This window comes from Bacteroides stercorirosoris, assembly GCF_900142015.1.
GTDB classification, from domain to species: domain Bacteria; phylum Bacteroidota; class Bacteroidia; order Bacteroidales; family Bacteroidaceae; genus Bacteroides; species Bacteroides stercorirosoris.
This window is the reverse complement of record NZ_FQZN01000024.1, coordinates 1-57,671: the sequence shown is the minus strand read 5'-3', so window position 1 is coordinate 57,671 and position 57,671 is coordinate 1. Positions and strand designations below refer to the sequence as shown.

The 57,671-nt window shown below is 46.3% G+C and carries 47 protein-coding genes, 1 rRNA gene and 1 other RNA gene (1 of these 49 running past the window's edge); 30 read left to right on the top strand and 19 right to left on the bottom strand.

What is annotated here, in order from left to right; genetic code table 11:
• Positions 1–91, bottom strand: partial view of a YggS family pyridoxal phosphate-dependent enzyme gene (locus BUC01_RS17360; protein WP_073314350.1) — the beginning only. Its footprint begins 578 nt before the window's first position; 91 of the gene's 669 nt are visible here — the first part of the coding sequence; it begins with the start codon at positions 89–91; its stop codon lies beyond the left edge, outside the window.
• A 184-nt stretch (positions 92–275) separates the two neighbouring features.
• Entirely contained in the window at positions 276–740 is a 465-nt protein-coding gene (locus BUC01_RS17355) for a DUF4494 domain-containing protein (RefSeq protein WP_025831186.1), read from the bottom strand.
• A 794-nt stretch (positions 741–1,534) separates the two neighbouring features.
• On the opposite strand from BUC01_RS17355, the gene BUC01_RS17345 reads away from it, so the two are divergent.
• Entirely contained in the window at positions 1,535–2,128 is a 594-nt protein-coding gene (locus BUC01_RS17345; protein ID WP_025831188.1) for a master DNA invertase Mpi family serine-type recombinase, read from the top strand.
• 74 nt (positions 2,129–2,202) lie between these two features.
• Here BUC01_RS17345 and BUC01_RS17340 read toward each other — a convergent pair whose 3' ends face one another.
• Positions 2,203–2,817 carry an HdeD family acid-resistance protein gene (locus tag BUC01_RS17340; RefSeq protein WP_025831189.1) on the bottom strand — a complete coding sequence of 205 codons (615 nt, stop codon included), beginning with the start codon at positions 2,815–2,817 and terminating at the stop codon, positions 2,203–2,205.
• A 127-nt stretch (positions 2,818–2,944) separates the two neighbouring features.
• Here BUC01_RS17340 and tpx point away from each other — a divergent pair, with 127 nt between their 5' ends.
• Together tpx and BUC01_RS17330 are read left to right on the top strand one after the other, a co-directional pair.
• The gene (gene tpx, locus BUC01_RS17335) at positions 2,945–3,448 is read left to right on the top strand and encodes a thiol peroxidase (RefSeq protein WP_025831190.1); all 504 of its coding nucleotides are present in this window, start codon (positions 2,945–2,947) and stop codon (positions 3,446–3,448) included.
• A 203-nt stretch (positions 3,449–3,651) separates the two neighbouring features.
• A complete protein-coding gene (locus BUC01_RS17330) occupies positions 3,652–4,560 on the top strand; it encodes a DUF368 domain-containing protein (RefSeq protein ID WP_025831191.1) in 909 nt (302 codons plus the stop codon).
• A gap of 77 nt (positions 4,561–4,637) precedes the next feature.
• Here BUC01_RS17330 and BUC01_RS17325 read toward each other — a convergent pair whose 3' ends face one another.
• The 3 genes from BUC01_RS17325 to BUC01_RS17315 form a co-directional block, all read right to left on the bottom strand.
• A complete protein-coding gene (locus tag BUC01_RS17325; RefSeq protein ID WP_073314348.1) occupies positions 4,638–6,062 on the bottom strand; it encodes a tetratricopeptide repeat protein in 1,425 nt (474 codons plus the stop codon).
• Positions 6,063–6,090: 28 nt separating this feature from the next.
• Complete coding sequence (locus tag BUC01_RS17320) at positions 6,091–7,830, bottom strand: glutamine--tRNA ligase/YqeY domain fusion protein (protein ID WP_025831192.1); 1,740 nt, start codon at positions 7,828–7,830, stop codon at positions 6,091–6,093.
• A 62-nt stretch (positions 7,831–7,892) separates the two neighbouring features.
• Entirely contained in the window at positions 7,893–8,702 is an 810-nt protein-coding gene (locus tag BUC01_RS17315) for a PstS family phosphate ABC transporter substrate-binding protein (protein WP_025831193.1), read from the bottom strand.
• Positions 8,703–8,967: 265 nt separating this feature from the next.
• Here BUC01_RS17315 and pstC point away from each other — a divergent pair, with 265 nt between their 5' ends.
• From pstC to BUC01_RS17285, 6 genes are all read left to right on the top strand, one after another.
• Positions 8,968–10,152, top strand: coding sequence for a phosphate ABC transporter permease subunit PstC (gene pstC, locus BUC01_RS17310; protein WP_025831194.1), 1,185 nt, complete (start codon positions 8,968–8,970; stop codon positions 10,150–10,152).
• 26 nt (positions 10,153–10,178) lie between these two features.
• Positions 10,179–11,039, top strand: a complete 861-nt coding sequence (gene pstA, locus BUC01_RS17305; RefSeq protein WP_034524153.1) for a phosphate ABC transporter permease PstA — start codon at positions 10,179–10,181, stop codon at positions 11,037–11,039.
• A gap of 22 nt (positions 11,040–11,061) precedes the next feature.
• Positions 11,062–11,817 (top strand): phosphate ABC transporter ATP-binding protein PstB, encoded by a 756-nt coding sequence (gene pstB / locus BUC01_RS17300; RefSeq protein WP_025831196.1) that lies wholly within the window; start codon positions 11,062–11,064, stop codon positions 11,815–11,817.
• Positions 11,818–11,901: 84 nt separating this feature from the next.
• The gene (gene phoU, locus BUC01_RS17295) at positions 11,902–12,597 is read left to right on the top strand and encodes a phosphate signaling complex protein PhoU (protein WP_025831197.1); all 696 of its coding nucleotides are present in this window, start codon (positions 11,902–11,904) and stop codon (positions 12,595–12,597) included.
• Positions 12,598–13,023: 426 nt separating this feature from the next.
• Positions 13,024–13,626: a riboflavin synthase gene (locus BUC01_RS17290; protein WP_073314346.1), complete on the top strand. Its 603-nt coding sequence runs from the start codon at positions 13,024–13,026 to the stop codon at positions 13,624–13,626.
• A 95-nt stretch (positions 13,627–13,721) separates the two neighbouring features.
• On the top strand, positions 13,722–14,258 hold the full coding sequence (locus BUC01_RS17285) for a nitroreductase family protein (protein WP_025831198.1): 537 nt from the start codon (positions 13,722–13,724) through the stop codon (positions 14,256–14,258).
• A gap of 84 nt (positions 14,259–14,342) precedes the next feature.
• Here BUC01_RS17285 and BUC01_RS17280 read toward each other — a convergent pair whose 3' ends face one another.
• The 3 genes from BUC01_RS17280 to gadC all read right to left on the bottom strand — a co-directional run bounded on the left by BUC01_RS17280 (position 14,343) and on the right by gadC (position 18,008).
• Positions 14,343–15,659, bottom strand: coding sequence for a YihY/virulence factor BrkB family protein (locus BUC01_RS17280; protein WP_025831199.1), 1,317 nt, complete (start codon positions 15,657–15,659; stop codon positions 14,343–14,345).
• A gap of 32 nt (positions 15,660–15,691) precedes the next feature.
• An RNA gene (gene rnpB, locus BUC01_RS17275) (RNase P RNA component class A) lies at positions 15,692–16,095 on the bottom strand.
• 296 nt (positions 16,096–16,391) lie between these two features.
• Entirely contained in the window at positions 16,392–18,008 is a 1,617-nt protein-coding gene (gene gadC / locus BUC01_RS17270) for a glutamine/gamma-aminobutyrate antiporter GadC (protein WP_073314344.1), read from the bottom strand.
• Between the two features lie 190 nt (positions 18,009–18,198).
• On the opposite strand from gadC, the gene BUC01_RS17265 reads away from it, so the two are divergent.
• Positions 18,199–18,927, top strand: a complete 729-nt coding sequence (locus BUC01_RS17265) for a potassium channel family protein (RefSeq protein ID WP_073314342.1) — start codon at positions 18,199–18,201, stop codon at positions 18,925–18,927.
• A gap of 744 nt (positions 18,928–19,671) precedes the next feature.
• On the opposite strand, the gene glsA is transcribed toward BUC01_RS17265, so the two are convergent.
• Together glsA and BUC01_RS17255 are read right to left on the bottom strand one after the other, a co-directional pair.
• The gene (gene glsA / locus BUC01_RS17260; RefSeq protein WP_007216361.1) at positions 19,672–20,637 is read right to left on the bottom strand and encodes a glutaminase A; all 966 of its coding nucleotides are present in this window, start codon (positions 20,635–20,637) and stop codon (positions 19,672–19,674) included.
• A 66-nt stretch (positions 20,638–20,703) separates the two neighbouring features.
• The gene (locus BUC01_RS17255) at positions 20,704–22,146 is read right to left on the bottom strand and encodes a glutamate decarboxylase (protein WP_025831200.1); all 1,443 of its coding nucleotides are present in this window, start codon (positions 22,144–22,146) and stop codon (positions 20,704–20,706) included.
• A gap of 615 nt (positions 22,147–22,761) precedes the next feature.
• On the opposite strand from BUC01_RS17255, the gene BUC01_RS17250 reads away from it, so the two are divergent.
• The 17 genes from BUC01_RS17250 (at position 22,762) to BUC01_RS17170 (ending at position 44,487) form a co-directional block, all read left to right on the top strand.
• Complete coding sequence (locus BUC01_RS17250; protein ID WP_009132133.1) at positions 22,762–24,009, top strand: efflux RND transporter periplasmic adaptor subunit; 1,248 nt, start codon at positions 22,762–22,764, stop codon at positions 24,007–24,009.
• An 80-nt stretch (positions 24,010–24,089) separates the two neighbouring features.
• Positions 24,090–25,406: an ABC transporter permease gene (locus BUC01_RS17245; protein ID WP_073314340.1), complete on the top strand. Its 1,317-nt coding sequence runs from the start codon at positions 24,090–24,092 to the stop codon at positions 25,404–25,406.
• A 5-nt stretch (positions 25,407–25,411) separates the two neighbouring features.
• Complete coding sequence (locus tag BUC01_RS17240; protein ID WP_025831201.1) at positions 25,412–26,707, top strand: ABC transporter permease; 1,296 nt, start codon at positions 25,412–25,414, stop codon at positions 26,705–26,707.
• Positions 26,708–26,725: 18 nt separating this feature from the next.
• Positions 26,726–28,015 (top strand): ABC transporter permease, encoded by a 1,290-nt coding sequence (locus BUC01_RS17235; protein ID WP_073314337.1) that lies wholly within the window; start codon positions 26,726–26,728, stop codon positions 28,013–28,015.
• A 6-nt stretch (positions 28,016–28,021) separates the two neighbouring features.
• Positions 28,022–29,308: an ABC transporter permease gene (locus BUC01_RS17230; RefSeq protein WP_073314335.1), complete on the top strand. Its 1,287-nt coding sequence runs from the start codon at positions 28,022–28,024 to the stop codon at positions 29,306–29,308.
• 174 nt (positions 29,309–29,482) lie between these two features.
• Positions 29,483–30,148, top strand: a complete 666-nt coding sequence (locus tag BUC01_RS17225; protein ID WP_025831202.1) for an ABC transporter ATP-binding protein — start codon at positions 29,483–29,485, stop codon at positions 30,146–30,148.
• Between the two features lie 59 nt (positions 30,149–30,207).
• Complete coding sequence (locus BUC01_RS17220) at positions 30,208–31,482, top strand: ABC transporter permease (RefSeq protein ID WP_073314375.1); 1,275 nt, start codon at positions 30,208–30,210, stop codon at positions 31,480–31,482.
• 15 nt (positions 31,483–31,497) lie between these two features.
• Positions 31,498–32,760: an FtsX-like permease family protein gene (locus tag BUC01_RS17215; RefSeq protein WP_073314333.1), complete on the top strand. Its 1,263-nt coding sequence runs from the start codon at positions 31,498–31,500 to the stop codon at positions 32,758–32,760.
• Positions 32,761–32,786: 26 nt separating this feature from the next.
• Positions 32,787–33,419: a GIN domain-containing protein gene (locus BUC01_RS17210; protein WP_034524156.1), complete on the top strand. Its 633-nt coding sequence runs from the start codon at positions 32,787–32,789 to the stop codon at positions 33,417–33,419.
• 20 nt (positions 33,420–33,439) lie between these two features.
• On the top strand, positions 33,440–33,991 hold the full coding sequence (locus tag BUC01_RS17205) for a GIN domain-containing protein (RefSeq protein WP_159106497.1): 552 nt from the start codon (positions 33,440–33,442) through the stop codon (positions 33,989–33,991).
• Between the two features lie 30 nt (positions 33,992–34,021).
• Positions 34,022–35,314 (top strand): ABC transporter permease, encoded by a 1,293-nt coding sequence (locus BUC01_RS17200; RefSeq protein ID WP_073314331.1) that lies wholly within the window; start codon positions 34,022–34,024, stop codon positions 35,312–35,314.
• 33 nt (positions 35,315–35,347) lie between these two features.
• Positions 35,348–36,586 carry an ABC transporter permease gene (locus BUC01_RS17195; protein WP_073314330.1) on the top strand — a complete coding sequence of 413 codons (1,239 nt, stop codon included), beginning with the start codon at positions 35,348–35,350 and terminating at the stop codon, positions 36,584–36,586.
• A gap of 24 nt (positions 36,587–36,610) precedes the next feature.
• The gene (locus BUC01_RS17190) at positions 36,611–37,891 is read left to right on the top strand and encodes an ABC transporter permease (protein WP_025831205.1); all 1,281 of its coding nucleotides are present in this window, start codon (positions 36,611–36,613) and stop codon (positions 37,889–37,891) included.
• Between the two features lie 2 nt (positions 37,892–37,893).
• Positions 37,894–39,168 carry an ABC transporter permease gene (locus BUC01_RS17185; protein ID WP_025831206.1) on the top strand — a complete coding sequence of 425 codons (1,275 nt, stop codon included), beginning with the start codon at positions 37,894–37,896 and terminating at the stop codon, positions 39,166–39,168.
• A gap of 25 nt (positions 39,169–39,193) precedes the next feature.
• Positions 39,194–40,432, top strand: coding sequence for an ABC transporter permease (locus BUC01_RS17180; RefSeq protein WP_025831207.1), 1,239 nt, complete (start codon positions 39,194–39,196; stop codon positions 40,430–40,432).
• Positions 40,433–40,466: 34 nt separating this feature from the next.
• Entirely contained in the window at positions 40,467–41,780 is a 1,314-nt protein-coding gene (locus BUC01_RS17175; RefSeq protein WP_073314329.1) for an ABC transporter permease, read from the top strand.
• Positions 41,781–41,871: 91 nt separating this feature from the next.
• Positions 41,872–44,487 carry a sensor histidine kinase gene (locus tag BUC01_RS17170; RefSeq protein ID WP_025831208.1) on the top strand — a complete coding sequence of 872 codons (2,616 nt, stop codon included), beginning with the start codon at positions 41,872–41,874 and terminating at the stop codon, positions 44,485–44,487.
• Between the two features lie 2 nt (positions 44,488–44,489).
• Here the strand turns inward: BUC01_RS17170 and BUC01_RS17165 are convergent, their stop codons facing one another.
• Positions 44,490–45,725, bottom strand: coding sequence for a fucose isomerase (locus BUC01_RS17165; protein WP_073314328.1), 1,236 nt, complete (start codon positions 45,723–45,725; stop codon positions 44,490–44,492).
• A 227-nt stretch (positions 45,726–45,952) separates the two neighbouring features.
• Between BUC01_RS17165 and BUC01_RS17160 the strand changes: the two genes are divergently transcribed.
• The gene (locus tag BUC01_RS17160; protein ID WP_025831209.1) at positions 45,953–47,152 is read left to right on the top strand and encodes a pyridoxal phosphate-dependent aminotransferase; all 1,200 of its coding nucleotides are present in this window, start codon (positions 45,953–45,955) and stop codon (positions 47,150–47,152) included.
• Positions 47,153–47,248: 96 nt separating this feature from the next.
• Positions 47,249–48,493 carry an ABC transporter permease gene (locus tag BUC01_RS17155; RefSeq protein ID WP_025831210.1) on the top strand — a complete coding sequence of 415 codons (1,245 nt, stop codon included), beginning with the start codon at positions 47,249–47,251 and terminating at the stop codon, positions 48,491–48,493.
• Positions 48,494–48,624: 131 nt separating this feature from the next.
• Here the strand turns inward: BUC01_RS17155 and BUC01_RS17150 are convergent, their stop codons facing one another.
• From BUC01_RS17150 to BUC01_RS17120, 7 genes are all read right to left on the bottom strand, one after another.
• The gene (locus BUC01_RS17150; protein WP_073314327.1) at positions 48,625–49,797 is read right to left on the bottom strand and encodes a glycosyltransferase; all 1,173 of its coding nucleotides are present in this window, start codon (positions 49,795–49,797) and stop codon (positions 48,625–48,627) included.
• Between the two features lie 105 nt (positions 49,798–49,902).
• Complete coding sequence (gene bioD / locus BUC01_RS17145; RefSeq protein WP_025831211.1) at positions 49,903–50,556, bottom strand: dethiobiotin synthase; 654 nt, start codon at positions 50,554–50,556, stop codon at positions 49,903–49,905.
• A 44-nt stretch (positions 50,557–50,600) separates the two neighbouring features.
• Positions 50,601–51,383, bottom strand: coding sequence for a malonyl-ACP O-methyltransferase BioC (gene bioC, locus BUC01_RS17140; RefSeq protein WP_025831212.1), 783 nt, complete (start codon positions 51,381–51,383; stop codon positions 50,601–50,603).
• A complete protein-coding gene (locus BUC01_RS17135) occupies positions 51,368–52,111 on the bottom strand; it encodes a pimeloyl-ACP methyl esterase BioG family protein (protein ID WP_025831213.1) in 744 nt (247 codons plus the stop codon). The genes bioC and BUC01_RS17135 overlap by 16 nt, the downstream gene beginning before the upstream one ends.
• A 1-nt stretch (position 52,112) precedes the next feature.
• A complete protein-coding gene (locus BUC01_RS17130; protein WP_025831214.1) occupies positions 52,113–53,267 on the bottom strand; it encodes an 8-amino-7-oxononanoate synthase in 1,155 nt (384 codons plus the stop codon).
• A gap of 24 nt (positions 53,268–53,291) precedes the next feature.
• Positions 53,292–55,550, bottom strand: a complete 2,259-nt coding sequence (bioA, locus tag BUC01_RS17125) for an adenosylmethionine--8-amino-7-oxononanoate transaminase (protein ID WP_025831215.1) — start codon at positions 55,548–55,550, stop codon at positions 53,292–53,294.
• A gap of 4 nt (positions 55,551–55,554) precedes the next feature.
• Positions 55,555–56,028: a hypothetical protein gene (locus BUC01_RS17120; protein WP_025831216.1), complete on the bottom strand. Its 474-nt coding sequence runs from the start codon at positions 56,026–56,028 to the stop codon at positions 55,555–55,557.
• A 1,578-nt stretch (positions 56,029–57,606) separates the two neighbouring features.
• On the opposite strand from BUC01_RS17120, the gene BUC01_RS17110 reads away from it, so the two are divergent.
• Positions 57,607–57,671: ribosomal RNA gene (locus BUC01_RS17110) — 16S ribosomal RNA — on the top strand; the annotation flags it as partial.

Genomic DNA, 57,671 nt, shown 5'->3' with positions numbered 1-57,671 from the left:
CCTCGTTGGGATGGAATTTTGAAACTGCTACCAATCGTACCCCCGTAGGTAACTCACCCAGCACCTGTTGAAGATTCTCTGCAATATTCATAATTAATTCATTTAAGTTTCGCAAGTGCTCAACTTATTAGCTGACAAGGCTTCAGTTGACAAGGGAGATAGTCCTTAAATAATCCACTTGTATGGCAAATGGGACTAACATTCGCCCTTGTCAACTTGTCTCTAACTTCCTTGTCAACCCGGAAACTTGAGTTTGCGAGAGTTGAGTTAATTTGTTAAACTTCAGGTTTATCGTTAGGCTCGGCGCTATATGGATACACATCCATAATGGCTGTTTCGGCAACGGATGCGATTTGATAGTCAGCCATCGTTCCTTTCATGCCTTCATCCAGTTTTTTGACTGCATCGCGCAGGTCGGCAGCCTGTACCAATACCTGAGTGGATGTTTTCTTTTCAGCACCGCTTTTCTCATCCAGAGTGATGAAAACCAGTTTGCACTTAAACCAACGGTCAGCTGCTTCTTCTTCGCTGGGGAATAGCTCGCTGTAATTGGCACGTTTGATGTCGGATACTGTAAATTCTCCTGAGATAAACGGAGTCATTTCTTCAATGATACGCGCTTCTGCCTCAGTAAAGCTGAGTGCATCAACCAGATAAGGTTCTGTTACTTTCTTATTCATTCCATTCTCCATTACTTTTTCATAACGGATCTTGCACTCAAACCATGTATGCATTGCCATAATTTCTTTGTTTTTTTATTATGAATTTATATTCTTGTTATAAAACTGACTACAAAGATAATGTAAACGAAGAGTAGAACGAAATGAATCTATTCATTTTTTTATGCCGGAGTGCCGCTTATCTTCGCTTGTTAATGCGAATCAGGAGTTGAAACAGATTCATAACCTAATAATCAGGAGCTAATTTCAACTCCTGACTTGCATTATTTATAAATGACGTTGAATAGTAAGTGTGAAATTGAAATCTTACGGGGGATGGACGGTTTTCCTCTCATGGAGATTTCCTTCACCCCATAGGGTAACTTCATTTACACACCGAGGTAACACTCGTTACAATAGGAGGTAAAGAGCGTTACAATAGGAGGTAAATGTCGTTACATCCTGTGGTAAATGCTTTTACATCCTGCGGTAAATGGTCGGTAAATGCAATGCGCTGATAACTAGCTAACTGAAGCTTTTGTGAAGTCAAAGGTTCTTTCAGATTCGTCTCCTGTATTCCGCCTTCGTCAGTCCGTATCCGATCTCTTTTATGGCTTAAAATCCGGGCTTGCGGAAGCTGAAAAGGGAAAATCATTTAATGAAAAAGAAAGAAGATTTTTCTTGTTCCTTTTTATGACCAGCTGTTGGGGCGGAATACGTATTCCTGCATAATTTGCTTTGCTATCTGCGAAATAACTGATGTAAAATAAAAGGGGTAAAGAGAGCGAACTAACTGTATTTCATTGCTTAATGATACTGTGATTTTTCGTTGTTATTGCTGTTCTTTGGCGCCGTTAAACCTATTAAAAAATCAAATTATGGTAGTAGCTTATTTAAGAGTAAGTACAGAAAAACAGTTTCTGGCAAATCAACGTGAGGAAATTCTGCGCTTTGCAGAGAAGAATGAGTTAATGATTGACAAGTGGTACACTGAGACGGTGAGCGGCAAAGTGAGCAGTAAGGAACGAAAGTTGGCAGGCGTATTGAACCGGATGCAAAAAGGGGATACGCTGATTGTGACGGAAATTTCAAGATTGAGCCGTACGATGCTGGAAATCATGACAATTTTGAATTCATGCATTAAGAAAAATGTTATCCTGTACAGTACTAAAGAAGGGTATGTATTCCAAAATGACATTAACAGTAAAGTTCTGGGGTTCGCATTCGGATTGATGGCGGAGATAGAACGTAATCTGATTTCCATGCGGACTAAAGAAGCGTTGGCAAGACGAAAGAAAGAAGGTGTCAAGTTGGGACGCAGAAAAGGGACTTGCCCTGCCATGCGAGTGCTTCGTGAGAATAAAAGACGATTGAAAAGAGACGCGCAGCGTGGTGTTTCTTGTTCGGAACTGGCTCGTCAGATGGGTGTATCACGCACCACTATGTTTCGTTTCCTAAGATCTAACTAATGGGAAAACGAGTTGACAGAAGTGCCTGATAGCAGGAACTTGTCAACTCGTTTCTCTGGGCTGCGGAATATAGATTATTCTACCGGTATTTCTTTTCCTCCTTCTTCACTTTTTTCCTTTCTCATTTTTCCTCGTTTATGCAGGCTCTTCAATTCAAATGACAGCATGATGCGGAAGGTTCCGATAATCAGAAATGCGAACGAAATCATATATACAGCATAGAGGGCGCCTATTGCCGGTTGCCACAGGATGATGAATGAGCAAATCACCGCCAATATGCCGAGAGCGATATACCATCCCCAGTCTCTTGTACCGTATCTTTTTAAATCCATAGCATAGCCAATAGAAGAGAAGCCACGGAACATCAGCCAGAATGCAATGATGAAGGGAATGACTTCCATGCTCAGCAACGGATAGGCTATCAGATAAAAAACGAATATCATGTCGATGATACCCCCTGCCAGATACCAGCCCCAGCTGGAAACATTCTTACGGTTGCTCACCGCAAAAGAAATTTCAAGCAAACCGCTGAACAACATGGATATGCTGAACAGAACACTTAAAACAGCGTAACCGCTGAGTGGGGCAAACATCAGGCTTATGGCAACTACCACATAGAGCATACCGAGCAAGAGAGACATCCACCAGTTTTTTACTTCGCATTGAAGTTCGTCAAATAAAGTTTTCATGCAAATAAAGTTTTAATTGGGTTATTGTTATTTTGTTTAGGAGACTAACAATTTGCGATAGGAAAAGTTTTTGGGCGAACTTTTCTAATGGTTCGTTTGTTGTATGAATATATAAAACAAGAAAACTATGGCTACAACAAAATTTAAAGGACAGCCGGTTAAGATTATCGGCGAATTTATAAAAACAGGGACAGTTGCTCCTGATTTTGAGTTAGTAAAAACTGACCTTTCTTCTTTTTTCTTGAAAGATTTGAAAGGGAAGAATGTGATATTGAATATCTTCCCGAGTCTGGATACCAGCGTTTGTGCAACCTCTGTGCGCAAGTTCAACAAGCTGGCAGCGAGTCTGCCTGATACCGTGGTATTGGCGATTTCCAAAGACTTGCCATTTGCCCATGCGCGTTTCTGTACGACGGAAGGAATTGAAAATGTGATTCCTTTGTCTGATTTCCGTTTCTCGGATTTCGATGAAAGCTATGGTGTACGTATGGCGGACGGTCCGTTGGGTGGTTTGCTTACACGTGCAGTAGTCATTATCGGTAAAGATGGAAAAGTGATGTATACCGAACTGGTACCCGAAATTACTCAGGAACCGGACTATGACAAAGCGATAGAAGCTGTGAAGAAATAACAATCTCAGATTTTTAGATAAATAAAAATGGCGGTGTGCAAAGGTCGTGAGACTATTGCACGCCGTTTGCCTTTTATATGAATGGGGTGCTTGCTTCGAATCTCAATGTTTTTTATTGGTTTATATGGTGGGTAACTGACTTTTTTTGTTTTACTTTGTGCTGTGAAAATCAAGTATTAATAGGTTAAACAGAGAAAGAAAAAATGGAACGAGGTTTAAAAGACTACGCCCTACTCATGCTAAAAGGTGTGGGAATGGGAGCAGCCGATGTAGTTCCCGGAGTATCGGGGGGGACAATTGCTTTTATTGTGGGAATTTATGATGAACTGATAGACTCAATAAAAAGCATAAACGGGAACAGTTTGAAGTTGTTTTTTACAGGTAAATGGGGTGCATTCTGGAAAGCGGTTAACGGCAATTTCTTGATTTCCATTCTGTTGGGAATTGCTCTCAGTGTGTTTTCGTTGGCTAAGATTATCACATGGTTGCTCATGGATCATCCTGTGATGGTTTGGGCATTTTTCTTCGGGCTGGTGCTGGCTTCCACATGGTTTGTGGGGAAAGATATAAAGGAATGGAACAAGAAAACGATTCCGGCTTTTATCATTGGCGTGGCGGTGGCTTATTACATTACGGTGGCGACTCCTGCTGAGACTCCCTCTAATTTATTGTTTATTTTCCTTTGTGGGGCGATTGCTATTTGCGCTATGATTCTGCCGGGCATATCGGGCAGTTTTATCCTGGTGCTTTTAGGAAAGTATTTCTTTATCATGGAGGCTGTCAAGACGCTTGACATAACGGTGTTGCTGGTATTCTTTGCAGGTGCCTGTATCGGAATAACCTCTTTCTCACGCGTTCTTTCGTATGCATTGAAGAATTTCCGCAATATCACATTGGCGGTGCTGACAGGTTTTATGCTGGGTTCTCTTAATAAAGTATGGCCTTGGAAGGAAACAATTGAGACTTTTACGGATAGTCATGGAATAGTGAAACCGTTGGTTGAGGCGAATATTCTGCCTAATCAGTATATTCTTGAAGCTGTGGTGCTGATGGTAGTAGGTTTCTTTCTGGTATATTTCCTTGAAAAACTTTCTACACGTAGTGCAAAGTAAAGAAGTAATATATATTAATGAGGCTGTGTCAAAATGCTGCGCTATGTGCGGGCAAACGATGGCACAGCCTCATTTGTTTATTGTAAAGCTTTTATGATATCTTGCATATAAGTTGCCAGTTCTTCCTGGTTATCGCTCTCCATTAGTGCCTGCATTTTTTTCAACTCTTTCAAGTCGAACGGACGAACGCATTTCTGGTTGTACTTTATGAAGTTCTCTTTATCATGCAGAGTCATGTAGAGAATGGTCAGCCTTTCATTGATACCTTCAAATTCCGGTTCCAGTTCGCAAACACGCTCAAAGGCTACTTTGGCATAATCCAGGTATCCGATTTCCAGGCTATGCATGCCTATCTCATTCCAGGTATCGGCGTAAGGGGCGCAATCCAACGCTTTCGCCCATTGCTTTATTCCCTTATTATAATCTCCTTCTTCAACGTAGATACGTCCTTCAATCAGATAAGCCTCCGGGTCTTTAGGCTCCAGCTTCTGGGCTTTCTTACAGTATTGGTGCGCTTTGCGTTTCTTTCCCATTTTGGAAAGGCAAAGTCCTGCATTGGCGTATAAGTTGGGCAGGAGAGGAGAGGACGCGTCTTCCGACTCATTTACCTGGATTGCTTTTTCCAACTGCTCGTAACCTTCGTCCCATTTGCCTTGGGATATTTTACATAGTCCCATAAAGCTATAGACAAATTCCGGTTCAAGTACGTGCAGTTGCTGGGCTTTCTGGTAATACTCCAGTGCTGCCTCTTCATTACCCAGTTGGTAGAAGCAATGGCCTTTCATAACGTAGGCATCTGCAAATTCATCATCACTTACCAATGCATAGTCACAGGCGTCGATGGCCTGGTCGAACTTATGTTCTTCAAAGTAGCATCTTGCCAGACCGAACCAGTAGGAAGCCGAGTATGGATTTTTGTCTATCAGCTGGTTGTACATAGGAATAGCTTCTTCTGTCATACCTTTGCCATAATAGCAATCGGCTACTACGGCAATGTAGGCTTCCTCGTCAGCATATTCCTTCTTTACCGGCTCAAGCCATTCCAGAGCTTTGTCCGGATAGCCCATATCGAGATACATATAAGATACATCGACCACGTTTGCCAAATCTTCTTTGTCTTCAATCGTGTCGAGTAATTTTTCGGCATCATCCAATTGGCCTTCGCTCAACAGTAAATGGGCACGCACCACCTTAGCTTCCGCCGAATAGGTTTCGGGGAGGTTCTCGATGATTTCGCGTGCCTTTGCTCTTTTTCCGCTATCCAGAAACAGGTAGGCATATTCAATCAACAGTCCCGTATTGTCGGGATGTAGCTTTAAGCCATATTCTGCTATCTCAAAAGCCTTATCAAAGTTCTTTTTCGTACCATACCAATCGGCAAGGTCGGCCAAGTCGTCTGCGTCCTGATAGAACGGTTTATTCTCAGACATGGCCACTTCATATTGTTCGGCAAGTTCTTGCAGTTCTTTATCTCTGCCGGACAGCAGGTTTTTATTAGTCATTTAATAGTTTACTCCTATAGTCCTTACTTTATTTGTTGATTTTACCCCAGGTATCTTTCAGTCCCACAGTGCGGTTGAATACCATCTTTTCAGGTGTGGAGTCCGGGTCTACATTGAAGTAACCGATGCGCTGGAACTGCAAGTAAGTAAGCGGTTTCATGCCAGCGGCATACTTTTCGATGTAGCAATGGGGCAATATATGTAGCGAGTCCGGATTAATGATGTCTTTCATAGCTTCCAGGGCATCGCAATTCTTGGCTTCGCGGATGGTGGCAAGTTCGTCGCGCGGATTCTCCACTTTCCACAGGCGGTCGTAGAGGCGTACTTCGGCTTCGAGGCAATGGTCGCAGCTGACCCAGTGCAGGGTACCTTTAACTTTACGGTTTGCTTCGGGCATGCCGCTCTTGGTATTCGCGTCGTATTCACAATATACTTCCACCACTTCTCCGGCTTCGTTTTTCTTGCATCCGGTACACTTCACGATGTAAGCGTTCTTCAGGCGCACTTCCTGTCCCGGTGTCATACGGAAATATTTCTTCGGGGCGTCTTCCATGAAGTCTTCACGCTCCATCCACAATTCGCGGCTGAACTCGATGAAGTGGCTGCCTTCTTCCGGTTTCTCCGGGTTGTTTACGGCTTCCAGTTCTTCCACTTGTCCTTCGGGATAGTTGGTGATTACCAGTTTCACCGGATTGATTACGGCTGATATGCGGGTTGCACGTGTGTTGAGGTCTTCGCGTAAAGCGCTTTCCAGCAGGGCGAACTCGTTGAGCGCATCGTAAGTGGTATATCCGATTTTGTCGATAAACTTATGGATGGACTCGGGCGAGTATCCGCGACGGCGGAAACCGCAAATAGTCGGCATACGGGGATCATCCCATCCGTTTACCAGTTTTTCTTTCACCAGAATCAGCAGGTTACGTTTGCTCATCAATGTATAGCTGAGGTTCAGTTTGTTGAACTCGTACTGATGAGGACGGTTGTCATTCAGGTCTTTGCCTTCTTTTACCCAGTCCACAAAAAGATCGTAAAGCGGACGATGGGGAACGAACTCCAGCGTACAGAGAGAGTGCGTCACACCTTCAAAGTAATCACTCTGTCCGTGGGCGAAGTCATACATCGGGTATGCTTTCCACGTGGTGCCTGTACGGTGATGCGGATGATTCACTACACGGTAGATGATGGGGTCGCGGAAGTGCATATTCGGGTTCGCCATGTCAATCTTGGCACGGAGCACCATAGCGCCTTCTGCTATTTCACCTGTATTCATTTTCTTGAACAGGTCGAGGCTTTCCGCTATCGGACGGTTGCGATAAGGGCTTTCCACACCCGGCTGGGTAGGAGTGCCTTTCTGCTGTGCTATCTGTTCGGAAGTCTGCTCGTCAATATATGCTTTCCCTTCTTCGATGAGGCGGATGGCAAAATCCCACAATTGCTGGAAGTAATCGGATGCGTAGTATTCATTACCCCACTGGTAACCCAGCCACTGGATATCTTCCTTGATGGCTTCTACGTATTCCACATCTTCTTTGGTCGGATTGGTGTCGTCGAAACGCAGATTGCAGATGCCGTTGTGGTCGGCTGCAATACCGAAATCAAGGCAAATAGCCTTGGCATGTCCGATGTGGAGGTATCCGTTGGGTTCCGGCGGGAAACGTGTCTGCACCTTACCACCGTTCTTACCCTCTTTCAAATCTTTCTCAACAATTTGTTCAATGAAGTTGAGGCTCTTTTTTTCACCTACTTCTTCGCTCTTAATATCTGCCATAATGGTATGTATATATTCTAAAAAATCAAGCTACAAAAGTAAGACAATTTTTTCGTTTATCCTTATTTCACCGGAATATATCCACTCTTTTTAATGATTTCCTGACCGGCGGGTGAAAGTATGAAATTGACAAGGGGCGCTACTTGTTCGGAGTTTTCCTTGTTATAATAATAGTATAGAGGGCGCACGATAGGGTAACTCTTGTCCGTGGCACTCTCCATGCTGGGCGGTGCATAGTGCTTTCCGTCGTAAGAAACGGAGATTGATTTAACTCGGGGGGACAGGTAGGCCAGTCCTACGTATCCTATCGCTCCTCGCGTCTGGCTGACAGACTGGATGATGGCGCCCGTGGCAGGCATGGAAAGGCTACTGCTCATGTAATTCTTATTCTTGAGGACGCTTTCCTTGAAAAACTCATAAGTCCCCGACGATGTTTCGCGGGAATATACCACGATTTTGCGGTCGTCTCCGCCCACCTGTTTCCAGTTCGTTATTTTTCCCCGGAAGATGTCTTCCAGTTGTTGGCGTGTCAGTTGCTTTACGGGATTGGAAGGATGTACCACGACGGCCAGTGCATCGTAAGCAACGATTACTTCTTCCACTTCCTTGCCTGCGGACTTTACCTTCATCTTTTCGCTGAATTTGATGGGACGTGATGCCATGGCGATGTCCGTTGTGCCGTCAAGCAATGCTGAAATACCCACACCGGTGCCGCCCCCTGTCACAGTGACGCGGGCTTCGGGGGTGAGTGCCATGAATCTTTCGGCAGTCTGCTGCGCTATGGGCAATACGGTGTCACTGCCTTTGATGCGTTGCGCCTGTATGCTGCTCGCAGCCAATGCCAGAAACAGGATGATGCTTAGTGTTTTCATTATCATCAAAAATTGTTTTTATTATATTCAAAATATAGTTTCTTATTTATCATCAAAAAAGTAAGTAATACTATAACCAAACAGGTACTCTTCTTGTTTATTCTTTGCAAAGAAAGCAATCGGATATTACAATCTTATTACGGGGGCTGTGTTTTCGGATGTTGTAACACATTTGTAATATGTTTGAAACATTTCTTTCAAACGTTAGTCACACTCTCTTAACATCGTCCCTGTTTCTTTGCATACAGAATTTCAATAGGCATTTATGAAGAAGCTTTTTGAGAAAATAGTAGAAGGATTGTTGGCTTGTAGCGGGTTTGTAACAAGCATCACCATTGTGCTCATTATCCTGTTCCTTTTTTCCGAGGCGTTGGGATTGTTCAACAGCCGGGTGATTGAAGAAGGGTATGTGCTGGCGTTGAATAAAGATAATAAGGTAAGTGAGTTGACACCGGCTCAGATAAAAGATGTTTTCGATGAGGAGATAACGAACTGGAATGAAGTCGGAGGGCAGGACATGCCTATCCGGCTTTTCCGTTTGGAAGATATCACCGAGTATTACACTGAGGAAGAATTGGGGCCTGCTTATGAACATGCCGGAGCGAAGATAACGGAATTGGTGGAGTGCACGCCGGGCATTATTGCCTTTGTGCCGCAGCAGTTCATTGTCCGGCAAGACTCCGTGCATCTGCTGCGCGACAATACCATCTCGGTGAAAGATGTCTTTGCCGGGGCGGAATGGTTTCCGACCGCCACACCCGCTGCACAATTCGGTTTTTTGCCATTGATAACGGGTACGTTGTGGGTGAGTCTGTTCGCCATTCTGATAGCGCTTCCATTCGGGCTTTCAGTAGCTATCTATATGTCCGAAGTGGCAAATCCGAAGATACGCAATTTGCTGAAGCCCATTATAGAATTGTTGAGCGGTATTCCGTCGGTGGTTTACGGATTCTTCGGGCTGATAGTCATTGTGCCACTCATACAGAAAATATTCGACTTGCCGGTTGGCGAAAGTGGACTGGCAGGAAGCATCGTGCTTGCCATAATGGCATTGCCCACCATTATCACTGTGACGGAAGATGCCATGCGTAATTGTCCCCGTGCCATGCGCGAAGCCAGCCTGGCGTTGGGAGCATCGCAATGGCAGACTATATATAAGGTAGTGATACCGTATTCCGTGTCGGGCATCACTTCCGGTGTAGTGCTGGGCATCGGGCGTGCCATTGGCGAAACAATGGCTGTGCTGATGGTGACAGGTAATGCGGCAGTCATACCGCATACCATTCTGGAACCTTTGCGTACCATTCCTGCCACGATTGCCGCCGAACTGGGAGAAGCGCCTGCCGGAGGGGCACATTATGAGGCTTTGTTCCTGCTGGGTGTGGTATTGTTCTTTATTAGCTTGCTGATAAACTTCACGGTAGAAGCGGTATCGGCCAGAAAAAGATAGTGTTTCGCAGAGAAAGGAAAATGAGTATGATAGATAGGAAACATCTTTCGCAACGCATTGCATTCGGAACTTTCCGTTTGCTGAGTCTGACGGTGGTAGGGATACTCTTTGCCATCCTCGGTTTCATTATATATAAAGGTATAGGAGTTATCAACTGGGAGTTCCTGACTACCGCCCCGACGGACGGAATGACGGCGGGTGGTATTATGCCTGCCATAGTCGGTACGTTCTATCTGATGATAGGTAGCGCCTTGTTTGCTTTTCCGGTGGGAGTGATGAGTGGCATTTATATGAATGAATATGCCCCTAAGGGTTGGATTGTCCGCCTTATCCGTATGATGACCAACAACCTGAGCGGCATACCTTCCATTGTTTTCGGTCTTTTCGGCATGGCTCTGTTCGTTAATTATATGGGCTTCGGCGACAGCATCCTTGCCGGTTCGCTTACTTTAGGATTGCTTTGCGTGCCTTTGGTAATCCGTACTACCGAGGAAGCGTTGAAAGCCATTCCCGACACATTGCGCGAGGGAAGCCGGGCTTTGGGAGCCACTAAGTTGCAAACCATCTGGCACGTTGTCCTGCCGATGGCGATGCCCAATGTGATAACCGGGCTCATTCTTGCATTGGGACGTGTTTCGGGTGAGACTGCGCCGATTTTGTTCACTTGTGCCGCATATTTCCTTCCGCAACTGCCCGCAAGTATATTGGACCAGTGTATGGCTTTGCCTTATCATTTGTATGTTATCTCTACCAGTGGCACGGATATGGAAGCCCAGCTTCCGTTGGCTTATGGCACCGCTTTGGTCTTAATAGTAATCATTCTCCTGGTGAATCTTTTGGCGAATGCCCTGCGGAAGTATTTCGAGAGAAAAGTAAAGATGAACTGACAGGAATAAAACAGTAAACAAAATGATTGGTAAAATAGAAGCAAATAACGTCAACTTCTGGTATGGAGACTTCCATGCTTTGAAAGGTATCAGTATGTCAATAGAGGAGCGTTCGGTAGTCGCCTTTATCGGTCCTTCGGGATGCGGTAAGTCCACTTTCCTGCGCCTGTTCAACCGTATGAACGATCTTATCCCCCATACCCGCCTGACGGGTGAAATCCTTATTGATGGAAAAGATATTTATGGAAAAGATGTCCAGGTGGATGAACTTCGCAAGAAAGTAGGCATGGTATTCCAGCGGCCTAATCCTTTTCCGAAAAGTATCTTCGAAAATGTGGCGTATGGCCTTCGGGTAAATGGCGTGACGGATAGCGGGTTTATTCGTCAGCGGGTGGAAGAATCTCTGAAGGGAGCGGCATTGTGGGACGAAGTGAAGGACAAACTCAAAGTCTCTGCTTACGCCCTTTCCGGCGGACAGCAGCAACGGCTTTGCATAGCCCGCGCCATGGCTGTGTCTCCCTCCGTATTGTTGATGGACGAGCCGGCTTCTGCGCTCGATCCTATCTCTACCGCCAAAGTGGAAGAGCTTATTCACGAGCTGAAGGAGCAATATACAATAGTTATTGTCACGCACAATATGCAGCAGGCTGCGCGCGTTAGTGATAAGACGGCTTTCTTCTACTTGGGGCAAATGGTAGAGTTTGACGATACCAAGAAAATATTCACGAACCCCGATAAAGTGGAGACACAGAACTATATCACGGGGCGTTTCGGGTAGTGAAGTGTTGCATCGCATGAAGCAGAAAAGAATCGTGTATTCCCTTTAACTTGTTAATACAAATAACTTAAAAATAGAAATATCATGGTAAAGTTTATCGAATCGGAACTCGTCTTACTAAAAAAAGAGATAGACGAAATGTGGACCTTAGTATATAACCAGCTCGACAGAGCAGGGGAGGCGGTACTGACCTTCGACCGTGAACTGGCACAGCAGGTGCTGGTACGCGAGCGCCGTGTGAATGCCCTTGAACTGAAAATAGACAGTGATGTAGAAGATGTCATAGCCTTGTACAATCCCGTAGCCATCGACTTGCGCTTTGTGCTTGCCATGCTGAAGATCAATACAAACCTAGAACGTCTCGGTGACTTTGCCGAAGGTATAGCCCGTTTCGTGTTGAACTGTAAGGAGCCGGTACTCGACCCGGAACTTCTGAAACAATTGCGCCTTGAAGAGATGCAGGGACAGGTGCTTTCCATGCTGGAACTTGCCAAGAAAGCCCTGCAGGATGAAAATCAGGATTTGGCTACATCTGTGTTTGCCAAAGATAATCTGCTAGACGAGATAAATGCTGAAGCCACTACCATTTTGGCAGGCTATATTGCCAAACATCCTGACAGTGTCCTTCCTTGCCTGAACCTTGTCAGCGTCTTCCGAAAACTGGAGCGTTCTGGCGATCACATCACCAACATTGCCGAGGAAATAGTCTTCTTTATCGATGCGAAAGTGTTAAAACATAGCGGAAAGACCGATGAGCATTACCCTTTCAATAAGAAATAAGCTCTTTTTTAGCTAAAATTTAGTGTTTGTTAGAAAAATGCTATATATTTGTCCATTGAAAACGATTGCGGATGTAGAAAGGCTGCATAATTGGTAATAAAACCAAAGAAATTTCAAAAAGATGTTATAAGACATGTTTTTAAATTTGGTAAGTAACCTGAAAAGCCGCTATATTTGCACCGTTATCCTGAAAACAATCTTTTTACCTTAAAAAAAAACTAATACCTATTGAAAACTGAAAAAGAGGGCTTTGTGAAAAGCTCTCTTTTTTTATGTCTATGTTCCATCTAATTCGTATCTTTGGGGAAGATAAACCGCATCCCAGCATAACTTTTTTATGTAAGCATGAAAGTTCTGCACTTGATTTGCATTATCTTTGTATTCTCCAAATAAGGAATAACAAATCATTAAATCGTAAATAGAATTATGTTTTCCGGAATAGTAGAAGAATGCGCCACTCTCGTGGCATTGGTAAAAGAACAAGAGAACGTACATTTTACGTTCAAGTGCTCATTTGTGAATGAATTGAAGATAGACCAGAGTGTGTCTCACAATGGTGTATGCCTCACGGTAGTCAGTATGACGGATGATTCCTATACGGTTACGGCCATGAAGGAAACGCTGGAGCGTTCCAATCTCGGACTTCTGAAAGTGGGAGACAAGGTGAACGTGGAACGCAGCATGATGATGAACGGCCGCCTCGACGGGCATATCGTACAGGGACATGTGGACCAGACCGCTACCTGCATTAATGTGGAAGATGCCGACGGAAGTTATTACTTCACTTTCCGGTATGCTTTCAATAAAGAGATGGCAAAGCGTGGATACATCACTGTGGATAAAGGCTCTGTAACGGTAAACGGCGTCAGTCTGACGGTGTGTAACCCGACGGATGATACTTTCCAGGTAGCTATCATTCCTTATACTTTCGAAAACACCAATTTCCATGATATCAAAGTGGACAGTGTGGTGAATATCGAATTTGACATTATCGGCAAGTATATCAGCCGGATGATACAGTTTAAATAATAGTTCGCCACAGATTACGCAAATAGCACAGAAATATTTTCTTTTTAATCTGTGTTTATCAGCGTAATCTGTGGTGCAGTAAAAGCATATATCAAATGGATTTTTTACAATTAGTCGCTTCCCGTCAGAGTGACCGCGCTTATGACATGACGCGTGCCGTTGAACCGGAGAAGCTGGAACGGATATTGGAAGCTGCCCGACTGGCACCTTCGGCTTGTAATGCGCAACCGTGGAAGTTTGTCGTAATCAATGATCCGGATCTGTCCGTTAAAGTAGGCAAAGCCACTGCGGGGTTGGGTATGAATAAATTTGCCAAAGATGCTCCTGTCCATATTCTGGTTGTGGAGGAGTCGATGAATATCACTTCATTTCTGGGCGCAAAGATTAAGGATAAATATTTCCCGTTGGTAGATATCGGCATTGCGGCTGCACATATCACATTGGCTGCCGAGAGCGAAGGATTAGGCTCCTGTATTCTCGGTTGGTTCGATGAAAAAGAGATTAAGAAGCTGGCCGGTATTCCGTCTTCCAAACGTTTACTGTTGGTAATTACCATCGGCTATTCTGTAAAAGAGAAGAGAAAGAAGGCGAGGAAACCGAAAGAAAAGGTGGTTTCTTACAATAAATACTGAGAGATATTAAGTTGAGAATGGAGAGTTGAGAGTTGCTGTGCAGCATGATAGCACAGCAACTCTCAACTCTCCATTCCCAACTTATTAAAGGTCTTTCAGTAGCACATGGCTTGCGCTTCTGTAATATTCTTCCCGCGCTTTAGTCAGCACATTCCATTGTTCGCTGAACTCTTTGTCCTTATCTATTTTGAAGTCTTCCGAACCGTGTGTGTCGAGTCTGTCTAATAAGAGTGCGACATTCATTTTGTTGATATCCATGGAAGGCTGGAAACCTATATCATCATTGTTCTCATCTATTACTTCGTGCAACAGATTGATTTCCTGTAGTTCATAAAGAGTCTGGTGTGTCAGCCGGATGGGTATTTGGCATTCTTCCGATATCTCTTCGGCGGTGTATGGTTTGGCATCTTCTTCAAATCTTTTGGCAATGAGGGACATGATAAGGATGGAAACAAAGTCCCGAAACCTTCGGCTGATGTTTTCAGTATCCTTATCGAAACTGAAGTTCCGTATGTTCTGCCCTGCATACGTCAACTCTGCACCGAACAGGCAGATCGTCCATGATATTTGCAGCCACAGTAAGAACAACGGGAGTGCGGCAAAACTACCGTAAATGGCATTGTAACGTGATACCCACAACTGACCGCTGATATATAGGAACTGAAATGCCTGATGTGCCGTTCCTGCAAGGACGCCCGAAATGAGTGCATGTTTGAATTTCACTTTGGTGTTCGGCATATAGATATACAGTCCCGTAAACATGAACCATGTCAAGGCAAAAGGGATAAGACGGATTAGAAATTTCAGGATAGGAGCGAGCAGCACAAAGTCCTCAATGTACTTCAACGTCGTACTCATGAAGATGGAAAGACCACCCGAAATCACAATCAGGATAGGCATCAGCAGAAACATGGAAAAGTAGTCTGTGATTTTACGGTACATGCTTCGTGCTTTCTTTACTTGCCAGATGCGGTTGAAAGTAATTTCAATGTTGCTGATCAGATTGATAACCGTCCATAACAACATGATCAGACCTACTCCGATGAATATGCCGCTCTTGGTTTCGGAAAGATAGGAATCTACGAACTGGAGGATGACTTCTGTGGTCTGGTTATGGCCTCCGAATCCCATTCTCACCTGGTTTTCCATCAGATTGGAGAAGCCGAAACCGCGTGCTATGGCGAATAGGATGGCAAGTATGGGCACTATGGCAAGCAGGGTGCTGTAGGTCAGCGCGGAAGCTTTGTTCACCAGCCTGTCTTTGGTGAAGCGGTTGATGCACAGGTAGATGGTTTTGATTATATTGTAGAGGGAGAAAGTCGTTTTGGTGACTTCGTCTTCCGTAATACGCCAGATGTCGTATGTCAGAAACTTCCAAAGAGCAGTAATACGTTTATTCATAATCAATGAAGAATGAAGAATTAAAAAAGAAAAAAAGCAGTCAGTCTGTAAGCCGGGTTCTGTACTCTCCCTTCATGGAGAATTCTTCATTGTTCATTCATAATTCTTCATTCAGAAAAGTGTCTGTCATTTATCTGAGCCGCATGTCACCATACAGGCTTTAGCGGTCTACCCTCCGACATGGAGCGAGCAGCTCTCATAGCGTCGGTTTACATGACCTTACAACTCCCAAGACGCACAGCCCTTGTGTCACCACAAGACTGGTAGGCTCTTACCCCACCTTCTCACCCTTACCGATACCCCGGAGGATACCGGCGGTTATTTTCTTCTACGTTACTCTACCCTCGCGGACAGCTTTCTGTTAGGAAGTGGGATGCTCTGTGTTGCCCGGACTTTCCTCATACGCCGAAGCGCAAGCGACAGACCGACCAACTGCTTTTATCTTGCAAAGATAGTGTAAACAGGGGGGAGAATAAAATGATTCGTTCATTTCTTTGCGAATATGATTCTTTTCACCACAGAGGATACGGAGGACACAGAGTTTTTAATTTAACTTTTCATCTGCAGATGGCACGGATGAAGCGGATTTTTTAAGGCCGCTCCGAGGCATGACCTTACTTTCAAAAGCATAAGTTTTCCCCTGAATCCGGCCCATTTCATTATAGCTTCATAAAAAATGGGGCTGTACAAGTGATATGTACAGTCCCATTTCCATGATTTCCGGTTATGTTCCTACGACTTAGGTGTGCCGGAATTATTTGTTGTACCAGTGGGGGTTGAGGTAGGATTTGCATGAGGAGTTGCCGTAGCTGTGCTTGTTGTTCCTGTAGAGGTAGTTGCTTTGGCAGCAGATGTAGCTGTTGCCGTAGCTGTTGCAGCAGATGCAGCAACTTGGGGTTGTACTTCCCAGTGGAAAGGCTCGAAATTAGTGTTCGGGTCAACCCAGGACGGTTTCTTGCAAGCGTAGATGATGAACGGAGCTGCCACTACAACGATGGCACCGATAATCAATACGGAGAACCAAACTGTATTGCTACCCGTTGAAATCTGACTGGGCGGGATAAAGCTCAGGATGAATGCCAACAGAGAACCACAGAAACCGAGTCCGCCGATGAACCACATCAAACCGTTACCACCCTTACCGATACGGAACGGACGGTTCAACTTCTTCATCTTGTAACGCAATACGATAGCTCCTGTAAACATCAACATATACATGATAAGGTAAAGAACTACTGTCAACTGTGACAGGATCTGATAGAAACTCTGTACGGAAGGCATTACTACGAACAAGAGGCTCAATACTGTTACAGCACCACCTTGTACGAACAGGATGTTCTTCTGTACACCCAGTTTGTTTGTCTTCTGGAAGAACGGGGGCATGTAACCTGCCTTACCTACGGCAAAAATACCTTTGGACGGACCGGCAACCCAAGTCAATACACCTGCCAGCACACCGAATGCAAGAGCAATAGCGATGATCGGTGATAACCAGGAAGCATGGATGTACTTGAAGTAATTGTCGAAACCAACCAGCAAGCTTTGTGTCAGACTGATGTCTTTGGCCGGAATGATAACACCCAGTGCGAAAGTACCCAGTACGAAAATGATAACTGTGATAGCTGCACCGATAAATACTGCTTTCGGATAATTCTTGGAGGGGTTTTCTATATCCTTAACGTGGATACCGCCCATTTCCATACCGGCATAAAAGAGGAAAATACTTGCGGCGAGTACGACGTTGTCGAAGTTCGTCAGATCGGGGAAGAAGCTGCTGTGGAAGTCCAAATTGGAATGTCCGCCTGTAGCCAGATAAATGATACCCAGGATAATCAGCAAGGCTGCCGGGATAATGGTACCAACCATACCACCGACTTTGGCTACTTTACCTACCCATCCCATACCTTTCAATGAGATGAAAGTGGCGAGCCAATAGATGATGAGCACTACGGCGAGTGTGTAGTACTTGTTACTTGCCAACGACATATCGTGCGCGTCGTTCATTCCGATGAAGGCGATGGATACGGCGCCGAATGTCAATACGGTGGGGTACCAGATGGTACTTTCAATCCATTGCACCCAGATGGCAAGGAAACCGAGCCGCTTACCATAGGCTTCGCCTACCCAGCGGAACACACCACCTTGTTTGTCCTGGAACATCGCAGCCAATTCCGCAGCGACAAGTGACGTCGGTATAAGGAATACGATAGCTGCAAATAAATAGTAAAAGGCCGAACTCATTCCGTACACGGCCTCGGCAGGTAGTCCACGTAGGGATACTACTGCTGTTACATTCATGATTGCGAGGGTGAACACACCCAGCTTCACTGTTTGTTTAATATTTGCCATAAGTTAAGGTTTTAGGTGAAAAATATGTTTTAAAATCAGTCTCTATAACAACGACCCGGTAGAGTTGTTTTCGGGGATAAAGTGAAAGTTGGTAAATTAACACTTAAACAAATGTCTTGTGCAAGACGTTTTAGGGCAATCAGACAGAAATCAGTAATATATTAAATCAGAATAAATAATAGGTATTATTATGAAAATGGCTCTTTCAGAATTTGCATTACGAGAGAAGGGAATTTATGGTGTCTTACACATTGTGATTCTGTTACTTTCGTTGTTTTTAGTGGTTAGTATTTCAGTAGATACATTCAAGGGTATTCCTTTCTATACTCAGACGGTATTTATGAAGGTTCAGTTTGCGGTGTGCGTATTGTTTTTGCTGGACTTCATTCTGGAGTGGTTTTTAGCAAAGCATAAAGGACGTTATTTTGCCACTCACTTCGTTTTTCTTCTGGTAGCTATCCCTTACCAGAGCATTATTTCCTGGGCCGGATGGACGTTTTCCGAAGAAATCACTTACCTATTGCGTTTTATTCCTTTAGTGCGCGGTGGTTATGCATTGGCCATTGTGGTGGGGTGGTTGACGTATAATAAGGCATCCGGTCTGTTTGTTACCTACCTGACGACTTTGCTTGCTACGGTTTATTTCTCCAGTCTGGCTTTTTATGTTATGGAGCATGGGGTGAATACATTGGTTACAGGCTATGGGGATGCTTTGTGGTGGGCGTTTATGGACGTAACGACGGTTGGTTCCAATATTATTGCTGTGACGGTGACGGGGCGTGTGCTGTCGGTTTTGCTGGCGGCATTGGGTATGATGATGTTTCCGATATTTACGGTGTATGTGACGAGTCTGGTGCAGAGGAGGAACCAGAAGAAACAAGAGTATTATAAGGAGTTGCAGGGAGGGGATATAAAGTAATGTTGTGTGTGTGTACTTTTTCTTTCGGCTTGTCCCGAAAGAAAAAGATACCAAAAAGAAAGGGACCCCGGCTACGTCTCCGGTGCTACTCCGACACTGCCATTCGCAGACGGGGCTCGAACTCGCTTCGCTCAAACAGATCGCCCCTTACCTGCGCCTGACAGTGCCTACGCTTACGCACCTACGCCTATGCCGGAGGGCTGCGCGGTGGGGGATTAGTTTGTGTTTGTACAGAAATGGATGATAGATTACTGATGAGGTTTTGTTAGTTTGTTGATAATCAATAGATAATATTTACCGATTGTTTACTGCCTAATGTAAAAGCATTTACTGCCGTATGTAACGACCTTTACCACTTATTGTAACGCTCTTTACCTCGGTATGTAACGACCTTTACCTCGGCATGTAAATGGAGTTACTGTGTGGGGTTAACAAAGTTACCATTTGGGGTAAACAGAATTTCCATAATAGGAAGTGACTTACTTTACGCCGCATGGTCTCCCGGCCTCACTGTAGGTGCGTAAGCGTAGGTGCTGTCAGACGCAGGTAAGGGGCGATCTGTTTGAGCGAAGCGAGTTCGAGCCCCGTCTGCGGATGGCAGTACCGGAGTAGCACCGGAAGTGCAGCCTTGAGTTTTTCTTTTGGTATCTTTTCTTTTGTCTCAAGACAAAAGAAAAGTACAAGCGCCGCCTATCCTCTCCGGACTGACGACGCCTTTTATTTATGAAAAAGAGAGATTGTTCTTTATTCTACAATAGTCACACGGTCACCATTGAACACGCCCAAACCCAATTTGTTCATGATATACTTGATGGCGAGTTGTGATTTAACAGAATTCCCCGCTTCATCCAAAGGAGGTGCGAATGCAGCTGCGCCGAATACTCCGGGCAGTACAGACATAACTCCACCACCTACACCGCTCTTGGCAGGTATGCCGGCAGTGTACATCCAGTCACCTGAATGTTCGTAGAAACCTACGGTAGAAATCATGGAAGTAATCTTCGGAGCTAATGAAGCTTCAAACACTTCTTTCTTGGTGACAGGGTTTACACCACTGTTGGCGATGGTTCCAGCAGCAATCGCCAGTTGTCCGGCAGTGATACCTAATGAACATTGACGAGTGTACAAGTCGAGTGCCATATCCGGATTATCGTAGATACGGTTGTAGTTCTTCAGTAACCATGCAATAGAGCGGTTGTTGAAGTTCGTAGCCGTTTCCGACTTATACAGCTCATCAATCAATTGTGGAGCTGAACCGCACAAATCAGTAATATTCTGAACGATAGCTTCCCATTTCTTATCCGAATTGCCCACAGGCTCAACCATGGAACATGCTGAGATGGCACCCGCATTTACCAATGGGGTAGAAGGGTGATCATTCTCCAGCAAAATGGCGATGATTGAGTTGAAAGGTAATCCTGTAGCATCTGCACCAATCATATCCAGCACCTTCTGTGCTCCGTATTGACGGAGGATAAGGATGGCTGTATGTACTTTGGAAACAGATTCTATACCGAAGCGGTAGTCAGTGTCACCTATATTAATGGTTTGTCCGTTCATCAGACAGATGCTGATACCGAACAGATTCTTGTCGATGTTGGCAAGGTAGGGGATGTAATCGGCATTTTTTCCCCCGGTGTTACCCTTTACCTGTTCATAGGCTTCCTGGGCAACCTCTTTTAGTTGAGAGATTGAAATCTTTTTATCCATAAGTTTTCTTTTTAGAATTGACAAGGGGACGAGTTGGCTTGTCCCCTTGTTGATTGGTTCCCTTAATTATTTTGCTGCTTTGTGAGCTTTACAACCGTGATTGAACACTTTAGCTTCTACCGGCAAGTTCTTTTCCTGAGCCATGCGGGTAGGAGTAGGATAATCCAATTTCTCCAGTTCAGTGATAGCATTCTTGATGTCGCCCAGCAACATGTCTGCCATGTCGCGGCTGAAGCCCTGGCGTACTACCACACGCATTACGACGTAGTCGTCCAGTTTAGAAGGCAGGGTATAAGCCGGTACCATCCAACCATGTTGCGACAGTTTATCCTGAAGGTCGTACAACGTCCATTTAGCATTCTTGGTGTACTCCGGTTTCATGTACCAGATGAACAACGGGTTCACCACTTCTTCTGAATAGTTGACGAACGGTTCCATCTTGGCGATTTCGTCATGGATATACTTCGCAATGGTCAGCGAATTATACTGCACTTCTTTGTATCCCTGGAATCCTAAGCGAATGAATTGGTAGTACTGACCCAGGATTTGAGCAGCAGGACGGGAGAAGTTCAAGCCGACCTGAGTAATGTTTGCACCCAGATAGTTTACGCTGAATGACATTTCTTCGGGCAGATATTCTTTGCCTTTCCAGCAAACCCAACCCAGACCCGGATAAACGAGACCGAACTTATGTCCGCTGACGCTGATAGAGAGAACCCACTTCAAACGGAAGTCCCATTTCGTTTCAGGATAGAGGAACGGCAGGATGAAACCACCACTGGCAGCATCTACATGGATAGGGATATCGTAACCGGTCTTGGCGTTGTAAGCATCGAGAGCTTTGTCCAGTGCTTCTACGTCATCGTTCAGTCCGGTCCATGTCACACCCTGAATAGGTACGATACAAATGGTGTTTTCATCACACATCTTCAAGGCTTCTTCCGGATCAAGAGTAGTCTTGTCAAGGGTCAAAGGCACTTCACGCATTTCAATCTGCCACAACTGTGCGAACTTTTCCCATACTACCTGGAAACCGGTTGAGATAACGAAATTAGGTTTATCGAAAGGTTTGCCTTGAGCCTGGCGTTTTTTACGCCAACGCAACCATGCTGCCACGCCGCCCAACATACATGCTTCACTTGAACCAATGGCCAGCGCACCTGTTTTCCAAGTATCCTTTTCCGGAGAGTTCCACAGGTTTGCTACGATGTTGATACATTTTCCGTTCATCACGGCGATACGGGGATATTCCGTTTCGTCAATGTAGTTGATGTTGATAGCCTCGTTCATCAGCTTGGTGGCGTAGTCGTCCATATAAGTGGTAACGAAAGTGGCCAGATTCAGACGGGGTTGAGTTTGAGCGAAAGTTTCGTCTTTTACCATCTGATAAGCAATCTCGGGAGTAGTAGGTCCATCAGGGATCTTCTCTACCGGAGAGGGTTGCAACATTCTGTTTGATCCAAACACTTCTGTTTTGGCATCACCTTTTCTGAAATTTACATCTTCCATTTTACTAATATTTTAGTTTAGGTTTAGGCGGCGAGGATTTTCCCCGTCGAATTTCCCACAACAACGGCGTTTGCAGAGGAAAGTTCCGGGGTTTTACATATTTTGGCGTTTATTAAAGGGAAGGTAAATGATAATTTACCAGCGTGTATCCCCTAAGCCTGAAAGGCTTTTATCTTATAGCCCAGGGTAACACCCTGGGTAATGGATGCTCCCACAATCTTACGCCCTGTAAGGGCAAAAGCCCATGTGGGCTGTTATGCCCTTACAGGGCGCAGGGATAAACATAACTCAATTCCCAGGGCGTTGCCCTGGGCTATAAGATAAAAGGCTTTCAGCCTACCAGGTACTATCACGTCAATGAGTATGCCGAAAGGAAACCTTGATCCAGCGCTACGCCGCTAAATTATCATTTATAAAACTAATTGATTTATCCGAAAATGTACAGGGTGTTCGATATCGGACACCCTTCTTTTTTCTCTATCTGCTTGTTTTCAGCTATTTACATTTTTGGCACGCATTTAGTATATATAAATAATGTGAATAATATGTCTGTTCGTTTTTGAAAGCGGGCGAAGGCTGAAAACTGATGAAATAATAAATAACTCAATATTCAACATGGACAGAGAAATACCAAAAGCAGTGCGTAACAAAGAGCGCAACAAGAAAATTATCCGTTACGGCGGCATCGGCGTGGCAAGTATCATCGTTATAAGCGTACTCATTTCATTGATGCGTACAGGAGTGAAAACAAAAGACCTGGTACTTTCTACAGTAGATAAGGGTACGATTGAAGTTAGTGTAAGTGCATCCGGAAAAGTGGTGCCGGCTTTCGAGGAGATTATCAATTCTCCTATCAACACCCGTATCGTCGAGATATATAAGAAAGGTGGAGATAGTGTGGATGTAGGTACACCGATTCTGAAACTCGACTTGCAAAGTGTAGAGACAGACTACAAGAAGTTATTGGACGAAGAGCAAATGCGCAGTTATAAATTGGATCAGCTACGGGTAAACAATCAGACTAAACTGAACGACCTGTCAATGAAGATTAAGGTTTCTGCTATGCAGTTGAACCGTAAGAAAGTGGAATTGCGTAATGAGCAATATCTTGACAGTCTGGGTTCGGGAACTACGGATAAAGTGCGCCAGGCAGAACTTAGCTATAACGTGGCCCAGTTGGAGTACGAACAATTGAAGCAGCAGTATGACAACGAGAAAGAAGTGCTCGCTGCCGAATATAAAGTGCAGGAGTTGGATTTCAGCATCTTCCGCAAAGGTCTTGCCGAGATGAAGCGTACGCTGGACGATGCACAGGTTCGCTCTCCGCGCAAAGCTATCCTTACCTATATCAATAACCAAATCGGTGCACAGGTGTCTCAAGGAAGCCAGCTTGCCGTAATCTCCGATCTTAGCCATTTCAAGGTGGAAGGTGAAATTGCAGATACGTATGGTGACCGTGTGGCCGCCGGTGGCAAGGCGATTGTGAAGATTGGCAGTGAGAAACTGGAAGGTACGGTCAGCAGTGTGACACCGTTGTCAAAGAACGGAGTGATTTCTTTCACCGTACAACTGAATGAGGATAATAACCGCCGTTTGCGTTCGGGCTTGAAGACAGATGTATATGTGATGAATGCCGTGAAAGAAGACGTGATGCGCATAGCCAATGCTTCTTATTATGTAGGGCGTGGCGAGTATGATCTCTTTGTGCGTACTTCGGATAAGGAAATCGTGAAGCGCAAAGTGCAACTGGGTGACAGTAACTTTGAGTTTGTAGAGGTTATCAGTGGTTTGCAGTCGGGTGACCAAGTGGTGGTGAGCGACATGAGCCAGTATAAAAATAAGAATAAGCTGAAGTTGAATTAGCTACGAGCTACAAGTACCTTTCGGGGTGAGGGTTGCAGCAACTCGTAGCTTGTAGCTTGTAACTTGAAAATAAAAAAGATATGGTAAGAATCTATTTGAAGCAAGCATGGGTCTTGTTGAAGCAGAATCCGCTTTTCAGTACTCTTTATATAGTCGGTACAGGGCTGGCTATTGCTATGACCATGATTGTTGCTGTGATTTACTACGTTAAAGTAGCTCCGGTCTATCCGGAGGTGAATCGCATGCAAACGCTTTATCTGACTTCTGCAAGCTTTCAAAAAGGAACGGAGCCAAATAAACAGACTTTTCAATGGGCTGTTTCCTATCAGGCATTGCAAGAGTGGTTTTATCCGTTGAAGAATGCTGAGGTTGTTTCCGGTTTTATGAATAACAGGTCAGATGACAATTATATTCAACCGGCCGACCGCAGCGGGGATTTTACAGTAAGTTTAAAGTTGGTTGACCCGAATTTCTTTCGTATCTATCCATTTAATTTTTCGGAAGGTAAGCCTTTTACTACGTCCGACCTTGAAAGCGGTATCTGTACGGCCGTCATAACAGAAGAACTGGCCCGTCGTCTGTTTGACACGGCCGAAGGTGTGGTGGGACGCTCATTCAGTTTGGATTATGTCAATTATCGCGTTTGTGGTGTTGTGCGTAGTGCAAGTTACCTGACTTCGGATTCATACGCTCAAGTCTATATTCCTTATAGTGTAATTCCTAAATATCGTGACTCCAATTATGGAATACCTTATTTAGGTGCATTTGGCGTTACTTTTCTTGTAAAGGACGATGTGCAAGCCGAAGCGTTGCGTGCCGAAATTCAGGAAATTGTCCGTAAGGAAAATCTGTTGCATGCGGATGAATGGCAGGTGAATCTTTGGGAACAACCCACATCCCATTTGCAGCGATTGTTTAAACCTTATCCTAGTATGACAACCGGTGCATGGGCACAGATACGCTATCTTCTTTTAATATTGCTGGTGCTCCTGCTGGTTCCTGCCCTGAATCTGAGCGGGATGATAGCGAGCCGTATGGAAAGCCGCTTGTCGGAGATGGGAGTACGTAAGTCCTTCGGTGCTGGTCGTGGCGGATTGCTTTCGCAGGTGATGTGGGAGAACCTACTGTTGACATTGCTGGGTGGTCTGTTGGGATTGTTGTTGGCCTGGTTCGCCCTGTATACTTGTCGTGAGTGGGTATTTATGATATTGGAAGACTGGGCCGAACCGGTTCCGGAAGGAGTGAATGTGTTGGTTTCCGGTGAGGTGCTGTTTGCCCCGGCGGTATTTACTGTTGCTCTTTTGTTCTGTATCTTGCTGAATTTATTATCAGCATTGATTCCGGCATGGTATGCACTGCGGAAGCCGATTGTGTATTCATTGAATGAAAAAAGATAAAGACTATGCTGAAACTTATATTAAAGAACCTGTGGGCACGCCGTCGCCGTAATGGCTGGTTACTGGCGGAATTGATTTTGGTCAGTATTGTTACGTGGATTATCCTTGATCCGGTTATCGTGACGACGTATGACCGCAGTATTCCTTTAGGCTATGACACCGACCGCCTTTGTCTTGTTACTCTCAGTACCTTGCAGCCACAAGCGCCCGGTTATGATGAAGAGGCTGAGGATTCGGCCATGATTATGAAATCTTACTTCAACCTGACGCGACTGGTTAAGGACTATCCCGGTGTAGAATCGGCTACTCCGGTATTGGGTTTCGCTTATCCCAATTCTACGGGGAATGCCAATACATCTATCCGTGCGGAAGGTGACACATTGGATTTGCCGGTGATGATTATGGAATTTATACCTCATACGAATTTCTTCGAAACTTATGGTTTTCGTTCCGGACGAGGCAGGACACCGGCCGAATTATCGGACTATGACTATACGGAAAATGACATCGTAATGACTGAAAATACGGCTGAACATTTGTTCCACACTAAAAATGCGGGTAATAAGCGTTGTTGGTCCAGAGAGGGGAATGATACAATTTATTCGCCGGTTATCGGCGTAGTGGGAAACTTTAAGGCAACCAGCGATTCCCGTCCGGCTCCTGTCATTTTTCGTCCTTTGATATCTATCGATATGGAAGATGCTTACGATGATATGCGGATATTGCTTCGTCTGAAAGAGAATGTGAGTATGAAGCGTTTCTTGCATGATTTTCAACCGTGGATGGTGAAAGAGTTGCGAGCCGGTAATCTTTTTGCCCGTAACGTCCGGTCTTATGAAGCATTGATAACGAAAAATGAGTCTTATGATGTTACGCCGATGTATCGGCGTAATCTGGCAATGGCGGCATTCTTTTTAATTAATCTTTGCTTGGGTGTTATCGGTACTTTCTGGTTACAGACACGCACACGTCGCGAAGAAGTGGGAGTGATGCTTTCCTTTGGCGGTACGCCGGGATATATTGTCCGCTTGTTGATGGGTGAAGGAGCGATGCTGACGTTTATAGCTGCATTGACAGGTTGCTTGCTTTATTTGCAATATGCTGTCAAAGAAGGATTGGAGAGAGGCAGCAACTGGAGGCAGATTATTGATGAATGTTGGGTCACGGATTTCACGCAGCATTTCCTTGTTGTGTCACTCATCGTTTTCTCTATCCTGTTGGCGGTGGTATTGATCGGGATCTATATTCCTGCCCGTAAGATCAGTCGCATACCGCCGACAGAAGCATTACGTGACGAATAATAGAAATACAACTATACTATGATTAAACTTTATCTGAAACAAGCCTGGACGCTGATAAAGCAGCATCGTCTCTTTACCGGTATCTATGTGGTGGGTACAGGGCTTTCAATAGCCCTTGTCATGACAATGTTCATCATCTTTTATGTGAAGTTTGCGCCTATATATCCCGAATATAATCGCAACCGGATGAGCGTATTGAAAATGATGAAATCTTATCCCAAGGATAATGACAAGAGTTGGAACTGCTCCAGCGTCAGTTACGATGTGGTGAAAATGTTGCAAGAATTGCCACACTTGGATGCTATTGGTGCCGCTTCAGGTAGCTATCGGGAATATTACGTGGAAGTTCCTGACAATAATGAGCCTGTCGGCATTACTCCGCTTTATGCCGATGCGGGATTTTGGCAGGTCTTTACCTTTCGTTTTCTGTACGGAAAGCCTTTCACACAAGCGGATATCGATGCGAAACGCAGGGAAGTGGTAGTTCCGGTAAGTCTGGCAAGGCGGCTGTTCGCGGCGGATGATGTGGTGGGCAGGCGTTTTAAGATGGATGCGCAGGAATACCGGGTTTGCGGTGTGGTGGAGGATGTTTCTGCCGCTACGCCTTCTACCGTAGGAGATTTATGGATGCCGATAACGCTTAACTCCTGGATTAAGTCGGACAACACCGGAAAGTTGGTTGGTAGTGCGGATATATATATGACGGCTCCCACTGCTGCCGACAAAGAAGCCTTGAAGAAAGAAGTGCGTGAGGTGTTCCGGAAATTCAATCTTGCCGCTCCTAAATATATGAATGACCTTATGGGACAACCCGATGACTACTGGGTCAGCACATTCCGCGTAAATTCTTGCGGAGCCCCTGACTTGGCATCCGAGTTGAGGGTATATCTTTATATGTTGCTTGCCCTGCTCTTCATTCCTGCCATGAACCTGAGCGGCATGATGTCTTCGCGTATGGACGAACGCCTTTCCGAGTTGGGAGTGCGCAAAACATATGGTGCTACCAACGGAAGCCTTATAGGACAAGTGTTGTGGGAAAATCTTCTGTTCACCTGTATAGGCGGTCTGCTCGGCCTGTTGATTTCTTATCTGATTGTGCTGACGGCAAGCGACTGGATACTGACTCTGTTCGACAGTTATACGGATGCCGGGAAGACACCTTTCCTCTCGTTCGAGATGCTATTTAATCCGATGGTTTTCTGTATGGCATTCGGACTTTGCGTATTGCTGAACCTCATCTCTGCGCTTATTCCTGCGGTATGGGCATTGCGCCGGAATATAATTCAGTCGTTGAACTCTAAACGTTAAGATGCTATGATGAAGATAATAAGACACCAGTTATGGAATCAGCGCCGACAGAATGGATGGATATTTGTGGAACTGGTCATCGTGAGTTTTTTCCTCTGGACGGTAATCGACCCTATCTATGTGCTGACCTCCAATCTCGCCATAGCTCCCGGCTATGATGAAGAGCGGGCATACGTACTTCATATGGATTATTATGATGAATTGCATGGTAAGTTTGACAAGACACAAGACAGCGTTGCCATCAGGCAGGAAAATCTATACCGCATCACCCGCTTGGTGAAGAATTGCCCGGAAGTGGAAAGTTTTGCCTTGGTGACTAATGCAAGTTTTCCGAATTGCAATTCGTGGAATGGCGGACAATACTTCAATGACACACTGAAGGTGCATTCGCAGTATTACCTGTTTGTGCAGGCAGAGGGTGGTGATGTGTTCCGTACATTCGGCATGAAAGACGCCAAGAGCGGGCAGATAATGTCTTTGCCCGAAGATTGTGCGGCTCGTGAGGGAGTATTTGTCTCCGAACGTATGGCAAAGGAACTTTTTGGCACCGCAGATGCAGTGGGCAAGAAGGTGCGATATGGTGACAGTACTTTCCATGAAGTGATGGGGGTGCTGCAGGATTATAAGCACCGGGTTAATGAACAGCCGGGTAACCTGTTGATACAGGTGAATGGCAAGATTCCAAACCATAACTGGATTCAACGGATGTATATGGTCACTTTCCGGTTAAAGCAGAATGTGGATGTTGCTGCTTTTGAGAAACGTTTCAAGGCGGAAGTGGTGCCACAACTCACCGTCGGTAATTTCTATTTCACGAAGTTGGGACGCTTCGCTGATATTCGTCGTCAATATGAAAATGAGAGTGGGGTGACAAATACTTTGCGCCTGCAATATTCATTGGCGGGATTTGCCTTGCTGTGCGTGTTTCTCGGTATGGTGGGCACGTTCTGGATACGTTGCAATGCACGAAGACAAGACATCGGGCTGATGCGAAGTATGGGAGCTACCCGGAAAGGAATCTGCAGTCAGTTCCTTACGGAGGCATGGTTGCTGGTGACGGTGGCATTTGTTGTTTCTCTGCCGTTGACAATACATCGCGTTTATGCGTCCGGTTTTGCCAATCCTACAATGGATGGAAATCCCGATTACTGGCAAAATCAGCCATATACACACTTCTTTATAGTCAGCATACTGACTTATGTAATATTGCTTATTATTGCTTTACTGGGCACTTATGCACCCGTCACCCGGGCAGCGAAGATATTGCCTGCTGAAGCTTTGCGTGATGAATAGGATAGGAACGGACAACTGAAAACGAACAGAGTGTTCATTTTCGGACACCTGTCCGTAAACTTAATTGTCTGATAATGAGTAAATGTCTTTTTTGGCATACCATTTGATTAATAAATGTGAAGAACAAATAGATAGTAAATAGAATCAATTAATAACAATTAAATACTTACCATTATGATTAAATTGACTGAGATAAACAAGATTTATCGTACGAATGAGATTGAAACCGTGGCGTTGGAAAATGTAAACCTCGAAGTAGAAAGAGGCGAGTTCCTCAGTATTATGGGACCTTCCGGTTGCGGAAAATCTACGTTGCTGAATATTGTAGGTCTTCTGGATGCTCCTACAAGCGGGATTATTGAGATCGACGGTACTCGTACGGATGGTATGAAGGATAAGGAACTGGCTGCTTTCCGTAACAAGAAATTGGGTTTTGTATTCCAGTCTTTCCACTTGATTAACTCATTGAATGTGCTCGATAATGTAGAACTTCCTTTATTATATAGAAAGGTGTCCGCCAAAGAACGCCGCCGTTTGGCAGAAGAAGTGCTGGCGAAGGTAGGTTTGAGCCACCGTATGCGTCACATGCCGACACAACTCTCTGGTGGTCAGTGCCAGCGTGTGGCTGTTGCCCGTGCCATTATTGGTAATCCGGAGATAATCCTCGCCGATGAGCCGACCGGTAACCTGGACTCTAAGATGGGTGCTGAGGTGATGGAACTGCTGCACCAGTTGAATAAGGAAGACGGGCGCACCATCGTGATGGTAACCCACAATGAAGAACAGGCGAAACAGACAAGCCGCACGGTACGCTTCTTCGATGGTCGTCAGGTAGAATGACGGGGCAAGTGAAAGAATGAAAAATGAAATAGTGAAACTATGAAAGGAAGGAGAGTATGATGCAAACGATTCGTCAGGCTTTTACGATTCTGAAGCAGAATCCGTTGCTGAGCACTATATCCATACTGGGTACGGCTTTCGCCATTACCATGATTATGGCTATTGTGATTACCTGGCAAACAAAATATGCTGACCTGGAGCCGGAGGTGAATCGTAGCCGTTGCCTCTATTTCTCTGCTATGCACATACAGGGAAAGGAGAATAAGGATTGGAATATCTATGGCAGACCTTCGGCTGCATTTATGAAAGAGTGTATACAACCACTTCCGGAAGTAGAGGCTTGCACGGCTTTCGGTACGCCAAATGTGGCTCTGGTTTCTCTGACTGATGGGAACAACCGGTTGAAAGTGGATGCTATGAGTACTGATTCCGATTTCTGGAAAATTTTCAAGCTACAGTTTCTCGATGGAAGAAGTTTCACAAAGGCGGAGCGGGGAGGAGACATGCAGTCGGTGGTTATTTCCGCTTCCGTGGCCCGTAAATTGTATGGAACGGTGGAGGCTGCGGGACGGCAGATGTTGCTGAACAGGGAGGTGGTACGTATCATCGGAGTCGTGAAAGATATTTCTGTCACTGCCAAAGACGCTTATGCACAGGTGTGGACTATGTACCATCCGGGTGAACTGGACGTAACAGGCTGGCGGAGCTATAGCGGAACCAGGACTATTGCCGTATTGGCACGTACTCCTGATGATTTTCCTGCCATCAAACAAGGAGTCGAGAAACGGGTGAAGGACATCAATGCAGGTATGGAAGAGAGGCAGATAGATATTATGGAACAACCCGATAATATTGTAGCACACGTAAACCATGTATGGTCCAATATAGGGCCGGATTTGCCGATGCTGTATCTGCAATACGGAATCGCCTTGTTTATTATCTTGCTGGTGCCCTCGCTCAATCTGTGCGGACTGAGTAATAGCCGCATGCAGCAACGTGTCGGCGAGTTAGGCGTGCGCAAAGCTTTTGGGGCTACGGATGGCACGCTTATCCGTCAGATCTTGAATGAGAATCTGGTGCTGACGTTGATAGGAGGCGTGGTGGGATTGATATTCAGCTATCTTGCAGTCTATGCCATGCGCACGTGGTTGTTCACCAATAGCGATAATGTTGGTACGGCGGGCGATTTCAGTCTGAGCATGGACGCATTGTTCAGCCCGATGGTGTTTGCCCTGGCTTTTGTATTCTGCCTGGTGATTAATCTGCTGAGTGCGGGATTGCCTGCTTGGGTTGCTACCCGCCGCACGATTGTGGACTCATTGAACGATAAATAGAAGGAGGAAAGTTTTATGAAATTCATATTACATAATTTACGCATGATCGGGTCGCGCCTGCATAGCAACGGATGGGTGCTGGCCGAACTATTCCTGGTATTCATCGTGATGTGGTTCCTTTGCGACTCGCTGGGGTGCCTTAAATATACCTTTTACCGCCCCCTGGGCTACAACATCGACCACGTTTACCGGCTTAACACGATTATAAGCGGTCCCACCAGTGATACTACCCTGACGAATGCCGACAGATATTTACGCGCCTTGCAGAAACTGGAACAGGAACCCAGCGTTGAAGCGGCCGCCTTGTGTTACTGGAGTCTGCCGATGAGTGGAAACAATAGCAATAACTCACTGGCTGCTCAGGACACTATCTGGGTGAATGGGCGTATTATAAATACAACTGGTGGATACATTGACGTCTTTCGCATGAGCGATGACCCGCAACGCCCCTTTGCCAAGATGCCTGCGGGGTGGAATAAAGTAATGCTGAGCCAAGCTACTGTTGATCGTTTCAAGAAGAGAATGTCGGCATTTTCGCTGGATACTCCGTTGAGTAAGCCTGGTGATACAACTTCAGTTGTCGTACAAGCCGGAACGATAGGTGCTTTCCGGACCTACCGTTATGGAAGCGATGCCGGTTGGTATTTTTACCGTCTGGACGAGAACTTACTAAAAACGCAGTTTGCCGATGAATGGGCGGAAATAGTCTTCCGTGTGAAGCCTGCCGCCGATGGTCCGGACTACCGGGCGAAGTTCATCCGTGAGATTGCACCGCGACTGGATGTAGATGACTTGTTTGTGGCGGATGCCGTGCCCTATACTGAGCAGCAGTTGGAGTTTGAAGTCATGAATGGTGATACGGACAAGGTGAACAGTCAGACTATCGTAGTGCTTTTCCTGTTGGTAAACGTATTCCTGGGACTGATCGGAACATTCTGGTTCCGCACTCGTCGTCGTCGCAGTGAAATAGCTTTGCGCTTGGCGATGGGTAGTACAAAGAACCAAGTATTCCGCCTGCTGGCTGGTGAGGGATTATTGCTGCTTGCATTGGTGATGCTACCTGCTATGATTGTTTGCTATAATATAGGTGTTGCGGAATTTACCATTGGGCGGACGGAGCTGATCGCTACTTGGCCTGTAAAATGGAGCTTTGTACGCTTCTTGCTCGGCTCTTTGGGGGCTTGGCTTCTGATAGCATTGATGGTGATAGTGGGTATTTGGTTCCCAGCGCGGCAGGCAATGAATATACAGCCGGCCGAAGCATTACATGAAGAATAAGAAATATATTGGTATTAATCATTAATATGAGAAAGATTATGAAAGCTTTATTTATAACCCTGAGTTTATTATTTGCCGCAGTAGCAGGCACAGTATATGCAGCTAACGAGAAAGACCCGCAGGTGAGCGAAGTTCGTAAAGTAGCGGCTTTCTCCTCTGTGGAAGTGACGTCTGTAGCGACGGTGTATTTCACGCAAAGCGATAACTATTCCTTGAAAATAGAAGGCAGGGAAGAGTATGTGACGACTACCACCACCGAAGTGAAGAATGACTGTCTCGTCATTGGCTTCAAGAACAAAAAAGATGGAGATAATAGTCGTAACAAAGGTGTGAAGATATGGCTCACTGCTCCCGACCTGAAGAATGTGGAATTTACCGGTGTCGGTTCCTTCAATTGCGACGAAGCCTTGAAGCTGGGCGATGTGAAGTTTGAAATAGAAGGCGTAGGCAAGGTGAATGTGAAAGACCTCACCTGCAACTCCCTCGTTGTAAAGATGGAAGGTGTGGGCAAGGCTGATATCCATGTGAATTGTGACCGCCTGCGTGCCAGTATGGAAGGCGTGGGTAGCGTTACTTTGAGCGGACAGGCACGTCAGGCAAACATCTCTAAAGGTGGTATTGGCGGAGTGAATACACGTAACCTAAAGGTTGGAGAATAACCCTATCAGAAACAATGCATATGAAGACTATATTTTTGTCCCTGAGTTTAGTATTTGCTGCCATCTCTGCCAACGGATATGCCGCCAACGGAGAAGATTCGAAAGTTACCGAAAATCGGAAGGTTGCATCCTTCTCTTCTATAGACGTAACATCCGTACCAACCATCTACTTCACGCAGGGTGATACCTACTCTCTGCGAATAGAGGGAAGAGAGAAGTCGGTAAAGAGCACCACTACCCAAATAAAGAACGGATGTCTTTTTATTGTCTTGACTGAACCGGAACGTAACATCAGTTTTATTGAAGGCCTGAAAATATATCTGACTGCTCCCGACCTGAAGAAAGTAAAACTTTCCACGCTGGGATCATTCATTTGTGAAAGCCCATTGATACTAAAAGACGTAGCACTGGAGGCGCAAAGCGTAGGTGAACTGAAACTAAAACTACTTACCTGCCAATCCCTCTCCATTTCTGTAAATGCTGTAGGAAGCATCAACATTTCCGTTGATTGTGATGATTTGCAAACAAATATGAATGGTATCGGCAGTGTTGTCCTCAATAATCGACGATAAATTCGTCTTAAGAATAATCTTATAATTATTATGATTAAGCAATATTTTACGCAAGCCTGGACACAGCTACGGCAACAGCCGATAATCAGTGCTGTCAGCATAGCAGGTACGGCACTTGCCATCTTCCTCATTATGCTGGTGGTGATGATGCAGCAAGTGAAGGTAGCGCCTTTTGCTCCCGAAAGTAATCGTGACCGCTTTCTGCATGCGCGCTACATGAGTATTACCAATAAAAACTGGGGCGACGGCAGCAGCAACGGGCCTATGAGTGCGAAGACAGCACGTGAGTGCTTCCAGACGCTGAAGACACCTGAGGCAGTGACTATTTATACTTGTATGGTAATCTCTACTCCGGTCAATCTTCCGGGACAACCCGCCATAGGTATCGACCTGTTGCAGACGGATGATATTTTCTGGCGCGTGTTCGACTTCTCATTCACTGCCGGGAAGCCTTATGATAAGGCGACGTTCGATGCCGGGTTGCCAGTAGCGGTTGTCACGGAAAGTGTAGCCAGAAAACTGTTTCAAAGTACAGAAGTTGAAGGACGTGAGTTTTTGCTAAACCATGCACCCTATAAAGTAATAGGTGTAGTGAAAGATGTTTCTACGTTGGCTACATCTGCATACGGACAGGTATGGGTGCCTTATACCTCAACAGAGATAGCTATAAATATGTGGAGCGATGGACACATGGGTATGATGAGCTGCACCATCCTGGCACATGACCGCGATGACTTCGATGCCATCCGTGAGGAAGCCGAACGGCGCAGACAGGAGTATAATGTGTTGATTGGTGCCGATGGCTACGAGTTGATTTACCGTAACCGCCCCTACGACCAGGAGAAAAGTGCAATAGCCTTTTCTGCCAATCAGGAACCGGACGTGAATCAGGCACGCAGGCAGAGACTGATAATCTTTGTTATCCTGCTGATAGTGCCTGCTATCAATCTGAGTAGTATGACGCAGAGCCGCCTCCGTCAGCGCGTGGCCGAAATAGGTGTGCGACGTGCATTTGGCAGTACACGGTTGGAACTGATGGGACAAATCATTGCCGAGAATCTTGTAGTGACCCTGATGGCTGGTGCACTGGGGCTATTGCTCAGTGTGGCATTTGCTTATTTGGGTAATACATTATTGTTTGCGCAGGAGTTCAGCCAGACGCTCAGTCCTCCGGTAGTGGATACCAGCATATTGCTGCATGCCTCCACCTTTGGCTGGGCATTGTTGTTCTGTTTTATACTGAACTTATTGAGTTCCGGCATTCCGGCATGGCGTGCATCGAGAGTAGGAATTGTAAATGCATTGGGCGGACGCCTGCATTAATCACTCATCACTAAACATTAATCACTGAAAGAAATGACTAAGAAACTTCTTACACAGATAAAGAATGAATGGCTCTCAAACCTATGGTTGGCGTTGGAGCTGCTGGTGGTGAGCGTAGTGATGTGGTATGTGGTGGACTACCTTTATACCCGCGCTGCCACTTACATGGAACCGCGAGGCTTCAACATAGAGCACTGCTATCTCATTGAATTGGGAGAACTGACACCCAAGAGTCCCGATTATACGCCTGATAAGACCGGGGATGATACTCATGCGGATATCACCGAACTGCTGGAACGCTTGCGCCGCCGACCGGAAGTGGAGGCTGTCAGCCTTTCGCAAAACTCCTTTCCTTATAATGGAAGCAATAGTACCGACCTGGTACGTTATGATACGCTCCAGTCACCCGGCTGGACCATCCGTAGAATGGTTACTCCAGACTTTGTGCGTGTCTTCCGCTATCAGGGCACGCGGGGTGAAACGCCCGAACAATTGGCGGAGATGCTGGAACGCGGTGAATTTCTTGCTTCTGATAATCTTTATAGAAAGTACGACCGTAAGTTGACGGAGTTTGTAGGCAAACGTTTCCAGCTTTTCGGTGATACGACCAAGACGTATCAACTGGGAGCCGCCTTGCAGGATGTACGCTATCATGACTACGACCAGGCTCGTTCTTCGTATTGCTTCCTGGCCAAACAGTCTTTCTATTATATAGGTCTGGAACTCTGTGTCCGCGTCCGCGAAGGGCAGGATAACGATTTTATCACGAAATTGAAGAAGGACAGCGAAAGCCAGTTCCGTGTAGGCAATCTTTTTATTTCGGAGATCCGTTCGTTCCACGAAATACGCCGCAACTTCCAGCAAGCATGGACCAATGATATCCGTAACTATGTGATGGGTATGGGATTCCTGCTGCTGAACATCTTCCTCGGACTGCTTGGAACATTCTGGTTCCGTACGCAGCAACGCCGTTCGGAGATTGCATTGCATAAAGCACATGGGGCAACGGACCGTGCTATTTTCCGCCGACTGCTCAGTGAAGGCTTGTTGCTGCTGGTGGTTGTTACGCCTATTGCACTGGTCATTGACTGGAACCTGGCGCACATGGAACTGAATTCATGGCGTAACGGTACGACGCTGGAATGGGACAGATTATTACTCTGTGCGGGTATTAGTTTTGTATTGATGGCGTTGATGATTGCCATCGGTATCGGTATTCCGGCACGTAAAGCAATGAAAGTGCAGCCAGCTGAAGCCTTGCATGACGAATAAGTTTTTAAGATAAAACGAAATATTATGATACGACTCTACTTTCTTCAGGCATTTTACCATTTGCGCGAGAACCCGATCATTACCTGGGTGTCCATATTAGGTACGGCAATGGCAATCTGCATGATTATGGTGCTTGTTATTACTTTCCAGGTGCGACTCGTGGATTGTGAACCTGAAGTGAATCGCTCGCGTACACTTTATGTTCCTTATATGTCTGTAAAGCAAAAAGGAAAATCAGATAACGAGTCTGCCAATTCTTCCATGTCCGTGCGCACCGGGCGTGAATGTTTTCGTGCATTGACCACGCCCGAAGCTGTAACTTTGGCCAGTGGGGTCGATAAAGTTCGTGCTTCGGTTCCTTCCGGACCGAAGGTGGCAGCAGATATGGTACAGACAGATGAGGCATTCTGGACGATTTTCAGTTTTCGTTTTCTGAATGGCGCAGCATTTACCAGAGCCGATTGTGATGCCGGATTACCGCGTGCTGTGCTGAATGCTACTATTGCCCGCAGGCTATTTGGTACTACTGATGCAGTGGGACGTACAGTGCAACTGAATTATGTGGATTATACTGTGGCAGGGGTTGTTGCTGATGTCTCCATGCTTGCCACGGCTGCTTATGCACAGATATGGGTACCTTATACTGCTGCGGGCGCAGAAGCTATGTCCTGGCAGAATGACACGATGGGACCCATGCATGCCATTATCCTTGCACACTCGTCTGCGGACTTCGATGCCATTCGTGAGGAAACCGAGCTGCTGCGCAAAAAGTATAATGACGGGTTGCAGGATGTAGAAGTCTTTTATCGCGGTCAGCCTGATACGCAACTGGCTTATCTTTATCGCCGCTGGTATGCAGAACCTGATGTCCCGGGAGTGATGTTGCGCTATGCTATTGTTGTCATCATATTACTTCTTGTTCCGGCGGTTAACCTGTCCGGCATGACCCTTTCGCGTATGCGTCGTCGTATGGCTGAAATTGGGGTACGCAAGGCTTTCGGTGCTACGGGCGGCGAATTGATGCGGCAAGTCTTTTTCGAGAATCTGGTGTTGACGTTGCTGGCCGGTATCGTTGGTTTGGCGCTGAGCTACGTTGCTACTTTTGTGCTGAACGGTTTCCTTTTCAGCAATTCGATGAATGCCTCTCTGAGTGGTGAGACTGCACTGACACCGGGGATGTTGCTGTCACCGTGGGCATTTATTGCAGCATTTGCATTCTGTCTCCTGATGAACATACTTTCCGCAGGTATTCCTGCATGGCGTGCTTCCCGGATGAATATTACTGATGCTATTAATCAAAGATAGATATGAAGAACCTGCTGACACAAATAAAGAATGAATGGCGGAGCAACCTTTTTCTGCTCGTGGAATTATTGTTGGTTTTCGCTGTGTTGTGGTATATCGTTGACTGGGTTACGGTCACTGCACGTGTTTATCATACTCCGATGGGGTTCGATACGGAGCACTGCTACAATCTGTCTTTTAATAGCCTGACTCCCAAATCTGCATTATATAATCCGGCTCTTACAGCCGAAGACGATGTGGATGCCTTGCTTGAGATAACCGAACGTTTACGCCATCGTCCCGGCGTGGAAGCGGTTGCCATCTCACAGAATTGCTATCCATACAATGAAGGTAGCAATACAGCTCACTTTTACTTGCAGGACTCAGTTAACGTTACTGCTTTTCGGATTTGGTCTGAACCTGATTTCTATCGTGTTTTTCGTTATCGTACTGCCGATGGCGATGGTCCGGATAAACTTGCTGATGCTACTTCCGATCAAACTTTGGTTGTCACTTCCAATGTCACTGACTGGTATCCTGAACTGAATATGCCTGATGCCCGTTCCTTGCTCAACAAGGAAGTTTCCTTGACCTATCCCGACCGTGGTTATCATCGGCGTATTGCCGCCATTGCCGCTCCTGTACGCAGTTCTCATTTTGAAACATCACATGAGTGGGGTGGAGCTTTTATCGGTTATAATCTGAATAGGGATGCCCTTATTAGTGATTTGGGTAATGTGCGTTATGTTCAGGTCAGCCTGCGCGTTTCACCCGATGCGGACCATGACTTTGTTGACGCGCTTATGGAGGATGTGGACCGTCTCTACCGGATAGGCAATGTCTATTTGCTTGATGCGCTTCCTTTCAGTGACATTCGCTACGTCCGGGAACTTGAAGATGTGAATGAGGTGAAGACGCAACTTTGCATCCTCTTCTTCCTGATGCTGAATATATTTTTGGGTGTCATCGGCACTTTCTGGTTCCGTACACAGCATCGGCGTCGTGAAGTGGCGCTGCGCATGGCGATGGGTTCCAGCCGCCGTGGTGTGTTCTTACGTCTGATGGGTGAGGGGTTGTTGCTGTTATCGGTCGCTGCCGTTCCTGCTCTGCTGATTGCCTTCAATGTGGGTATTGCCGAGTTGGTAGACATCAGCAAGATGCAGTTCACATTTGAGCGGTTCTTGATTGCTGCTGTGTTTACGTGGTTGCTGATGGCATTGATGATTGTCGTTGGCATCTGGTATCCGGCTTACAAGGCTATGCAGTTACAACCAGCCGAAGCCTTGCACGATGAGTAGTCTTATATTATAAAACGATATACTTATGCTAATCCGACAAGCATTTTCACTTCTACGGCAGAACCCATTCTTCAGTACTGTTTCCATTATTGGAACGGCGGTGAGTATTGCCTTTGTCATGGTGGTTTATATGGTCTACGACATCCAGACTGCCAATATTCCTCCTGAGTCGCACCGCGACCGCATGGTCTATTCTTCCTATGGGTACAGTTATCGCAAGGCTGACCATAGTAATGCAAACACAGGTATGTCTTATCAGGCCGCTTGTCGTGTCTTTGGTGATTTACCCGGTGCCGAACTGGTCACTTATATGAGTTATACTACCATGGAATATTGTGGCGCTTCGCCCGAAAAGGGGCAGCGTTGCCAGAACCGTCGTGTCGATTTGAATTTCTGGCGTTTGTATGATATCCGTTTTGTAGCAGGACGTCCTTTCGACCAACAGGAATTTGATGCCTGTGCCGATGTGGTTGTCATTGCCGAGCGCCTGGCTCGTGAAGCTTTCGGTTCGGCGGAAGAAGCGTTGGGAAAGAGTTATTTTGTAGACTTCTATCCCAAACGTGTAGTAGGCGTTACTGAAGATGTCAGTTCACTGTTTACCTTTGCTTATGGTGAAGTTTGGCTGCCTTACTATACGCAAGACCCTGCCTGGGGCAGTGAGGGGTTGCGCGGTGGTTTTGAAGCGATGGTATTGTGCAAACCCGGTGTCAGTCCTGTGGAGATGAAGTCGCAGATAGAAAACTCACTCGACAGCCTGAATGCTTCGCTTACCGAATATGAATTGAAACTTCCCGACCTGAGCACTTACACCGAACGTCAGTTCTTTCGTGACGACTTCCTGAATCCTATGGTCACTTGCATTATGCTGGGACTTATCCTGCTTATTGTACCCGCAATCAATGTCAGTGGACTCATTTCCTCACAGATGTCCCGTCGCTTGTCGGAGTTGGCAGTGCGTAAAGCCTATGGTGCCAGCCGTTCGACCCTGATGTGGCAGTTGCTTCTTGAGAATCTATTACTGGCATTCATCGGCGCACTGCTGGGCTTCCTCTTATCGTGCCTGCTTTTATGGTTGGGTAAGGACTGGATGCTGGCAGGTGGCTATACGGAAGGTAACTTTGAAGTCAGTATCTGGCTTTTCCTGCGTCCTGCAGTCTTCCTCACCGTGTTGAGCGTGTGCCTGCTTTTTAATCTGTTGTCCGTATTCATTCCGGCATGGAATGCTACCCATCGACCGATAGCGGAAGTCCTCAGTGGAGAATAAATAAATTGCAAACATGAACTAAAGAGAAATCATTATGATAAAGTCCATTCTGACACAAATTTGGAACCAGCGTCGTGCAAACGGTTGGCTTTTTGCCGAACTCTTAATCGTGTTCGTGTTGTTATGGTATTGCCTCGATATGCTCTATGGCTTTGCTTATGCCGAGCGTCAGCCCAAAGGTTACGATCTGGAACATGTATACAAGCTTCGTCTTTCCACTAACCCCAAGCAACTTGTGCTCTGTTCATCCGAGGATAGTCTGCAACGCTTTTGGTTTAAGCCTATGGAGGAAGCATTCCGACGCATCAAGGAACATCCGGACGTAGAGAGTGCCAGCATCTGGCTTGGTTCCGATGCCTATACCCGGAATGCTGTATTTCAGGGATATACTATAGATAGCGTTGGTGTGAAGGACGCCAATGTTCGTTATGTGTCTCCTGAGTATTTCAAGGTGATGCGCATTCCGATAGAAGAGGGCACCGGTATGTTCTCAGGCAATATGGATGCGTTTGAAAGTACTACCGGTTCTTCGCTGGCATTTGGTTCGGCCGAGTGGAATCCCGCCGTCACTCCTTTGCCTGCCGTCATTTCATTGGATCTGGCGGACAGCCTTTTCCATACCAGTCGTGGGGTGCTTGGGAAGGAATTCTTTGACTACTATTCAGGAAGCAGTCTTCGCTACCGGGTGGCCGCCGTATGCAGTCATCAGAAGAGTGATGATTATGCCCGTTATGAATCTTTCATTCTGATGCCTCTTCCGAATTGGTTCTATCGGTGGCAGGCTGTTCCCTTTATTTCCATCCGCGTACGTCCCGAGGCTGATACGGGCGATTTCGCTACCCGCTTCTCTCGTGAAATGTCTTCCCGGTTGCAGGTTGATCCGTTCTACCTGTTTGAAGTCCGCAGTTATGATGAACAGAAAGCAGAGCGTGATGCATCCGAAGGGATTACTCCGTATATCCGTAGTGCACGGCTCATTGCTGTATTCTTCAGTTTTAATGTCTTTATAGGCTTGATGGGAACTTTCTGGTTCCGTACACGCCACCGCCGTAGCGAGATTGCTTTACGAATGGCGATGGGCAGCAGTCGTAGGAAAATATTTGGACAATTGCTGAGCGAAGGATTATTATTATTGGTTCTGGCTACTATCCCTGCTCTGATTATCTGTGGCAACCTGGTGACGGCAGAAGCTACGATGACCGAACAGGCTGATGCTACGGGAGTTCGCTTTGCCATCGTTTCACTATCTACTTTTTTCCTTATGGGTCTGATGGTGATAATTGGTGTTTGGTTCCCGGCTACACAGGCGATGCGGGTACATCCGGCGGATGCTTTGCATGATGAGTAAAAAGAAAAGGTACATTTTATTCTGTTTTTCAATATAATGCGTATATTTGCGAGGTGAAAGCACATTTATTCAAACAGAAGAAAATTCAGATATGAAGAGACGCTTACTCCTCGTTATGTTACTCGGCTTGTTTCCCTGCATTATATTTGCCGGACACTTCTCTGCCGCAGAACGTACATATAACGTCCTTTTCATCCAATCATACAATCATCGTACCCCCTGGAACAATAAACTGACCGAAGGAGTGCGCGATGGACTGGCACGCGGAGGTGTAAAGGCTAAAGTTACTGCCGAGTATTTGGATGCGGACTATTGGACATTTGCTTCCGAGTGTGTCATTATGCGACGCATTTGTGAACGGGCGCGTCAGCGGAATACCGACCTTATTATTACAGCAAGTGACGAAGCCTTCTATACCTTGATGCATTGTGGCGACTCTTTACCCTATAAGTTGCCGGTGGTTGTATCGGGCATAAAGTATCCTAACGACAAACTGATGTCAAGTTTGCCCAATGTGTGCGGATATACCTCTAAAATAGATTTTGAATATCTGCTTGAAAGTGCACGTCGTGTGTTTCCTCATCGTACAGAGGTAGTTTGCGTTTCAGACAGCAGTCGTTTAAGTATCAAGGGAGTTGAAGAGTTTGAGCTGGTTTGGGCGGATTATCAGCAAAAACATCCTGAGTACACCTTAAAGACAATGAACGTACAGGCGCAAGCACCCAACCCGGTCATTTCTTCCATCTGTTATGAATACAATGCCTACAACCGTATTGTCATTGCTCCCAAATGGACTCCATTCCTCTCTTTTATAGGAAAGAACTCTAAAGCTCCGGTTTTTGCCGGACAAAGCCTTGCGCTGACAAACGGCGTGTTCGGTGTTCATGATATGGAACCTTACGAGAGTGCACATGCAGCCGGACGATGCGCTGCACAGGTATTGCAAGGAGCCATACCCTCGGTAGTAGGAGTTACCGACCTGCCCAGTAAGATGCTTTATGACTATAAACAATTGGAGTTTTTCAGGGTAAACACAGATAAGGTAAGTGATAATGGCATTATTCTGAATGCCCCCTTAATGGAGCGTTACCGTGGCTGGTTCGTGCTTTTTTATTCTGTCATTGTAGGAGCATTGATTGTATTGGTAATCTGGCTTTATCGCCTTAACCGCCATGAATCCCGCCGACGTATGCACGCACAAACGCGCCTGCTTATCCAAAACCGCCTGGTGGAACAGCGTGATGAATTCGATAATATCTTCTGTTCCATTCGCGACGGACTGATAACTTATGATACAGACTTTCGCATACACTTTGTCAACCGGGCTCTGATGCTGATGCTGGAACTCGATCCGGACGTTCATACGGCACGTTACTACGAAGGACAGATGGCAGGTTCCATTTTCCACATCTTTTGTAACGGAGAAAATATTCTGCCCGTTTTATTGAAACAGGTGAGAACTGAACGCCGTGTGATTCCCATTCCGGAGAAAGCTTTCATGCAGGAAGTTCACAAAGGAACTTATTTCCCGGTTTCGGGTGAAGTGGTGCCCATCTATTCTAAGAATAAGATGACGGGGATGGCGATTTGCTGCCGCAACATATCCGAGGAGGAGATGCATAAGCGTTTCTTCAATCTGGCAGTGGATGCAAGTTCCGTATATCCCTGGCAGTATGACATACGTACAGCCAGTTTCCACTTTGCCGGTGCGCTACTCGACCACTTCGGACTTCCGGGCAAGTTAACCATTCTCCGGAAAGAACTGGAACTTCTTATCTATCCGGAAGACCTGGAGCAAACACAGAAACATTTTGATGTTATTCTTAAAGGAGAAGAAGTAGATACCCGAATGAATTTCCGTATGCGCAATGCAGAAGGAAAATATGAATGGTGGGAGTTCCGCAGCACTTCTTATAACGGTCTGACCCGTGAAGCGCCCTATATGGTATTAGGCGTTTGCCAGAGCATCCAGCGCTATAAAAACACGGAAGAAGAGTTGATAGCAGCCCGTGACCGCGCTTTGCAGGCTGATACTCTGAAATCCGCTTTCCTTGCCAACATGAGCCATGAGATACGTACTCCGTTGAATGCTATCGTCGGTTTCTCCGATCTGTTGAAAGATATAGACGCGTTCAGTCCCGAAGAGGTGAAGCAGTTTGTAGATACCATCAATATCAATTGTACCCTTCTGCTGGCATTGATAAACGATATTCTCGACTTGTCTCGTATCGAATCCGGTTCAATGGACTTCCGTTTCGCCGGATACAATCTGAATTTTGTCATGCAGCAGATATACGATTCCCAGCGTCTGAGTATGCCTGCCGGAGTGGAACTGGTGATGCAGATTCCTGAAAACGAAAGTAAGTCGATCATTACAGACTCAGTCCGTCTGAAACAGGTGATTAATAACTTCATCAATAATGCCAAGAAGTTTACGACACACGGCTCCATCACGTTCGGTTATCTGACGGAAGAACCGGGGTACACGGTCTTCTTTGTGGAAGATACCGGAAGCGGCATTTCAGAAGAGAACCAGCAACGCATATTCGAACGTTTCTATAAGGTGGACAGTTTCACTCAAGGTGCCGGTTTGGGTTTGAGCATCTGTCAGACCATTGTAGAACGTTTCTGTGGCAAGATAGCAGTTTCTTCTGAAATAGGAAAAGGTACTCGCTTCACGGTGCGTGTGCCGGACAGTAACGAATAGTTCTATTCTATCCGTTTACATCCGTTTGCCTGTAGGAACTCGTCCAGTAATACGGCATAATTCCCGTGTACCAGTACATGATGGTTTCCCAGCGGATTCTTGAGAAAATACTCTGCCGGGGTATCGAGTTTGATGCGTACCTGTGTGCGGCACATATTGATATAATTCGTGTTCTCTGTCAGCGTACCCGTACTTAGATAATATTCGTCCAGACATTCTCCGCCACACTTCACTACTGTGACGTGTCCTGTGGGCAGGATTCCCTGAATACCGATACCCGCTTCCGTCTCAAAATGGCTGCGGATGATGTATTGCTCGGTCTGCGCAATGCCGACGGTGCAATGAGCCAGTATTATTTCGTTGGTGCGTGCATTGATCATCGAAGGGTTTGCCATAAATGAGGGGTTACCGGTCAGTACCTTGATGGCAAGTTGGGTAAAGACGGATTGCAGGTCACCTTCGCATCCGGCTATGATGCCCTCATCGTTCAGCAAAGCTAAGGCGAGGCATCCGGTGGTTCCGGTTTGTTCTATCAGTTTGAAGCAACTCAGGGTAAGGGCGCTCAGTTTCTCTTCATCTACAATCCTTTTGAGGGCGCGATACAGCCGCATGGCCTTTATCAGATCTTCCGGAGTAGCCTCCCGGCAGGCGAGTGCCTTACCGGCAAAGGCGGCACAATCTTCGCCCACTTCATCATCTGTTATTTGGTTGAAATATTCGTATACGCGTTCCAGCGGAATGTCCGTATACTCTATTCCCCATCGGCGTTTCGACAGCAGATAATCCACATTACTGGCAACCAGCCATGAAGAAGGAGCGCCCACCACACCTATGCGTGATCCGGAGAGTGCCCGTTGTGCCTTGAAGTTGCTGTACAATACAAAGATACGTTTGATAATTTCGGGCAGTTCTCCATGTAGAATTTCGCTTTTCATGCCCCGCCCTCGCAGCCAGGAAGAAATTTCGAGAGCGGAAGCGAGAGAATTCTGCATGCCGTCCGCCAGCAGGATGGCAGGGCGGGGGAGGGACTCGAAGCGCTGGATAACCAGCCGTTCTACGCCGCCGGTGGCGATAAATAGCAGACAGAAATCATCTTTTGTGAGTTTATCAATGTCTTGATAATACACAAGATTCACGGTAAAATATTTCTCCAGTTCGTTTAGGATTAATTCGTGAGATCCGAGAACAGATGCTTGCTTGTGAAGCAGTGATGCGAAGGTTATCAGGTTTAATACCATGGTATTTTGTATACGGTTTACGGTTTGACAATTTTACGATATTCAAAGGTACAATTTCTTTTGAAACCGCCACTATCTTTTAAGTCATAGATAGTGTTTTTAAACTTTTTTGCCAATGCTTTCCGTTCGTATCAATAAAAGTGTTACTTTTGCACCTCTGATTGCATATATATGAAAGTATATCATCAATCGTTAACTATTATTTGTCAAATTGTAATTACTTAGACATGCCAACAATATCTATTCGCGGGGTGGAAATGCCCGCGTCTCCTATCAGAAAGCTGGCTCCTCTGGCTGATGCAGCCAAGCAGAGGGGTGTGCACGTATTCCACCTGAACATCGGACAGCCCGACCTGCCCACGCCGCAAGTCGCGATTGACGCGATACGCAACATTGATCGTAAGGTTCTGGAATATAGTCCCAGCGCGGGATATCGCAGTTATCGCGAAAAGCTGGTAGGTTATTATGATAAGTTCAATATCAAGCTGACGGCGGATGATATCATCATCACATCCGGCGGTTCCGAGGCTGTGTTGTTCTCTTTCCTGGCGTGCCTGAATCCGGGTGACGAGATTATTGTTCCCGAACCGGCTTATGCCAACTATATGGCGTTCGCTATTTCTGCCGGTGCCAAAATCCGCACCATCGCTACCACGATAGAGGAAGGTTTTTCGCTTCCGAAGGTGGAGAAGTTCGAGGAACTGATCAATGAGCGTACCAGGGCTATCCTCATCTGCAATCCCAATAATCCTACGGGCTACCTTTATACCCGCCGTGAGATGAACCAGATACGTGATTTGGTCAAGAAGTACGACTTGTTTCTTTTCTCTGACGAGGTTTACCGTGAGTTCATCTATACAGGGTCTCCGTATATTTCCGCCTGTCATCTGGAAGGTATTGAAGATAATGTGGTGTTGATTGACTCCGTATCCAAGCGCTACTCTGAATGTGGCATCCGTATCGGTGCTCTGATTACGAAGAATAAGGAAATCCGTGACGCTGTGATGAAATTCTGCCAGGCGCGTCTCAGTCCTCCATTGATAGGACAGATTGCTGCTGAGGCTTCTCTGGATGCCGATGAGGATTACTTGCGTGATACATACGACGAATATGTAGAACGCCGTAAATGTCTGATAGACGGTTTGAACCGTATTCCCGGCGTATATTCGCCCATCCCTATGGGGGCTTTCTACACGGTAGCCAAACTTCCAGTGGACGATTCCGATAAGTTTTGTGCCTGGTGTCTTTCCGACTTTGAGTACGAAGGAGAAACCGTATTTATGGCGCCTGCTTCCGGTTTCTATACTACACCCGGTTCCGGTTGCAATGAAGTCCGCATAGCGTATGTGTTGAAGAAAGAGGATTTAACACGTGCTCTCTTTGTCCTGTCGAAAGCTTTGGAGGTGTATCCGGGACGTACTGAATAATACTAATTAGACACGGATTTCACGGATTACACGGTTGTTTATCAGTATGTAACAACCGTGTAATCCGTGAAATCCGTGTCTGAAATAATAATAATCATGAATTTATCCCGCTTTATCGCCCTTCGTATCTATCGCAATTCGGAGCCCGGAAAGCAAGTTTCCCGTCCTGCCGTGCTCATTGCCCTGATAGGTGTTGCTATCGGTTTGGCAGTGATGATAATTACGGTGTCGGTGATAGTCGGGTTTAAGAGTGAAGTGCGTGGTAAGGTCATAGGGTTCGGCTCGGATATTCAGATTACGAATTCGGATGCCGCCCGTTCCTATGAGACGCGCCCTGTGGTGGTGAACGACAGCCTTGTTTCTATCCTTTCCGGTTATCCCGAGGTGAAGCATGTGCAGCGTTACTCTACCAAGCCCGGAATGATAAAGACTGCGGAAGATTTCCAGGGTATGGTGTTGAAGGGAGTAGGACCGGAGTTTGATCCTGCTTTCTTCCGTGAACATCTGGTGGAAGGTGAACTGCCACAGTTCAGCGATACCGCCTCTTCCAACCGCGTTATAATCTCCAAAGCACTTGCCACGAAGTTGAGACTGAAATTAGGGGATAAAATAGATACCTATTATATACAGGATGATATTCGTGCACGCCGTTTACAGATTGCAGGTATTTATCAGACTAACTTTTCGGAATATGATAATCTTTTCCTTCTGACCGATTTATACCTTGTAAACCGTCTCAATAACTGGAAACCGGAGCAGGTCAGCGGTGTGGAACTACAGATACATGATTATGACCGTCTGGAAGCAACCACTTATCAGATTGCTGCCGACATGAACGAAGTAACCGATAAATACGGAGAAGATTACTGTGTGCGCAATGTCGAAGAACTTAATCCTCAGATATTTGCCTGGCTCAGCATACTGGATGTAAACATCTGGGTAATATTGATTCTGATGGCCGGTGTGGCAGGTTTCACGATGGTTTCCGGCTTGCTGATAATCATCATTGAGCGTACCTCCATGATTGGTGTGCTGAAGTCGCTTGGGGCCAACAATACCACTATCCGCAAGGTTTTTCTTTGGTTCTCCGTTTTCCTCATTGGAAAAGGGATGTTGTGGGGCAATGCTATCGGACTTGCCTTCTATTTCCTGCAAAAGTGGTTCGGTATCTTTAGGCTTGATCCTGAGACGTATTATATGGATACCGTACCGGTATCTTTCAATATCCTGCTTTTCTTATTGCTGAATATCGGTACTTTGCTGGTATCGGTTCTGATGCTTTTAGGACCTTCTTACCTCATTACACGCATTCATCCTGCAAATTCCATGAGATACGAATAATGCCGCACTTCGTTGTTCCCAATGCCACACCTTAATAACTAAAATGCCACATCTTAATAACTGAAATGCCACACTTCACGAGAGATAAGGTGTGGCATTTCAGCTATTAAGGTGTGGCATTGGGAAAGCTGCTATCTCCTAAGGAAGTCGCTTCTCTTTCTGAACAGACAATGCGACTTCCAGCGCAGAGACTGCATCGGCTGTAATACATCGAACACTGGAAGCGTAAAGAAGTAACGCCGTTTTTCCCCTAAGTCTTTGGCTGTCTTATTGATGATAAGTGCCTGCATGGTATATCGCAGGGCGAAAATCAGAAACGCAATGCCTGCCGCCAGCCAGTGAAAGTTCATGATGCCTATTACCAGCGTAGCTATCCATGCGGCATGAAACAATAAGCGGGAAGTCGTTTCAAATCCCGACAGGTAACGTTGTATTCCTTTATAGAAGTGTGCCGTCACCGTATAGCTGATTTTCTCCTCCCGCCAGTCTTTGGCACGCTTTACGGGCTGCACGCGTACCACTGCATTGGCATCTGTTTCCACCCGTGTATTCTCGGCTGTGGTGGCTTTGTTGATAAACAGGTCGTCATCTCCGCGTTGCAGGTTCAGGTGTGCGGAGAACCCCTTTTGGGCGTAGAACAATTCTTTGCGGTATGCCATGTTACGGCCGATGCCGATGTAAGGCTTTCCCGCCAGTGCATAGCCCAGATAACGCATAGCACTGAACAGGTTATCGAAAGATACCCTTTTGTGCAGCCATCCTTTGCCACGTTCATATCCGCTGTAGCCTAATACTATTTGGGTGCGTGAGGTGAAGTTGCGTGCCATTGTGCGTAGCCACTGGTTGCTTTCAGGCAGGCAGTTGGCTTCGGTAAATACAAGCCAATCATATTTGCTTGCCTTTACACCGAGGGTTACGGCCAGTTTTTTGCGGCTGATGTAGCGGGAAGAATCCGGAACAAAGCTATGATACAGGTTCGGATATTTTTCTCCTTGCAGTGTCAGGTAGTCTTCGCTTTCATCCGTATTGCCGTCATTGATGACGATGACTTCGAATTGCGGGTAATCCTGTTCCAGCACTGCGGGCAGGTTACGGCGTAAGTTCTCCACCTCTTCGCGTGCGTAGATGATGACGGATAAAGGCTGTAACTCTTGTGAAAAATGTATATCACTTTGCTTTAAAGCACGGCTACGGGTGTGTATACGGTTGTAAAGACAAAAGTAATAGAGGAGTTGGATAATGAAAAGAATACCGATGGCAGCAAGCAACGCTTGTTCTACGGTATTGAATGTTAATGCTTCCATGTGGTCGTATGACATTTTTTGTGTTGCAAAGGTACGTAAAAAGAATGAAAGAATTGAAGAATTAAAGAATGAAAACCAGGGCAACGGCTTTCATTCTTTAATTCTTTAATTTTGCGCTTCGCACGACGGTACCACCATAAACTTCGCCTCCGGGAAATTCTTCTCCAGATACCGTCGGATGTATTGCATTGTATCCTCCTGTATCGTAGTGTCCTCTACGGTAGGATATAAGTTATACAATACGGTGTCCAGTTGTATTCCCCTGTTTCGTATCGCTTCAAAACTTAATAACGTATGATTGATGCTCCCCAGTTTTCCCGAAGTGACGAAAACAAGCGGATATTGTTTCTCTGCGATGTAATCAATCGTCAGGTAATCATCGGTGAGTGGTACCATCAGTCCGCCTGCACCCTCTACAAGCACCACGTCGTAGCGGCGGGCAAGTTCCTGCGTAGCACGTTCTATCTTGCCGAAGTCAATGGGACGGTTGTCTATCCGGGCGGCGAGGTGAGGGGAACAGGGATAAGAGAATATCTCCGGCATGGTCAGCCCTTCACGGTCTTCCTCTGTCATGCCGGTTCCCATAAGCCGACGATGCAGGTCTATATCTTCGGAATGGCCGGTATTGCCGGTCTGAATGAACTTCTGGGTGATGACACGCTTACCGCTGCGAATCAGTTCGCAGGCCAGAAATGCGGTGCAATAAGACTTTCCGGCATCCGTATCGATGCCGCTGATAAAATAAATGTTGTTTTCCATTGCTTTGAATATTATATTGAGTAAATGATAATTTCACTCACTTACTAAATTCTTTTCTTTCGCGCAATCATATAAATAGGATGATACGTCAGACTGACATTTCCGTCTTCCCGGCTGAACTCTTCTGTATATCCGTTACAAAATGCCTGCAACCGTCCGCGTGTCCATACTTTCTTTTCCGTACCGGTCACTCCGGTCTGTTTCAGATGTTGTAGCACCTGTAACGGGGTGGCGAAGGGGAGGGTGACTATCTCTTCTTCTGCATATACAGTCTCAAAATACGGACAGAGCAACTCTTTCAGCTTTTCTATTGGAAGATAATCGAGGCCATGCCCTGTCAGTGCGTGTATTTCCCGCATATTCTCCATCCCGAAGGTGCTGAAAGCCAGATACCCGTCGTCCGCCAAGAAGCCGTGGCAACGGGCAAAGAATTTTTCCGGATTGCTGAACCATTGCAGGGTGGAACATGAAGTGATTAAGTCCGTTTTCTCCGGAAAGTCCAGCACTTCGGCATCACCGGGCATGAATTGCACGGTATCTTGCAGAAGCAAGTCTCCGAGGCATTCCTTCATTTCCGGACACAGGTCGTTCAATAACAATGATTCCGGTTGAAGCCGGTGCAGCAATATCCTGGAATAGCTTCCGGTGCCGCATCCGAACTCTGCGATGTGGCGGAAACGGGGAGGGTAGGCTGAACCAATGAAATCAGGTGTCTGCTCAGTCAGTAAGCGTAGCATCTTCTCGGCTACCTGCTGTTGTACCCGTGCTTCTTGTGAGTACGTATCCCGTGCGCGGGCAAAACGTTCGGCTATCAGTCGTTTGTCCATTCCTTCTCCAGATAGGTTTCAAAAAGTTCATGGGCATAGTGTGCCGTTTCTATCTCGGTAAGGGTATGTGCTTCTGCCAGGAAAGGTTCGCTTCTCCCGTCGCGTGTCCATGCTTTCTTTTGGTTTTCGGACGGGATGATACGGTCTTCGGTGGCTATGACGGATGTGTTCCAGCCGAAAGGATAAGCAGTTTCGGTGGTGTAAGCCACTTCGATGGCTGCCAGTTCTTCCCGCAGCTCCTCCAACGGTCTGCGTGGGGTGACGGCAAGGAAGTTTCTGAACGCTGCACTGTCCGCACACATACGGCGGAGGAATTTGTGCAGGGACGCATCCGTCAGCCCTTCCAGTGTGCCGTGATAAATGGCGGGCGGTATTCCTCGTTCTTCATCAATGGGAAACGGTGTGCCGTTGATGGCGATTTTCTTCCCGAGAGGCAACTGGCGGCTTCTTGAAGTTTCATCAGTTATTATTCCTGAAGTCTCATCGGCAATTATCTTTCCTAATACTTGCGATGCCGCCCAAACTCCCATTGACCAACCCACAACATTCACCTGTTCGTATCCCTCCAGCACTTGCGCGTCAAACGAGAGATTACGGTAATCATAGCAAACCATAAAGTCGCTGTTTGCGGGCTGATAGTTCTTGAACGGAGTCTCGTCGGCACCCCATCCGGCAAAGAACAATAGAAGTCGGGGATGCTTTTTCTGTATAATGAATTTTTGTATCATATCATGGTATATACTTTATCAATTCTTTGATTTCTTCCTCTGTAATATCCGCTGTCAGTGAGAAGCGGATGCGGGATGTACCCTCCGGAACCGTAGGCGGGCGTACGGGTAGGGCATAGAAACCATGCCGTTGCAGTTCTTCCGCCTTCAGAATGGTGTCAGAACTTGCTCCTACAATCATCGGTACTATATAGCTTTCACTTGGACAGGTGTAACCCTTCTCCGTTAATGTATTGCGAAGAATGTTGCTGATATTTTTCAGGTGTATTCTTCGCTCCTGGAATCCGGCTAATTTCCGCACGATGAACAAGCTCCAGGCAATATTTACGGGTGGTAATGCTGTTGTAAATATAAATGTTCTCATCCGGTTCACCAGATACTCCCTTATGGTGCTTCGGCACGCGATGTAAGCTCCGGCGGATGCGGCAGCTTTACCGAAAGTCCCTACCAGGAAATCTATCTCCCGGATGCACCCGGTTTCTTCTGCATAACCCAATCCCTGTTCGCCCCGTGCACCAAAAGCGTGCGCTTCGTCGACGTAGAGCAATACGTTGCCATACGCCTGTTTCAGTCTCACCAGTTCCTTCAGGTCCGCTACGTCTCCGTCCATGCTGAAGATACTTTCGGTTACGACGATGACTTGCCGGTAGGCGGCATGATTCTCGGCCAGCAAACGTTCCAGTTGCTTCATGTCGTTGTGCCGGTAGCGGATGCAGCGTGCCGCAGAAAGACGGATGCCGTCAATCAGACTTGCGTGCACCAGTTTGTCCGCCAATATCAGGGTTTGCGCATCACTCACGGCGGGCAGGATACCCGTGTTGGCATGATAGCCGCTATTGAACACCAGTGCGGCTTCTGTTCCGAATAACCGGGCGAGTGTCTGTTCCAGTTCCTCATAGATGGTGAAATTGCCTGTCAGCAACCGTGAAGATGAAGATGTGGGCAGAAAACTGTCTGCCGTCAGTCCTTGCAGAAACTCTTCCCGCAGCTTTCGGTCGGAGGCCAGTCCTAGGTAGTCGTTTGAAGAAAGATTCAGCATTCGCCGCCCGCCTGCAATGACATCCCTTCCTTCGTGCGTCAGGGCAGGCAGAGCCCGCAGGTTGCTGCGCTCTTTCAGTACTTGCAACTCTTGTTGCATTTGCTCTATTGCATTCATTATCAGATACTAAATTGATAATTTTTAATTTGCCTGCCACACTATCTTCAGCAAACCACTTGTCAGTTTCGTCAATTGTTCCGGTTCTATGATGAACGGAGGCATGATGTACACCAGTTTACCGAACGGGCGCACCCAGATTCCTTCTTCCACAAAACGGCGTTGCATCCATGCCATGTCTACCGGATCTTGCATTTCAATCACTCCGATGGCTCCCAGCACCCGCACATCCGCCACTTGCGGCAGGTTGAGTGCCGGTTCCAGCTCGCGCCACAGTTGCTCTTCGATGCGGCTCACCTTTCCCTGCCAGTCGTATTCCGGCGAGGTCAGCAACCGTATCGACGCGCATGCCACTGCACAAGCCAACGGATTTCCCATGAACGTGGGTCCGTGCATGAAAGCGCCCGGTGCGTGGTTGGAGATGGTATCTGCCACTTCATTCGTAGCCAGTACGGCGGAGAGGGTCATGTAGCCTCCTGTCAGCGATTTGCCTATGCACATGATGTCCGGTTCCACTCCCGCATGTTCCCAGGCAAACATCTTTCCCGTGCGTCCGAAACCTGTGGCTATTTCATCGAAAATCAGTAAGATATTGTATTCCCTGCATATCCGTGCGGCTTCACGCAGGAATTGCGGATGATAGAACCACATTCCGCCCGCACCTTGCACGATGGGTTCGAGGATAAGTGCAGCCAGTTCGTCGTGATGTTTCTCTACGATGTCCAGCAATTCCAGCGCATCGTCGGCATCCCACTCTCCGTCGAAGCGGGAACGGGGACGGGATGAGAAATACCGCACCGGCAGTGCCGAACCGAACAGCGAGTGCATTCCCGTCACCGGATCGCATACCGACATGGCGTTCCAGGTATCTCCGTGATACCCGCGCCGGATCGTCACAAAATTACTTTTCTTTGCCAGATGTGCCTGCCCCGGAGCCGACTGGCTTTTAGCATACCAATATTGCACCGCCATTTTCATAGCCACTTCCACCGCCACCGAACCGGAGTCTGCATAAAATATCTTCTGCATGGAGGGCGGAACCAGCGGCAACAATAGTTTTCCCAGCTCTATGGCCGGGTCGTGTGTCAGACCGCCGAACATGACGTGGGACATCTTCCCGATTTGTTCTTGCAAGGCAGCGTTCAGCACAGGATGGTTGTAGCCATGCACCATGCACCACCAGGACGACATGCCTTCTATGAGCGTCTGTCCGTTTTCGAGCGTGATGGTGGCTCCGTCTCCCCGTCTCACTTTGTACACCGGGAGTGGATTGGTGGTCGAGGTGTAGGGGTGCCACAGGTGTTCTTTGTCGAACTGTGAATCACTGAAGTGATAGCCTGCTTCTTCTATCAAGGCTTTATCTTCGGAAACCTTCGAGCCGAGTGTCGTCAGCAAATCTCCTACGATAGCGGAGTTGACGCCGATATACAGGGATTTCTTCACGGCCTCTTTCGTCAGTTGCGAGCGTCCTCCGGCAAAGCGCAGATAGGCAGTGGGGTTGATGAAGCGGAACAAGGCGATGGTGGTCAGCACTTCTTCTTCCGTCAGCGGCGTTTGTGCTTCCAGGGGGGTGCCGGGAATAGGTTGCAACAGGTTCAGGGGGATGGAGGGCACTTCCAGGTCTTTCAGTGTAAAGGCAAATTCTATCCGTTGCGATGCCGTTTCGCCCATGCCGATGATGCCGCCGCAACAAATGTCCATACCTACACGGCGGGCGGCCGCCAGTGTGCGCAGTTTCTCTTCTTGGGTGTGCGTGCTGCACAGGGTAGGGAAGTGGCTCGGAGCCGTCTCCAGATTGCAGTGGTAACGTGTCACGCCTGCCGCGTGCAAGGCTCTCAGTTCGTCCTCATTCAGTAGTCCCAGCGAGGCGCAGAGTTGGATGGAGCTTTTCTGTCTCATGTATCGTGCCGATTCGCACAACTTTTCCATATTCTTACCGGAAGGTTTGCGTCCGCTTGTCACCAGCGAGAAGCGGGCTACGCCTTGCGCCTCGTTGTGCAGTGCGTGCCGCAGGCATTCTTCCTTGTCCACCAGATCATACACGTCCGCTTTCGTCTTGTAGTGTGCTGACTGTGCGCACCATTTGCAGTTTTCGGGGCAACGGCCGGACTTGGCATTGATGATGGAACACATATCGAACTCTTGCGATGCGCATGCCACGGTTATCTCGTGTGCCGCCTCGTAGAGCGCTTCCTTATCCGGCTGAAGGGCCAGCCATTCTGCCTCTGCCCGTGTGACGGGCACATTTTGCAGCACTTTGTTTTTCAATTCTTCTACTGTCATATTCTTACATTAACGCGGAAAACGCAGATGACGCGGACCACAACCAATACTGTTTTTCAGATTGTGTCGCCCGCGTCATCTGCGTTTCACTTTTATTTATTATAATATTTGTATGCTTCTTTATTGTAAAATCTGCATATTTCTTTCCCTGCTGGCCGGCATTTACCGGACATGACACAGGCTGTAATCCTTTGAATCCGAAGAATTCAAGGATGGCCGCTAAGATATCCTCACTGCCTAGCGGCACTCCTATATCCGTTTCCTGACCTTTTCCGTCATTTACTTCCTCCATACTTCGTCCGCCACTTTTGCATCCTGCGGCGGCTCCAGCCTTCTGCTTCGACAGCGAACAGTCCGCCACGCCTTTCGGCAGGCAACCGATAGTGACCCATTGTCCCAGGCTGGCAAATGCAGCATAGGCTTTCCGGCTCCATTTTCTGAAGCGTATCGTCTTTCTATGGGGTTGTATCTTCTTCACGATGCTATCGGTTCAATGTCAGTTTTGAATGGTTCTCTTCGTTTTATCGGTTGCAAATGTAACAAAAATATTTTCAAGTCGTCACATATTAATGATTTTACTACACATGGCTCTTCCTACCGTGTTTTCTGCTCGGTGCCTACCGGGATGCCGCAGTCAACAAGAAACTTGCAAACTTGCAAACTTGCAAAACTTGCAGCTCTCCTCACACCCACACACGCGTATATAAATAAAGTGAGTGATAAAAGTCTCCTCCCATCTTATACATCTCTCATGCGGAATGAAGCAGACAATTCCCATCTTTTCATTATTCACCTTACTTATATACGCGTGTGTGGGTGTGAGGAGAGCTGCAAGTTTTGCAAGTTTGCAAGTTTGGCGACCTCCTTTCTTTCGTTTTATTCTGATAATTACTTAGTCTATTTTTAATTTCCCTGTTTTATTTTACATACCCTTCTCCCTTTATTTTCTGTCTCTTGTTTCTTTCACGTAAATTTCCTGCCTTTTTTCTTGCCCTGGCTATCCTGAGAGGCGTTTTTGGGATGGCTACACCCTTTGTTTGTTAAGGCTACACCTTTTGGGCGTCATGGCTACACCCTTTTCCCCGGATGGTGTAGCCCTTTTGAATGTATGATGTAAGGTGAAAATGTGAAGAGTGCTTATTGTTGACAGTTGGATTTGCGAACGCTCCAATGACGTTTATACTTTTTGGATGAATGCTTTTTCCCAACTGGGAAAAAATATTTTTCTAACCGGGAAATATATATTTCCCAAGTAGGCCATATTTCCATCTACTATGAGGGACTTTTGCCTTTCGCACGCGCGCATAATATAATTATGTGTAGTGCTTTGTGCCCGTCCACGTTCCTTCTTAAAATTATGTTCTACAACATCCTTATCAATCAACGAGTTACAAAATTGTTTCAAAAAACCTATGGAAAAATGATAGATATATTTGGATTGAATTGTAATATCCGCTACTTTTGCATCCGCTTTCCAAGAGATGGTAAGCCTTGCAATTGACATTCTGACAGAAACGGCGTAAGAACCCTAACATTTTTCTTTCCTTTTGCCTTTATTCCAACCAAGAATACGGCAGTCGAAAAGAAAAAAGAAAAAAACTTCTGAAAACATTTGGAAGTTATGTGATAAAGTTCTTACCTTTGCACCCGCTTTCCGAAAGGAATGCAATCGATGATTGATTTACTGATTAAGAAACCGGTGTTGTTAAGAACTCCTTTCTCTTTTCCTTTTATCTCCCTTTCGACAAGAGAGACGACGAGAAAAAGAAAAAAGAAAAAAACTTCCGAAAATATTTGGAAGATATATGATAAAGTTCTTACCTTTGCATCCGCTTTCTGAAAAGAAAAAGCGATTCAAAAAGAAGCGATCTTTGAATAATTTACATAAACAATACAAGTAGTACAAGAGCAAGATTACTCAGTAAAATGATTAATCTTGGGTATAAAAAAAGAACCGTCAAATAACTTATATATATAGGTAATTTGAAAACTTTTAATAAACCGAGCGTCCTGAACAGAGCAATAGCCGGTAGCAATACCGATTAACAATACTTTTACAATGAAGAGTTTGATCCTGGCTCAGGATGAACGCTAGCTACAGGCTTAACACATGCAAGTCGA

Coding starts and splice junctions, on each gene's coding strand:
- BUC01_RS17355 (WP_025831186.1), bottom strand. CDS start 740: ATGGCAATGCATACATGGTTTGAGTGCAAGATCCGTTATGAAAAAGTA.
- BUC01_RS17340 (WP_025831189.1), bottom strand. CDS start 2,817: ATGAAAACTTTATTTGACGAACTTCAATGCGAAGTAAAAAACTGGTGG.
- tpx (WP_025831190.1), top strand. CDS start 2,945: ATGGCTACAACAAAATTTAAAGGACAGCCGGTTAAGATTATCGGCGAA.
- BUC01_RS17330 (WP_025831191.1), top strand. CDS start 3,652: ATGGAACGAGGTTTAAAAGACTACGCCCTACTCATGCTAAAAGGTGTG.
- BUC01_RS17325 (WP_073314348.1), bottom strand. CDS start 6,062: ATGACTAATAAAAACCTGCTGTCCGGCAGAGATAAAGAACTGCAAGAA.
- BUC01_RS17320 (WP_025831192.1), bottom strand. CDS start 7,830: ATGGCAGATATTAAGAGCGAAGAAGTAGGTGAAAAAAAGAGCCTCAAC.
- BUC01_RS17315 (WP_025831193.1), bottom strand. CDS start 8,702: ATGAAAACACTAAGCATCATCCTGTTTCTGGCATTGGCTGCGAGCAGC.
- pstC (WP_025831194.1), top strand. CDS start 8,968: ATGAAGAAGCTTTTTGAGAAAATAGTAGAAGGATTGTTGGCTTGTAGC.
- pstA (WP_034524153.1), top strand. CDS start 10,179: ATGATAGATAGGAAACATCTTTCGCAACGCATTGCATTCGGAACTTTC.
- pstB (WP_025831196.1), top strand. CDS start 11,062: ATGATTGGTAAAATAGAAGCAAATAACGTCAACTTCTGGTATGGAGAC.
- phoU (WP_025831197.1), top strand. CDS start 11,902: ATGGTAAAGTTTATCGAATCGGAACTCGTCTTACTAAAAAAAGAGATA.
- BUC01_RS17290 (WP_073314346.1), top strand. CDS start 13,024: ATGTTTTCCGGAATAGTAGAAGAATGCGCCACTCTCGTGGCATTGGTA.
- BUC01_RS17285 (WP_025831198.1), top strand. CDS start 13,722: ATGGATTTTTTACAATTAGTCGCTTCCCGTCAGAGTGACCGCGCTTAT.
- BUC01_RS17280 (WP_025831199.1), bottom strand. CDS start 15,659: ATGAATAAACGTATTACTGCTCTTTGGAAGTTTCTGACATACGACATC.
- gadC (WP_073314344.1), bottom strand. CDS start 18,008: ATGGCAAATATTAAACAAACAGTGAAGCTGGGTGTGTTCACCCTCGCA.
- BUC01_RS17265 (WP_073314342.1), top strand. CDS start 18,199: ATGAAAATGGCTCTTTCAGAATTTGCATTACGAGAGAAGGGAATTTAT.
- glsA (WP_007216361.1), bottom strand. CDS start 20,637: ATGGATAAAAAGATTTCAATCTCTCAACTAAAAGAGGTTGCCCAGGAA.
- BUC01_RS17255 (WP_025831200.1), bottom strand. CDS start 22,146: ATGGAAGATGTAAATTTCAGAAAAGGTGATGCCAAAACAGAAGTGTTT.
- BUC01_RS17250 (WP_009132133.1), top strand. CDS start 22,762: ATGGACAGAGAAATACCAAAAGCAGTGCGTAACAAAGAGCGCAACAAG.
- BUC01_RS17245 (WP_073314340.1), top strand. CDS start 24,090: ATGGTAAGAATCTATTTGAAGCAAGCATGGGTCTTGTTGAAGCAGAAT.
- BUC01_RS17240 (WP_025831201.1), top strand. CDS start 25,412: ATGCTGAAACTTATATTAAAGAACCTGTGGGCACGCCGTCGCCGTAAT.
- BUC01_RS17235 (WP_073314337.1), top strand. CDS start 26,726: ATGATTAAACTTTATCTGAAACAAGCCTGGACGCTGATAAAGCAGCAT.
- BUC01_RS17230 (WP_073314335.1), top strand. CDS start 28,022: ATGATGAAGATAATAAGACACCAGTTATGGAATCAGCGCCGACAGAAT.
- BUC01_RS17225 (WP_025831202.1), top strand. CDS start 29,483: ATGATTAAATTGACTGAGATAAACAAGATTTATCGTACGAATGAGATT.
- BUC01_RS17220 (WP_073314375.1), top strand. CDS start 30,208: ATGCAAACGATTCGTCAGGCTTTTACGATTCTGAAGCAGAATCCGTTG.
- BUC01_RS17215 (WP_073314333.1), top strand. CDS start 31,498: ATGAAATTCATATTACATAATTTACGCATGATCGGGTCGCGCCTGCAT.
- BUC01_RS17210 (WP_034524156.1), top strand. CDS start 32,787: ATGAGAAAGATTATGAAAGCTTTATTTATAACCCTGAGTTTATTATTT.
- BUC01_RS17205 (WP_159106497.1), top strand. CDS start 33,440: ATGAAGACTATATTTTTGTCCCTGAGTTTAGTATTTGCTGCCATCTCT.
- BUC01_RS17200 (WP_073314331.1), top strand. CDS start 34,022: ATGATTAAGCAATATTTTACGCAAGCCTGGACACAGCTACGGCAACAG.
- BUC01_RS17195 (WP_073314330.1), top strand. CDS start 35,348: ATGACTAAGAAACTTCTTACACAGATAAAGAATGAATGGCTCTCAAAC.
- BUC01_RS17190 (WP_025831205.1), top strand. CDS start 36,611: ATGATACGACTCTACTTTCTTCAGGCATTTTACCATTTGCGCGAGAAC.
- BUC01_RS17185 (WP_025831206.1), top strand. CDS start 37,894: ATGAAGAACCTGCTGACACAAATAAAGAATGAATGGCGGAGCAACCTT.
- BUC01_RS17180 (WP_025831207.1), top strand. CDS start 39,194: ATGCTAATCCGACAAGCATTTTCACTTCTACGGCAGAACCCATTCTTC.
- BUC01_RS17175 (WP_073314329.1), top strand. CDS start 40,467: ATGATAAAGTCCATTCTGACACAAATTTGGAACCAGCGTCGTGCAAAC.
- BUC01_RS17170 (WP_025831208.1), top strand. CDS start 41,872: ATGAAGAGACGCTTACTCCTCGTTATGTTACTCGGCTTGTTTCCCTGC.
- BUC01_RS17165 (WP_073314328.1), bottom strand. CDS start 45,725: ATGGTATTAAACCTGATAACCTTCGCATCACTGCTTCACAAGCAAGCA.
- BUC01_RS17160 (WP_025831209.1), top strand. CDS start 45,953: ATGCCAACAATATCTATTCGCGGGGTGGAAATGCCCGCGTCTCCTATC.
- BUC01_RS17155 (WP_025831210.1), top strand. CDS start 47,249: ATGAATTTATCCCGCTTTATCGCCCTTCGTATCTATCGCAATTCGGAG.
- BUC01_RS17150 (WP_073314327.1), bottom strand. CDS start 49,797: ATGGAAGCATTAACATTCAATACCGTAGAACAAGCGTTGCTTGCTGCC.
- bioD (WP_025831211.1), bottom strand. CDS start 50,556: ATGGAAAACAACATTTATTTTATCAGCGGCATCGATACGGATGCCGGA.
- bioC (WP_025831212.1), bottom strand. CDS start 51,383: ATGGACAAACGACTGATAGCCGAACGTTTTGCCCGCGCACGGGATACG.
- BUC01_RS17135 (WP_025831213.1), bottom strand. CDS start 52,111: ATGATACAAAAATTCATTATACAGAAAAAGCATCCCCGACTTCTATTG.
- BUC01_RS17130 (WP_025831214.1), bottom strand. CDS start 53,267: ATGAATGCAATAGAGCAAATGCAACAAGAGTTGCAAGTACTGAAAGAG.
- bioA (WP_025831215.1), bottom strand. CDS start 55,550: ATGACAGTAGAAGAATTGAAAAACAAAGTGCTGCAAAATGTGCCCGTC.